This is a genomic window from Maledivibacter sp., from assembly GCA_025210375.1.
Lineage (GTDB): Bacteria > Bacillota > Clostridia > Peptostreptococcales > Caminicellaceae > JAOASB01.
In genome coordinates this window covers 1-57,671 of the sequence record JAOASB010000004.1, presented here as the reverse complement: position 1 = coordinate 57,671, position 57,671 = coordinate 1, and the positions used below count along the sequence as shown (strand labels likewise).

Here is a 57,671-nt window from a genome sequence, read left to right as displayed (position 1 = left end):
TAAATATAGATACTGACCTTAGATTAGCTATGACAGCTGCCATAAGAAAAGAGATAGTTGAAAACCCTGAAGTATTTGATCCAAGAAAATACTTAGGCAAAGGTAGAGACGCTATTCAAAAAATGGTTAAGCATAAAATTAAAAATGTATTAGGATCTAGTAATACACTATAAAAATCAACAAGATGGCAGGCTGCCTAACAATTCGAAGTTCGAGGCGTGCTGAAACCGAGAGGCCGTAGCGTATACAGACATACGTAAGGGTTCTTGGTTGAAGCAACAACGAAGAAATTCGGGTTTTTAGGCAGCCTAAAGCCAGGATATTCCTGGCTTTTTGTTGTTTTTACAATACCTTAGCTAAAAAATCCTTAGTTCTAGAGTGTTTGGGATTGTCGAAGATTTCATTTGGTGAGCCTTGCTCGACCACCTTTCCCTCATCCATAAAAAGAACTCTGCTTGCCACTTCTTTTGCAAAACCCATCTCATGGGTCACCACTGCCATGGTCATTCCATCACCTGCTAGCTCCTTCATAACATCTAAAACTTCTCCAACCATTTCTGGATCAAGAGCCGAGGTAGGTTCATCAAAGAGCATTACATCGGGTGCCATAGCCAAGGCTCTAGCGATGGCAATCCTTTGTTTTTGACCTCCAGAAAGCTGACTTGGGTAAGCATCTGCTTTATCCTCTAGACCAATTCTCTTAAGTAAATTAAATGCAATACTTTGTGCTTCTTCTTTTTTTATATTTTTAACATTTATCGGGGCCAATGTTACATTCTCTAAAACAGTTTTATGTGGGAATAAATTGAACTGTTGAAACACCATTCCCATCTTTTCCCGTAGCTTATTTATATCATTTTTTTTCTCAGTTATTGAAATCCCCTCAAATACAATTTCACCACTCGTAGGAGATTCCAAAAGATTTAAACATCTCAATAGCGTACTTTTACCAGAGCCACTTGGTCCAATTATTACGACAACTTCTCCCTTTTTTATATGTTCATCGATTCCCTTTAAAACATGTAGTTCTCCAAATTTTTTATTCAAATCAGTTATTTGAATCACCAGCACGCAACCTCCCCTCTAGCTTCCCTACTAACTTTGATAAAGTAAATGTAATAATAAAATAAATAATTGCTGCTATAAATAAAGGTGTAAAAGGCTTAAAGGATATCCCTCTTACGGTATCCGCATTATACATTAAATCATGTATCCCAATAACAGAAACAATTGCCGATTCCTTAACAAGAACTATAAATTCATTTCCCAAGGCAGGCAATATATTTTTAAAAGCCTGGGGTATAATAATTAATCTCATTGCCATACCATGGGGCATACCTAGGGATCTTGCTGCCTCCATTTGACCTTTATCAATTGATTGAATACCAGCTCTTATAATTTCTGCAACATAGGCCGCACTATTGAATGATACTGCTATTATTCCTATGGCTAAATCCGACAAAGGTATTCCAGTTACCTTTGGCAAGCCTATATAAATAATAAATAGCTGCACCAGCAAAGGGGTTCCCCTAACAATTTCAATATAAGTTGCTGCAATCATTCTTAAAACAGACTTTTTAGACATCTTCATTAATGCTAAAAGAACTCCGATAGCAACCCCCAATATAACCCCAAAAAAGGAGATTAATAAAGTTATTCCTGTACCCCTTATAAAAAACTTATAATACTTTGCTAAAAATACTAAATCCACTATTGCACCTCCTAATAAATATATCCCTATGCTTTTCATACAGGGATTTTAGTATAGACTTTAACTTATACTATGAAAACCCTATACTTATTGCAAAATAAAACTTTTTAATTTACATGAAATATCTTTACTATAATCACCCGTTATAATATCATGCATCTTTTCTTATACCTATTTAATATTTGTTTATTATATCTTCTACATATATAAAAAGGCTCGTTTCTCCGAGCCCTTTTATAGCACAATCTTCTCTTACTCTGTATAAGCTAATCCACATGCATCAGAAATGAATTGCTCAATTTTGCCTTCACTTATTAATTTATCTAGGGTTTTATTGATTGCATCAACTAATTCCTTATTTCCTTCGTTTACTGCTGCTGCAACCCCATCTTCTGTTCCAAAGGAGATTTCCGGTACATAAAGCTGTGGATTACTTTTAGCATAAGCTTTTGCCACAGGATTAACAAGTACTACAGCATCCACTTTATCATTTGACAGTTCTAACACTAAATCAGTTATTTTACTAAGACCTTTTACTTCAGCACCTTCTATAGACTTTGCAATATCCTCTTGTATTGTTGTTTTCTGAGCCCCCACTACAGCTCCTTTAAAATCCTCTTTTGTTTTAAACTTATCTGCGTCTTCAGCCTTTATTAGAATACTTTGATCAGCCTTATAATATTGGTTTGTAAAATCAACACTTTTTTCTCTATCCTCTGTAGGTACCATTCCCGCAACTATAAAATCAATTTTATCCGCCACTAAAGCAGCTAATAGTCCATCGAATTTCATATCCTTTATTTCTAATTCAACACCAAGGTCTTCAGCTATTGCTTTAGCAATCTCAATGTCAAACCCTACAATTGTATCTTGACCATTAATCTCTTTATGGAATTCATAGGGTGGATAATCCGCAGCAGTACCTAATACAATTTTACCCTTTTTCTTAATTTGATCTAATTTTGACTCCTTTGTACATCCTGAAAATGCAACCATTAACGAAAGTATAAGTAAAATAGCTATAATTCCTTTTCCTTTTTTACTGAACATATTTATTCTTCCTCCTCATTTTTAAAATATTTATCTTTCTTGTAATATTATACATACTATTTTATAATTATGCAAGTATATATTTATATTTTTTTATTTTTATGCAAAAAAAATCTACCTCCACAAGGTAGATTGTTGACAAAGTCAACAAGATGTCAGGCTGCTTCTATTTTTTATATTTTTTCAGGTTCTTCATATTCCTCACCGAACAACTCAACTGTAACTTCTTTTATTCTTTCATCCTCTAATGGTCTGTCCATATGATTTGTTGCAGTATTTGCTATTCTTTCAACTTCCTCAAAACCTTCAATAACCTTTCCAAATGCTGCGTACTGTCTATCTAGATGTGGCGAATCCTTGTGCATTATAAAGAATTGTGAACCAGCTGAATTGGGATTTGATGCTCTCGCCATAGAAATAACACCCTTGGTATGCTTTACATCATTATTAAAGCTATTCATTGAAAACTCTCCTTTAATTGAATAGCCGGGTCCTCCCATACCTGATCCCTCTGGGCATCCACCTTGTATCATAAATCCTCTAATAACCCTATGGAATATCAATCCATCATAAAAACCCTTTCTAACAAGTGAGATGAAATTATTAACTGTATTTGGTGCTTTATCGGCATATAATTCTACCTTGATTTGTTCTCCATTTTCCATTTCTATCTTAACTACTGGATTTTTTTTCATAAGATCATCCTTTCTATATTTTTTAACCCACATTATTCATAGGAAGTTTGCAGGTATGCTATTAGTTTTGATTTCCAAGGCATATCTGGACGGCACATCAAAATTTGATGAATATCTTAGAAACAAAAAGACGGAATAAAGTCTTGAATCTCCTATGAATATAGATATCCCAGTCAAAACTTTAATTTATACATGGACAAATATGCGATGATTTTAGGCATTTTGGACTTGTATAAGTTAAAGTCTATACTAAAATCCCTGTATGGTTTTAACATATATATTATATACTAATTCGGACAAGATGCTACAATTTTATTTTTTTATTTCATATTCTTAAGATAGTATTTTTTACTCTATAAATAATAGGATAAGCCTTGGCTTAATAAAAATCATAGATAAAGACTAAGACTATAGATTAATCTATAGTCTCAGATATCTAGGAAATATTCAGTTTATATTTTGCAAATACTTCTTTTACTTTTTTAAGTATTTCCTTAGTTGGTGGCTTTGTGTCCCTCAACTTATATCCATAGCCTAATTGTTCCCACTTATATTCTCCCATCTTATGAAATGGAAGAACTTCAATTTTTTCTACACACTTTAAAGTAGCTAGGAATTTCGCTAATTCATCTATCTCATATAAGTCATCGGTTAACCCAGGAACTAATACATGCCTTATCCAAGTCGGTTTTTTTATACTTTCCAGATAATTAATGAACTCAAGGATAGGAGTAATTGATGCTCCAGTTATTGTTTTAAACTTATTAGTATTATAGGACTTTATATCCAATAATACTAGATCAGCATATTCTACTGCCTCTTTTACAGCATCTAACTTAATACACCCGGAAGTATCTACTGCAGTATGAATATTCTCCTGTTTACATCTTTTGAATAATTCTTTTAGAAATTCATGTTGTAACAATGGTTCTCCACCACTTGCAGTAACACCCCCATTTGAGAACTTCATAAATGCCCTATATTTAAGTATATCCTCAATAAGATTATCTATAGTTACTTCCTTCCCTTCATCGATTTTCCACGTATCCGGATTGTGACAATACTGACATCTCAAAGAACATCCTTGAAAAAACACTACATATCTAAGCCCAGGCCCATCTAGGGTGCCACAGGTTTCTACGGAATGTATTCTTCCAGTAATGTTCATAGGTAACACCTTCTTTATAGTTAGAATCTTTCATGGAAGGTTCTTTTGATTACGTCTAATTGCTGTTCTCTGGTTAATTTAATAAAGTTTACTGCATAACCTGAAACACGAATAGTGAGTTGAGGATACTTTTCTGGATGTTCCATGGCATCCATTAAGGTTTCTTTGTTTAATACATTAACATTTATATGATGGCCTAAATTATGAAAATAACCGTCTAATATGCCCACAAGGTTCATTGCTCTTTCTTCTTCATTTGTACCCAAAGCCTTTGGTACTATTGAGAAGGTATAGGATATCCCATCCTCAGAATGTTCATAGGGTATTTTAGCCACAGATGCCATAGAAGCTACTGCACCTTTCTCGTCCCTACCATGCATTGGATTTGCTCCCGGTGCAAATGGCTCTCCTCCCTTTCTACCATCCGGTGTACTTCCAGTCTTTTTACCATAAACTACATTAGAAGTTATGGTTAAAATGGACAGTGTAGGTATTGAGCTTCTGTAGGTCTTATGTTTACGGAGCTTATTCATAAATATTTTTACTATATCCACAGCTATATCATCAACCTTATCATCATTATTACCAAATGCGGGGTAGTTCCCTTCAACCTCATAGTCCACAGCTAAACCGTCTTCATTTCTAATTACTTTTACCTTTGAATACTTAATTGCTGATAGTGAATCAGCAACTACAGAAAGCCCTGCCACTCCACAAGCTGAGGTCCTTAAAACATCCTTGTCGTGTAATGCCATCTGAAGTTTTTCATAGTTGTACTTATCATGCATAAAATGGATGATATTTAAAGTATTTATATAAAGTTGAGCTAGCCAATCCATTACCTGATCAAATTTTCTTATGACCTCATCATATTCTAAATACTGTGAATTAATAGGAGCAAATTCGGGACCAACCTGCTCCCCAGTTTTTTCATCTTTACCACCATTTATTGCATATAGAAGTGCCTTAGCTAAATTAGCTCTCGCACCAAAAAACTGCATTTGCTTACCTATTTTCATAGCTGACACACAACAAGCTATTCCATAATCGTCACCAAACCATTCCCTCATTAAATCATCGTTTTCATATTGAATAGAGCTTGTATCTATAGAAACCTTTGAACAATATCTTTTGAAGTCTTCCGGAAGATTTACTGACCACAAAATAGTTAAATTAGGTTCCGGAGCAGGTCCAAGAGTGTATAGGGTGTGAAGAATTCTATAGCTTGTTTTGGTCACTAATGTTCTTCCATCTACACCCATACCCCCAATGACTTCTGTTACCCAAGTTGGATCACCAGAAAACAACTCATTATAATCTGTTGTTCTAAGAAAACGTACCATTCTAAGCTTCATTACAAAATGATCTATGATTTCTTGAACCCCATTTTCTGTCAATAATCCATCCTTTATATCCCTTTCAAAATAAATATCAAAAAAGGTAGAAACACGTCCCAAGGACATTGCCGCTCCATCTTGCTCCTTGATAGCTCCAAGATATGCGAAATATGTCCACTGTACTGCCTCCTTTGCATTTTGAGCAGGATGGGATATATCAAAGCCATATTCTTCAGCCATTTTTTTAAGCTCATGTAAAGCTTGTATTTGTTCAGCTATTTCCTCCCTAAGTCTTACCACCCTGGACTCCATATAATCCATCTCTAGCTGCTTTAATTCTAATTTCTTTTCTTCAATTAGTTTATCAACACCATATAAAGCAACTCTTCTATAATCTCCTATTATTCTTCCACGTCCATAGGCATCGGGAAGTCCTGATATAATGCCATAGCTTCTTGCCCTTTTCATCTCATCCGTATATGCATCAAATACACCATCATTATGGGTTTTCCTATATTTCAAAAATATCTCTTCAGTTTGCTCGTCTAGTTCATATCCATAGGCATTTAGAGCCTTTCTTACCACCCTAAGTCCTCCAAATGGTACAATTCCTCTCTTAAGGGGTTTATCTGTCTGCAAACCAACTATTTGTTCTAGCTCCTTATCTATATATCCCGGAGCATATGAAGTGATTGAAGAAACTTTTTTTGTTTCTGCATCTAAAACCCCCTTAGCTCTTTCTTCTTTCATAAGCATAAGAACCCTATTCCATAATTCCTCTGTTCTATGTGTTGCAGGGGCTAAAAAGCTTTCATCACCTTCATAGGGGATATAATTTTCTTGAATAAAATTGCGGACATCTACTTCCTTCATCCATCTACCCTTATTGAAATTTTTCCATTGCTTCACATTATTCACATCCTTCCATGACTATAGGCTACTCTTATCTTGCTTCTATTATTTGCAATTTCTATCTTCACAATAACTCTTATTTGTTAATTGAACAAATTGCATAATTACTTTTTATAAGAACCATCTACACATGTAGTTTTAAAATCCCAATAACTATACCATCAAATATGCTTATATCTTAAGCAATTAAATCAAGGATGATATCCCATAGTAGGTTTAGCCAAGTAAGAGTTATGAGGTTCCCTCAATTAGTTTTTGTTCTGGTTTGACGTATACTGTATACAATGTCTAATGTAATTATACTATAAACGATAATGATTTTCAATATCATTCTTCCTAAGGGCTTATGTTTTTATTCAAGAACAATTAAATATTCAAAAAAATTAGGATGGAAAGCGACAATCTCTGCCCTCCATCCTAATTTGCTTTCTATAAAATTTTAGCATTTAGTTTTTAGGAGTGTAGAAGTTCTGAGTATAATAAATATGGTATGACCCTCCTAAATAAACTCCCACTCCCATTTTTTTGCAATCTCCTAAAATATTCTTTCTATGTCCCTCAGAATTCATCCAGTTTTCATGGGCAATTATAGCACTTGGCTGCCCTGCCGCTATGTTCTCAGCTGCCATTATGAACTTCAAATTGTTATTTTCTATTCTATCAAAGGGTGATTTCCCATCTGGATTTTGATGTGAAAAATAATTCCTATCACCCATATCTTGACTATGTTTTCTAGCTACACTAGAAATATTTTCATCCCAGATATATGCAGGCTTATTATGTCTTGCTCTTATGGCATTGGCCAAATCAATGCTTTGTCTTTCATAGCTTTTTCTTAACTCATAACTAGGTTCACCAAAGAAGCTGTTTAATGTTTCTTCTGTTTCTTTTTCTATAAGTAGTACAGCCGTTACAGTGTTGTCATTATACTTGTCATAAAATATAGTTATATAGTAATCATCGATTAGGTAGGTATCCCCTTGGGAAGTGTCTAGGTTATATATTGTGTTTCCTTTCTTAATCCCACTTAAAGGATTACTATACTTGCTATTGACCTCCTTTTTAGTTGACCCTATAGTAATTTTTTTATCTGATTTCCAATTCCGTGCATTTGTATATATCCCCACAACTTTATTATCCTTTATACCTATTTGAATGTATTTACTATAATCTCCATTGTATATATACCATGTAAAACCATATTTACTTAAGTCTTTCCGTGGAGGACTTCCTAAAGCTTCAATCACCTTATCCTCTGAATCCCCAATGACTATTCCTTGGAAACTAAATTCTTTTTTATTGCTGGTTTTTTCAATTAAAGTATCAATACTTACCGTCCTAGTATTTCCATTCCAGTCTACAGAACATCCCAATGCCTCAGCTATAAATCTAGCTGGTATAAGGGTTCTTCCTTCCACAATCATTGCTGGAACCTCTAATTCAGTAGCCTCTTTATTTATTAGGGCAACTTTATTATCGATCCTAAGCTCTATAACCAAATTGTCCTTTATAGCCGTGACTTTTCTAGTTTCTCCATACCAATCTACCTTTGCTCCCAGGGCTTCTAAAATTTTTCTAAAGGGTACTAATGTTCTATCATCGACTATCATAGGTTGTACATCAAGCTTCAATATTTCTCCATCGATTTCAATCACTACATTCTTTGAGTAAGTTTTATAACCATATACCTGTGCTTGTTGTGCTGTGACTATATCTAAAAGTAAAAAATTACATATAATGCTCAAGCCAAGTAATAATGAACCCAAAAATACAATTCTCTTATTCACAATACTTCTCTCCTTACGGCCAATTATATGATATATGCTTCCATATTTTTAGATTCTTCATTAATTTGATTATTCCTTTACTTTAATAATATGTAATTTATGGTAATATTTCAATTAAACAAATAGGCCACACGAAAAAATAATGTTAGTCTGTCTTTCTATTTAACACATTGGCTTATGCTATTCACTGCATAATCAATGTGTTCAAGGGTATTAAAGTGACTAAAACTAAATCTAACTGTCCCCTTTGGAAATGTATTAAGTGTCATATGGGCGGACGGGGCACAATGAAGCCCACACCTTGTCATAATTCCAAATTCTTTGTACAGCTTATATGAAATCTCTGCATTATCATATCTAGGAAAGTCGATAGATACAAGGGCGGTTCTGCCCTCTAGTGATTTTTTCCCAATTAATCTAGCTTCTTCAATATCTGAAACCCTACTTAGGAAGCTTTCCAGTAAAAGTAACTCTTTTTTCCTTATTTCATTAGTCCCCTTATTCAATATGTATTTAAGTGCAGCATTTAACCCAAATATTCCAGGTATGTTCATTGTTCCCGCTTCAAATTTATCGGGCATATATTCCGGTTGAATCTCATGTTCTGATAAACTTCCTGTGCCACCTTCAATAAAACTGCTCATTTCTCTAACCAGTTTATCATTTATTATGAATCCACCTATTCCCTGGGGCCCTAACAACCCCTTATGCCCTGTAAAGGCTATGGCATCAGCCTTTAATCCTTTGTAGTCTATGTCTAAAAATCCTGCCGTTTGGGCCGTATCTATTATGAAGTTTATATTTCTATCCCTGCATATATTCCCAACTTCTTCAAGATCCAAGATTGTTCCACAAACATTAGATGCATGGGTCATAATTACTGCTTTAGTATTATGCTTTATATGGTTCAGTATATGGGCTGTATTTAATTCTCCTTTATCATTACATTTCACCTTTGTATATTCTACTCCCATATGCTTTAAAGCGTTTATAGGTCGCATCACTGCATTATGCTCCATGGATGAAACAATAATATGATCATTCTTTTTACAAAGTCCTTTCATTAATACATTTAAGCCCTCAGTAATATTTTTCGTAAATACCACGTTCTCTGGCTTATCAAAATTAAATAATTGACATAATAGCTCCCTTGTTTCATATACCATATCCTCTGCCATAAAGGATGAATTATATGCTCCCCGATTTATATTACATCCGATATTAGTCAAATAATTTGTCATACTCTCTGCTACCCCAGGTGCCTTGGGAAATGATGTAGCTCCATTATCCAAATATACGCCGTCCATTTTACCCCTCCTAAAAAGTAGATTAATTATCTCTACTTGAATTATATAAGATTTTTACACCTATTACCATTTCTTATAATTTTTTTCTATGGGTAAAGCTTATGCTATAGAAATTATTGATTTAACTTCATAATGAGATATTGATAAAATAGTTATGTACTAATATTTTCCAACATATAAAAAAGGAGGCTTTTTTGTGAAAGAAAAAAAAGGTATCATTATTACAGGAGCGATTGTAGGAATCATCGCCGTGCTACTAGTTAAGTTTGGGAATCCACAAAATATGGGTTTCTGTATCGCATGCTTTATAAGGGACATCGCTGGGGCTTTAGGCCTACATAGGGCCGCAGTAGTCCAATACCTTAGACCTGAAGTCATGGGTTTGGTAATAGGTGCTTTTCTAATGGCATTTAGTAACAAAGAATTCAGTGCAAAGGGAGGTTCTTCTCCTTTCATCCGATTTACACTTGGGGTAATTGTTATGATTGGCGCACTAGTATTTTTAGGTTGTCCCCTTAGAATGGTTCTAAGAATTGCTGGCGGTGACTTAAATGCCATAATTGGCTTAGTTGGATTCGCAGTAGGTATAGGTTTAGGCATTGTATTCTTAAATAGAGGTTTTAACCTTAAAAGAAGCTATAAGCTACCAAAAACCGAAGGCTTTGCCTTTCCAATAGTAAATGCTTTATTGGCTATATTATTATTTATGGCACCGGCTTTCATTTTTTTCAGTGAAAAGGGTCCCGGTTCAATGGCAGCACCGATATTATTATCCCTAGTTGCAGGACTAATAGTAGGGGCACTTGCTCAGAAAACTAGACTGTGTATGGTTGGTGGAATAAGGGATTTAATTTTATTTAAAGATACATATCTGATTTCTGGATTCATATCTATATTGTTGTTTACTTTAATTGGTAACTTTGCTTTAGGCTATTTTAAGCTTGGTTTTGCTTCACAGCCTGTAGCCCATTCCGATGCACTTTGGAACTTTTTAGGAATGCTCTTGTGTGGTTGGGGATCTGTATTGCTAGGCGGGTGCCCTTTAAGACAGCTTATTCTTGCTGGTGAGGGAAATACTGATTCTGCCATAGCAGTTATAGGCATGTTCGTTGGAGCTGCTATTGCACATAACTTCAAATTGGCTTCATCCCCCAAAGGACCCACTCCCAATGGCCAAACTGCAGTTATCATTTGTTTAATCATATTGGGATTAGTAGCTTATTTTAATTCAGAAATGAGTACCACTAAAAAGAAAGGAGATGTTTCTATTGGCTAAGATAGATGTAAGAGGTATGTCCTGCCCACAGCCTATTCTTATGACTAAAAATGCTATAAAATCAAATCCACAAAATATAGAGATTCTAGTTGATGATAACACAGCTAAAAATAATGTTTCAAGGTTTTTACAAAATGCAGGCTATAAATTGAGTATCAAAGATGCGGATGAAGATTATTTAATACATGCTGAAAAATAGGATGTGAGATATAAATGAAAAAATACATAGCACTTTTTTTCACACATTCAGGAGCTATCAAGTTTCAAAGGTATTCTAAAAAAAACAATATAAGTTGTGAGCTAATGCCTGTTCCTAGAAAATTGAGTTCTAATTGCGGTGTATGTGCGAAATTTGAATACGATAATGTAATGGATGATTTGGTGAATGAGGACATAGAACAAATATATCAAATGATAGATAATACTTATGATCTAGTATATGAAGAAAATTAAACAGTATAAAAGATGCATTGAGCTTTTTTAGACAACTCAACTCAAAAATTTGATAGTTTAAAATAGCCGGGATATTTTTAATCTCGGCTATTTTACATATGAGGAAATTGCATAACTCTTACTTGGCAGAACCTGATATGCGAATATCATACTTGCTTTAATTGCTTAAGATATAAGCATATTTGATGGTATGGCTTTGAAGAGTTTTAGACTACATATGGTAGATAGTTTTTGTAGAAGGTAATTATGCAATTTGCTCATATGATTTGATATATGCTTAAAGTTATCCTAGATAGGGATAATAATTTTAGCTATTCTCTAAGTATTAATATCCGGAATAAAGAATTTCAATGCCAAAGGCACTATTTCAAATTTAGCTGGTAAAGGTCCTCCATCTTCTCCATCAATATCTATATGGATATCACACTCTTCTAAACATGTAACAAAAAGATTATCGGTTTGAAAGTACCTTACACTATCATTTTTTATATGCTCTCCCCTTAATATTTTCACAAAGATTGCTGCTGTATCAAAAATATCCGATTTCTTAAGTATACAGACATCAAATTTTCCATCATCTAATCCAGCATGGGGAGCAAATTTTTTAAAGCCTCCGGCAGAGGAAGAGTTGAGTATTGCAAATAGCAGCACATCTTCTTCGAAAACTTCATTTTCTAATTCAAACCTATATTTTATAGATTTCAAAAGTTTTTTTGGTATTTCCTTAATCCCTTCAGCGTAGTAAGCAAATTTTCCTAAAACTGTTTTTGAAGCCACAGTTGCCTTTAATGGAACATCCGTCATTATTCCTGCTGCTGCAACATTTATAAAATAATTATCATTACATTTACAAACGTCTATATCAGCAAATTTTCCATTTCTAAACATGTCACAAATACTATCAATTTCATAGGGTATATTTAAATGGTTTGCAAAGTCGTTGACAGTACCAGCCGGTAAAACCGTAACCGGGGTATTGAGCCCTGCATTCACAATACCATTCACAACCTCACTAAGGGTTCCATCTCCACCAACAGCAATTATCAAATCATATTGATTTTCCTTTATGGTCATGACTTCATTATAAGCATCATTTTTCCCCTTAGTATCAAATTTATCTACGGATTTAAAAACCCCTTCTAAGACTAATCTCCCCACTATCACTTCAAGGTACTTTTGCAAAGTTGTCCGCCCGGAAGATGGATTATTAATAATTTTCACCTTCATAAATTACCTCCATAATTCAATGAATTATCTTTCATATTTATATTATAAACATATTTAAACATTAAAATCATCACTATAAGCTTAAATTATAATTACATTTTTGCAACCGTTCTGAATTGCCAAAGTTTTTAGCTCCCACATCATATCATCACTTGGTACATAACTATCAACAAATCCTGTTCTTACCCCTACTGGTCTATATTTTATAAGCTTGTATCTAATTTCACAATCTAAATCTACGATTAGTCTACTGATCATATCTATATTATAATAATTGTCTAAAATCCCTGGTACTATAACAGTTCTTATCTCATAAAGCTTATTAAGCTTAGATAAAAATTTGATATTCTCTAACACTATATCATTATCCTTACCAGTAAGAAGCCTATGTTCCTTTGAACTATATGACTTTAAATCAACCATAGCCATATCCATGTATTTCACTAGCTCACAATGATGGTGCAACGGAATTGACCCATTAGTATCAAGGAAGCTAGTCAATCCAAGTGCTTTTATTCTTTCAAACAAAGCAGCAACGAACCTATGCTGGAGTAAAGCTTCTCCACCAGAAACTGTAATTCCTGAAATAAAAGACTTGATTCTTACAATTTCCTTTACTACATCCTCCACATGCATTATAACAGTCCTAGGTGAGCTATCATTTTGACAGGCCTCTAAACACTTGTCACAGTATCTACACTTTTCCCTATTCCATACAATTTTATCATCAACCATTGTAAGGGCATTATATGAACAATATTTTACACATAGTCCACAATGCTTGCACTTATTTATAGTTTCCGGGTTATGGCAATATAAGCAGTTAAAATTACATCCCTGTAAGAAAACTACAGTCCTATTTCCAGGCCCATCTACTGAACTAAAGGGGAGTATTCTATTGATTACCCCCTTAATCATCGCCCCTTACCTTTCTTTCCAGTACCTTCTGATTTTTTACGGAACCAAGACCCAAAGTAACGGTATCATGAAGTACCTGATCTCCCTTATCTAATTTTTCCATTTCCGATTTTTTCACAAGATATCCCGTAATTCTTATAACATCACTATCAGAGGAATATAGTGAAAAATATCTAACCTTTTCTCTGAAAGCACCCCTTATTATATCTAAAATATACTGAGGATTTCTTTTAGCCGTGCTATCAAAGCTAAAGATATCTCCTATTCCTGAAGGAAAAAAACTATGGAACTTTGATGAATGAATTAGATGTAAATAAAGCTCCGGCTCTTCACCTATAGGTATTCTACATCCAGGGCTAATTCCTATATCGGAATCTATACCTACCTGAGCATGTAATAAATATTTTCCCCCTGAAGCTCTACAATATGGATTTATATACTTATTCACTTCCCTATTTAATCCCTCTATTATCCTAATTCCTAATTGATCTGCTTCTTGACTATGACCAAATCTATCCTCTTTATTTATAGAACTAATCAAGTGATTGACACACTCCGCCAAACCAAACATCCCAAACATAGCAGTAAAATTATCTATACTAATCAATCCCTCTTTCACTAAGAAGCTTGTTTCAAAAAATTTACTTTCCTCTACCAAGAACTTGATTCTTTCATCCATATAGCCAACCATAGCTTTAACTGCATGGGGCATGACAGTATTTATGAAATCCTTTTCATCTTTAGCCTTTTTAGCCAGTCCAGCTAGGTTAAGTCTCACAAGAGTATAGCTTCCTCCACCAATATTCAATCCATTGTAGCAGCTAGCAATACCATAGTTTTGCCCAAATTCACTTTTAAACATTCCATGATTAGCAAAACTTGGTTTTGCAGTCTCAAGTGCTGTATCTATAGCCATTATGGCAAAATCCTCTGAAGTATCTTCATCATATTTTAATGTAAGATTAGGAACTGCATTATTAAGTTCTTTCTCTGCTTCTAATATCAATCTTCCAGCCCTTGTGGCCCTTGGCCCAATATTAGCATGACAAAAAGAATCCGTCAAAGTTCTATCTATATGGGTCAAAAATAGTTTTATTGCGTGATATGCTTCCTTTTCATCTTCTATAAATGGCTCCAATAGAGTATCAATATTGCCTATATAAACGGGAAAGGATGTAATTGATGGAACATGCTTATATAATATTAGTAAGTTGTTTATGGCTTCAAAAATATCCTTTGGTGGTTTAAGCCCTAAGAATTCACTGCCATTTTTCATAAATTTATCATAGTCAGGTACTATATATCTTGGCCTATAGGGAGCATTACCTTCAAAAAGGTCACAAATTATGCCCTCATCCCTATATACTTGGGTCTCCTTACTTATTGGTAATACACATAGACTATTCTCAGCAGCCTTGGCAAGTTCTATAACCTTTTGTTCATAGGTTAATATTCTATCCTTAATAATGTTTAATATATCATCCATTTTTTCACTCCTTGAAGTAAACATTGGGTATTACTATTTATATTATATTCTTTTACCCCTCTCCTTGTAAAATACAAAAAGTAAATTGCACCTATGTAACTTAAATGCAATTTACTTTTTCCCCTTTATATTTAATTTTCTTAGACTCTTATCTATAGAGGAAATTGCATAACTCTTACTTGGCTAAACCTAATATGCGAATATCATCCTTAATTTAATTACTTAAGATATAAGCATATTTGATGGTATAGCTTCGAGGACTTCAAAACTACATGTAGTAGATGATCTTTATAGAAAGTAATTATGCAATTTGCTCTATATATATTCCAGTTAAACAGTTAATTTATACACATCAAAAATCCCTAGAAACATCGGATATTTTGAGATGTATAAATTAAGTTTAACTTTGGGAAATCTATAGACGAAATTGCATAACTCTTACTTGGCAGAATTGCATAATATATATGGTATAGCTTCGAGGATTTCAAAACTACATGTAGTAGATGATCTTTATAGAAAGTAATTATGCAATTTGCTCTATATATTTTAGTTTTTCACTTCGTAGATTACTAGGGCATAAAAAAAGGCTTCTGTTCTGAACATTTTTATATCAACAACATTGTAATTTATATTCTCTTTTAGCCATTGGTTAATATCATCTTCAAATCTTAAAGACCTCCCACTAAATATCTTCACTTGTCTCAAAATACATTCCTCCTTATCAACTTAGTATTAATTATGAGGAATATATTGAATTTATTACTTGAGTTTTGATTTTTTAATTTTATTCTTGTTCAATTATTAAAAACACAAGGGTTCCTAAAGTATATAAGAACAATCTATCTATGTACGAATTTTTAAGGTGACAAATTATTTGCCACCTTAAATTTAAAATATATATTTGAGGAAATTGCATAACTCTTACTTGGCAGAATTGCATAATATATATGGTATAGTTCTTAAGGTTTTTTAACTATATATAGTAGATAGTTTTTGCAGAAGGTAATTATGCAATTTGCTCATTTAATTAAGCAGTTCCCTCAATTATTTCACCGGTCTTAATTTAGCAGTAAAGTGTCTTAAAACCTCTGGTTCGTATTCAAATTCAAATCCAACTAGTTTATCTGCATTTTTAAATACTTCTATTACAGCATCGGCGACTACATCCATATGTCTGTTTGTATATACTCTTCTTGGTATTGTGAGTCTCATAAGCTCAAGTGGGGATTCTATATTTTCACCTGTATCTGGATCTCTTCCCAATAGGAATGAACCAATTTCAACGGGTCTTACTCCTGCTTCTAGGTATACTGCATTACAAACCGCTTGAGCTGGGAATTGATGATACGGGATATGGGGGCATATTTTTTTACAATCTACGAATACTGCATGACCTCCCGTTGGATACTGTATCGGTACTCCCGCTTCCATTAATCTATCACCTAGGTACTTTACCTGATCCATTCTATACTCTAAATATTCAAATTCTAAAGCCTCTTCCAAACCTACTGCCAGAGCTTCCATATCTCTTCCTGAAAGTCCTCCATAGGTTGGAAATCCTTCAAGGGGTACTGTTGTAGAACGACAAGCTGTATATAACTCTTCGTCATCCTTTATGGCTACAAGACCACCCATATTTACTAAGCCATCTTTTTTAGCACTCATCATCATTCCGTCTGCATAGCTAAACATTTCCTTAGATATTTCTCCTATAGACTTATCCTTATATCCTTCTTCTCTCATCTTAATAAAGTAAGCATTTTCAGCATATCTTGCCGCATCCAAAAATACTTTCAAACCATATTTATCAGCTATTTCCTTTACACCCTTTATATTTCCCATTGAAACAGGCTGACCACCAGAAGAATTACAGGTTACAGTTACTACTATACAAGAAATATCTTCTAACCTATGTTCTTTTATAAAATTCTCTAGCTTTTCTAGGTCATAATCTCCTTTAAAATCATCGTATTCAGTAGTATTAAATGCCTTGTCATCAATTAAATTAATTGCTCTACCCCCTGCAATCTCTACATGTGCCTTTGTAGTATCAAAATGCATATTGTTTAGTACATAATCCCCAGATTTCTTTATTAGATTAGGGAATACTACTTGTTCTGCACCTCTACCCTGGTGGGTTGGTATAACGTAATTATAACCAGTTATGTCTTTAACCACAGACTCTAGTTTATAAAAGCTTCTACTTCCAGCATAGGATTCATCCCCCATCATAAGGGCCGACCATTGTCTATCACTCATAGCACCAGTACCACTATCAGTTAATAAATCAATATATACATCCTCTGCTCTTAGTGCAAATGGATTATATCCCGCTTCTATTAATCTTTTTTCCCTTTCTTCCCTAGGAATAAGCCTAATTGGCTCTACCATTTTAATTTTGAATGGCTCCGCTTTTCTAATCTTCATTATTTTATCCTCCCCATATTTTTAATAATATTGTCGGCTTTATACTAAGCAGTTCATTTAGTGAATATTCATTCTTTCAAAATAATAAAGCAAAAACTATGCCAACAACTTTTAAGTATTACAAATTAGTATTTTCAATACTTTAATTTTACCTTCAAAAAAATGGAAGATAGTATCGTAACATAACTTTACATTAACCCTTTACAATACGTATATAAAGCTTACATTTTCAATGTTTTAAGTCATAGCAATATTTTGTTACATGTATCATGTTTTTACATTGTATTTTTTGATCATTCTATATACCGTTGGTCTTGATATACCTAACAACTCCGCAGTCTTCTTTTTATTCCCTTGGGTTTGCTTTAAAGTTTTTATTAATATTTCCTTATTAATTTCCTTTAAATTATTTTTTGTTGTTGCAGATATATCTCCTAGGCTTATTCCTGCTTTAAATAGATCTTCCCTTGTAATTACGTTTTTATCACTTATAAATAAGGCCCTTGATATTATATTTTCAAGCTCCCGTATATTTCCTGGCCAATCATATTGACAAAGTAGCCTCTTGCCGCCTGCATCTATGCCTCTAATATCTTTATCCATATCCCTGCCAATCTTTTTTATAAAGTAATCCCACAGAATCTGTACATCCTTTTCTCTTTCTCTCAGTGGAGGAATCTCCAGGAAAAGAACCTTTAATCTATAATATAGGTCTTCTCTAAACTCCCCTTTTTTTACCATATCATATAGATTTCTATTTGTAGCAGCAATTATTTTTACATCTATTTTAATAGGTTTATTCCCACCGATTCTAAATAAAGCTCTTGTCTCTAAGACCCTCAGTAGCTTTGCTTGAATATGAAGCTGCATTTCACCAATTTCATCAAGGAATAGGGTCCCCCCATTGGCAAGTTCAAATTTTCCTATTTTACCGCCCTTCTTGGCCCCTGTGAAGGCACCTTCTTCGTAGCCAAACAATTCACTATCCACAAGCTCCAGTGGAAAATTCGCACAATTTATAGCTATAAATGGCTCATTTTTCCTTTTACTGAAATTATGAATAGACTGAGCAAATAGTTCCTTTCCAGTCCCACTTTCTCCCTGTATATATACATTAGCATCACTTAAAGCAAAGCTTTTAGCTAGTCCAATTTTCTCTTTTAAAATACTGCTTTCACCTATTATATTTTCGAACATATAGGGAACATTTTGTCCTACAAGTGTACTTGCCAGCTTTGTTGTTCTTTTAATTCCTCTAAATATATCTATGGTTCCTACCACTTCATCCTTTTCATTATCAAGTACAGGATATGAAGAATTTATTAGATGGACAGTCTTATTATTTCTTTTGGGGAAGTATTCAACATCTATAATACTCTTTTTATCCTTCAATATTCTTGTCAATATTGGGCTATATTCAGGTGATATTTTTCTTTTCCCATTAAACACCTCAGTTTTTTCTATACCTAGGATTTCACAACAAGCTTTATTTACATATGTAATTCGTCCATCTATATCACATGTAGATATCCCTTCATCGATGGAATCTAAATATTTATTTAAAAAAATACTGTGTTCATTATATTTTCTAAGAATTTTCATGGACTCACTAATCCTAAGAGCAATGTATTCCAATAATCCTTCCCCATGACCATCGGTACCATAATCTGTTATATAGCATATACTATATGTCAGTTTTCTATGTATAGTTAAGTGGGTTTTGAGATAATAAACATCAAGCTTTCCTCGATTAAATCCTATTATTTTATCCACTTTTATTTCTTCTTTAAAGGGACTCTTAAAATCTCTCCCAATAAAATCATTTTTTTCATTACCTTCATTGACATTTATTACCCTATTATTGTGGTCTAATAAAAGTAAAATACCCTTTAAGGAATGTGAATTTATTATATAAAGATCAAAACAATCCCTTATCATTTGAAATTCCCCATCATATCTTATAGTATTGTTATTTTTTGTAAGTAGAGAATCCACATATTCAATTATTTTAGTCCTTTTCATTTGATCACCTGCTTGCAAGTAATTTTCTTTTAAGTTCCTATGTTTTATATTTTTCCTTCCTTAATTTATTATATCAATTGCTCCTTCCTTTTACATATATATTGTTATATTTCTTTTTAAAGGGAGTATTTTCTATTACATTAATTATAAACCATTGCCAGTTAGGACATACTCTTATTAAAATATATGTTCATAATAAGGATTCATATATAATTTGATTATATAGGGTTTTCATAGTATAAGTTAAAGTCTATACTAAAATCCCTATAGAGAGTTTAGGGTAAATCTTAATTTATACATCTCAAAATTTCCCATGTTTCTGGGGAGTTTTGAGATGTATAAATTAAAGTTTTGACTGGAATCTCTGTATAAGGATTCAAGGTGAAAGTTTACAAAAACAGTTAAAATGTAAATTTATAATTGACATTATATATAATTATAGTATAAAATGTAAACAGAACAGGAAGAAATTTTGTATAGTTATATAAATAATAATTCGGAAGGAGATAAAAATGTTATCGACACCAATTACGTATGGATTGAAAGTATTTTATAGGCTTTGGCCCCCTCAAAAGCCATTGGTATATTCTGGGTGTGAATCGGTTTTAAAACTAGCCGATATGCTAATTGCGTCTGGAAAGAAACGTCCTTTGCTTGTGACGGGAAAATATTTATTAAAGAGTGGTAAATTAAAGCCTTTAATTGAAAAATTACATGAGAATAACTGTGAAGTGAGTATTTACAACGGGTCAATACCAAACCCGACGTTCAATCAAATAAAAGAAGGACTAGAATTAAGTATTTCTAATAAATGTGACAGTATAATAGCTATTGGAGGAGGCTCGGTAATAGATGTTGCAAAAGTAATATCAGTTGCTAGTACCAATAAACGTAGTGTAGAAAAGCTAGTAGGCATATTAAAGATAAAGGAGCATCCTCTGCCATTTTATGCTGCACCAACTACTTCAGGGAGTGGATCGGAAACAACAATTGCAGCGGTTATTTCAGATGCAAGAACACATAAAAAACATTTCTTTATTGATCCCAAATTAATTCCAATTGCAGTCGCCCTTGACCCACAATTAATCAAATCATTACCTTCACATATGACAGCGGCTGTTGGGATGGATGCCCTAACCCATGCAATTGAAGCCTATATTTCTGCTAATTCTTCACAGGAAACTGATCAACATGCAGAAATGGCAATTAAGTTGATATTCGACTATCTACCTTTAGCTGTTTCAAATGGTGAGGATTTAAAAGCCCGAGAAATGATGGCCCAAGCTTCTTTCCAAGCCGGATATGCATTTACAAAATCAAGCTTAGGTTATGTACATGCTATATCCCATCAGATTAGTGCGTGCTATAACACCCCCCATGGTCTAGCGAATGCAATTTTATTACCGAGGGTTTTAAGATTTAACAAATCGAAATGTCTAAGTAAATATGCTAAACTTGAAATTCTATTAAATGGTACATCAAATGTTAAGAATAATGAAGAAATGGCCGATAATTTTATTGAGCGTATTGATAAATTATATAAAACAATTGAAATACCAGCTAAATTGGATGGTCTAGATAAAAAGGATTTTACAAAAATATCTAAGGATGCTCTTATTGAAGCAAAAAAATCTTATGCGGTTCCAAAAACGATGAAGTCCAAGGATGTTGAGTTGATTTTGCATTCAATTACTAGGGGTGAATTGAACATATCATTTGAATAATAGAAGGTTTGGGGTTGTAAGAATGAACAAAAAAGATATTCTGATGGCTAGAAAAATTTTTCTGCCATTTACTCGATTAAGTTATAAGAAAACTACTATGCAAGATATAGCAAATGCTACAGGTATGTCTAGGCAATCCATATACAAAAAATTTGGTTCAAAAGAAAAATGCTATAATTGGGCAATTCAAACATATTTATCCGATATGTATAGTAGGATTTTTGAAGAACTCAGTAGGGATCAGCATGGGCCTTTTCAAACACTTCAAGAAGTCTTTGAAATCTTTATCGGTGAAGGGATAGATATTATTAATCACTCCTATGGCACTAATGTTTTGGACGATGTTTTAGCAGCTACCTATTCTTCAGAGGAAGATTGGCATGTACGTTTTACCAATAGATTAGCTGATTTTCTCGTGAAGAATGATTGTGTAACACCTGAAAAATCATTGGGAATAGCAATGGCACTTATTTCATCTGGTAAGGGCTTGTTACTTGTAGAAACTTCAAAAGAACAGTTTAAATTTGATATGACATTGATTATTAAAAGTGTGATTGACTTTAAATAATGAGATTGAAAATAGTAAGAAGGTATGTCATTAGCAGCTGAAAATCCTATCATAATTAAAATGAGTGGATACAATCCCCCTACAAATAAGATAAAGGGATACGGAGTGTATCCACTTTTGATTAGATTTCTTTTCGAGAAATCACCTATAATAGAAAATAATACCAAGTACTATATGAAGATTTCAGTCAAAACCATATAGGAATCCTAGTATTTAGTAATTCAATGAAATTCCTGTTTATTAGGGGTTCATCATATGCATTTTGGCATATGAACTTCAGTTCATCAATTGTCATATCAATTTCTTCTTCAATAACCTCTTCAAATTCAGTTTCACCTTGTTCTAAAATAAAGTCAACTATTTCTTCTGATCTTTCAAACACCCTAATATATAGTCTTTTTTCAGGTTCTCTATCCCATAAATAATTAAAATCTCTACAGAATTTTTTTAGCTTTACAGCTTTTAAATTGTCTTTATATCTCCATATACTATTTAGATAATTGTATGCCCTCTCCATTCTGATGGCATCGTTACTTATATTTATATCATCTTCCTTATTAATATTCTTCAATACCTCTTTTTTAAGTACATCAAAGGGAGATAAGGGAATATAAAAACCTTCACTTTCTCGATCTATCCAGGTATAAAAGGATGTTGGTAAAAATACATACTGTAAAAAACCTAGGGCCGTACTTATATCTCCATGACTACTCCAGCCCGATCGGAGCAAACCCTTTTTACTATCTAGTATACCTACGTATATGATGACTGATTCCTTTGTTAGTCTCCTTTTATCTATATTGCCAAATAAAATACCATCGGTATTTCTAATTTTATTTTCCCAAAAAAGGAAGCTATCTTTATTTAAACCTTGCATTTTTTCACCCCAAGTCAACTAATCGTCTAGGTAATTACAAAGGCTATACATATAAATATAGCCTTTGTAGACAAAATAGCAATACACTTTTAAATTCTAGATAATTTTTGAATAGAACTCTACTACTAAATGGTCATTAATTTCAATTGGAATTTCTTCACGATCCGGTATTCTTTCTAATTTCCCCGAAAGATCAGATTCGCTTTTACTTAAATACGGCAATGTAAATGTTATATTATCTAGAAAATTGTTTCTAAACATCTCATTTTTACTTGATTTTTCCCTTAAAGAAATTATATCTCCTACAGATACTGCATAGGATGGTATATCAACCTTTTTACCATTTACTAAGATATGTCCGTGTACTACCATTTGTCTTGCTTGTCTGATGGAACTAGCAAAGTTTAGCCTATATACTAGATTGTCAAGTCTGCATTCAAGCTTTGTGATTAATGAAATCCCTGTTTTTTCTTTGTCTTTTATTGCTGCCTTAACATATCTTCTAAACTGCTTTTCCATCACTTCGTAGTAGGCCCTTAATCTTTGCTTTTCTAAAAGCTGAACCCCATAGGGAGATAGTTTTCTATTTGTCCTTGACTGTCCATTTCCCTCTCTCTTCATAGCTTTTGGATGTCCACAAACATTAAGTCCTAATCTTCTACATTTCTTAAATCTTGGTCCTCTCATTCTTGCCATTTAAATCAACTCCATAACATAAATTTTGCCGCGATAATTTATGCCATTTAAACATAAATATAGTATATCAAGAAAAGAACCCGTTGTAAATGATTATGATTATTATTTTCATTTATCCTTTGAGAGGTTGAAAATCTGCTATAATTTTATAAAGAAAAAAACAGCCAAAAACCTAATTTTTATAATGGTTCAAGGCTGTTTTTATCTTTTTTACTGGAAACACGAGTTGCTAGTAAGTTTTATATGTCACTTGTTTATATAATTACTGAGCTTCTTCTTCTACAAACTTATTTCTAATTACATAATAAACTGGAAGTCCTAATAACGTAATAACTATACCCATTACATTATTGGAAAAGTCACTTTTTAAGGCCATAAATACAACTGCTGCTCCACCAACAATAGCTATAATAGGAATAATTGGATAAAGAGGAACCCTATATGGACGATTTAATTCTGGCTGAGTTATTCTAAGCTTAATTACAGCTAAAAATACTACAATATAGAATATCCAAGTTGTAACAACAGTAATATTAGTTAGGAAATCAAATCCACCAGTTGACGCGTAGATACTAGCTACAACTGCCATATAAATACCACAATTTATTGGAGTGTGGGTTTTTTCATTAACTTTCTTCAACCAGTTAGAAAAAGGAAGTTGATTTTTAATAGCAAGGGTATATGGCGCACGTATACCTGCCATAATGTTTGCATTAAGCGCTCCAAACACGGAAATCAATATAGCTACATTAATTAACGTTCCACCTGTTTCTCCAAATAGAACCTTAGCAACATCCATTGCAGGAGTTTCTGATTGTACAAAATGAGAAGCAGGAAGTACAAATAAATAAGCAATGTTTATAGCAATATAAATTGTCATAATGATACTAAGTCCTAAAGTCAAAGCCAATGGTAAATCCCTAGACGGATTTTTCATTTCACCAGCAAGGGCTCCAGCATCTATCCATCCTTGGTATGCATATAAAGTAGCTAAAGTAGCTGCACAAAGAGCTGCAAATATACTTGTATCCCCATCTGCTACTGTGAATGGTAAAAGATTAGCCGCTCCATTACCAACAGAAGGCCCTTTAACCAACCCTATAATGATAATAAAAATTAATGGGATTAACTTTATTACAGTAGATACTGAACCAATTTGTCCACCTAATTTAGTAGAAATACAGTTCATAGAAATTAGAAATACTATGGCACAAATAGCTATAGGTAAGCTCCAGCTTTCACTGACCCCTAGCAATATAATAGCTGTTTTCCCAAAAATAACACCTAAAGCGGCAATAAATGAAGGCCACGTAACTACGGTCTGGCTCCAACCAAGTAAATAAGCAGGAACATCCCCAAATCCTTCTCTGATCCATGGAATCATACCACCAGTCTTAGGAATGGCAGCAGATAATTCTGCAGCTGTTAATGCACCAAATAGGGCTAAAATCCCTCCAACTATCCATGCTAATATACCAAGCCCAGGTGCCCCGTTAGTAGCAGTATATAATGCATGGGGCTTATAAAATACTCCAGACCCTATTACAATTCCAATTACTAGCATAAGAACCGTGAAAAAACTCAGTTCTTTTTTAAGTCCATTTTGTTCATTCATATTAGTATCTCCTTTCAAGATATATATGCTTATAATTGAAAGACATAATTTTAGCAATAAAATTTAAAATGAAAGCTATGTAAATATAGATATTTGCTATACATTACTAATAATTTTAAATTTAAAATCTTTCAATTCAGCTAATTTTATCACAATTATATATTTTATTAATATTTTTTCAAGTTACAATAAGACTAAAATACTACCAGCCTTTAATTTCATTCAATACTTCATCTGAAACCTTGCCTGCTTCTACATCAGCTATTGAAGCTTCAATGATATCCATAGCTGCTTCTGCTTCTTTTCTACTCAAGGTTAAAGGTGGAGCAATTCTTAGAACAGAACCACTAAAGAAGGCTAGAATCAATCCTTTTTCCCAACATCTCCAACAAATTTTAGCCGTCTTCTCAATATCTCTTTCCTTTGTAGCTCTATCCTTTACTATATCTACACCAATTAGCAATCCTTTTCCTCTGACATCACCAATACACTCAAATTTATCCATTAAGACTTTAAATCTGTCCTGTATATAATTTCCTTGGTCATTTGAATTTTCAACTAATCCTTCTTCTTTGATGACATTGATTGTTTCAATAGCTGCGGCACATGAAATAGGATTACCGGCAGTATTAAAGAAGTGGGCTGGTGTACCCCAATTTTCAAATATCTCTTTTCTAGCTACCAATCCACTAAGAGGCATTCCCGAAGCCATGGCTTTTCCAAAAACCAAAATATCTGGTTCTATATCAAAATATTCCGATGCAAACATCCTTCCAGTCCTACCAAACCCTGTCTGAACTTCGTCTGCAATAAGTAATATTCCGTGCTGCTTACATATTTTATCTAATTCTTTATAGTATCCTACTGGTGGTATAACTACCCCCGCATCTCCTTGAATCGGCTCATATATAACAGCAGCAATCTCCTCAGGGGGAACCACTGTTGCTAGCAATTCTTTAAAATAATCAATATATCCGGAAATGCACTCCACATCTCCATTACTATAATTACCTCGGTAGGAATCTGGATAAGGTATAAAATGAACATCTGACATTAAAGGTCCTAGATTCTTTTTCATATCCGTACTATATCCCGATACACTTATAGCTCCAACGGTTGTGCCATGATAGGATCTTAGAAAAGAAACTATTTTACGCCTTTTAGTAAAGCTACAAGCTGCTTTAATTGCACCATCCACCGAGGAAGACCCAGATAACCCAAAGGCAACTCTTTTTTCAAAATTACCTGGTGAAATATTAACTAGCTTTTCTGCTAATTCTGTATGGGGCTTATGATACATATAAGCCGGTGTATAATGAATAAATTTATCAATCTGATTCTTAATTGCTTTTACAATTCTTGGATGATTATGACCAGTATTGATAACCGCGGCACTTGACAGAAAATCTATAAATTCATTTCCTTCTATGTCCTTTATGACACAACCCTTTGCTTCATCAACTACCAATGGATAGTAGGGCACTCTAGTTGTATATGATAAATATTTTTTTTCTCTATCAATTATATTGTTTGTTTTTTCTGTGACTGCTTTACACACTACTTTGTCCTCCTACTCATGCTCATATTAATCTATAAATTCTACACTCTGAAAACATAGGAATCTTTATAAATCCCCATATTTTCTAAAGTGTTAATTAATTATATATCTCTATTTCATTTCCTTTAAGATATCACTTACCATACTAACTGATATCTTGCAATCTTCAGCTAAAAATTCTATATCTTCCTTGGTTAATTCATCTATTGTAACCCCTGCCTTTACCACTGCATTCTTAACGAAGGATCTTTTCATCTTATCTAAGTTAATTTCTCTTGCTTCAATTTGATCAAAGCTATTAGGAATTACGATACTCTTTCCTGGTATCTCTTCATTTGGATTTCCTCTTCTTACTTCAATTCCATTTTCCTTAGCAAATGTTAATTGTGCAGTTGGATGTTTACCAGCACCTGTATACTCAGTTTCTTGAACAACAATTATTTGATCCTCATCCATCTCTTTAGCAATAGCTAAAGCAGCTGCTAAAGATGTATTTCCTGCTGGTCCTCTTTCAAGGCCCTCAAGAACAGCTAATGCTTGTGTTACATAAAATACTTCCCCTTGATTTACAGAAACATATCTATCCATGTATCTTAAGGTTCTAGCGGCATTTCTTGGAACATCGGATCTATCAGGCAATGTAGCAAAAGGGATACCAAAACCTGTATGCCCTGTTGTAAAGGATTTCTTATTGAAATCTGTATCAGAAGCCATGTGAAGTCCTTTAAGATTTACGGATGCTCCAATTATTTTTGTATCTACAGCTCCTGCTTTGATTAATCCCCTAGCTGTTCCTGTAAGATTTCCTCCACCTGCATTAGTTACTACTACTGCATCTGGAAACTTACCTTCTTTCTCCATAAGTTCTTCAGCGATCTCATATCCTAGAGTCTCAACACCTGCAATACTATATGGTGAATAAAGTGATGAATTGAAATAACCAGTTTCCTCTAATAATCTTAGAAATACATAGAATAATTCGGGTCCAGTTGTAAGCTGTACAACCTCTGAGTTAAAGGCTTCACACTTTCTTCCTTTTTCTAATATCTCTGGTTGTCCTACTTTTCTTGAATCAAATACTTCTTGGACAACGATGGATTTAATTCCTCTTTGTGATGCCTGGGATGCTACTGCTGCTCCATAGTTCCCAGAAGTAGCAGAAATAGCTCCTTTATATCCATGTTTTTGGGCATGATAAACCGAAAGTGAAGCTCTTCTATCCTTATATGAACCTGAACAATTTGCTGCCTCATCCTTAACAAAAATCCTAGCTCCCTTACCCTTTTCACTAACGCTTCTTACAAGAGTAGTTAAATTCTTAAGCTCAAAAAGTGGTGTATCTCCAACCTTGGTTTCTCTTTGAATCTCTCTAATTTCTTTAAAAGAGTAAGGAACTTCTTTCATTAACCCTTCGTAATCGAAGGCTATTTTACTTTGTTCAAACTTAGCATAGTCAATACCTACTGCTGCCTTCATTATTTCATTGTTTCTACTCATAACTCCTTCATAAGACATATCCTTCATTACTTAACACCTCTTTCTAAAGCTTTTGCAAGTTCTCTTTTAAGTTCTTCACCTATTTGAATTAATTCTATGATCGTATCTCCATAGTCATAATTATGTCTTGGTGCCATTTCAACCAATTTCCCACTAATTTTTCTTTCTGTTAATGTTATAATTTCAACTTCTTCTCCAACTTCGGCTTCATCGGTTTGCAAAAAACCCCTTACCCACATATTTAATGGAACTTTTCTAGTATCCTCTGGTAAATTGGTTGATCTCTCTTCGGGCTGGAGAATCAAATTTTCGATTTCTACCCAATCTCCTTTTCTTGCCTTCATTACAATCTCTCCTTTATTTTTAAAAATTAAAATTTTTCTGCTAAAATTATTATATAAACTCTATATAACAGACAACTTTACTTTAAACTCCTCTGTAAGTTCAGAAGCAATTTCCCTAAGTTCTTCCTTTGATGGAGTGCTTAAACCCTTCAGCTCATAGGTTCTACCTAATTTATCATATTTAGCTTCTCCTAACCTATGATAGGGTAGAAGCTCGATATTTTTAACTCCAATATTTTTACAGAATTCACTTGTCTTAGCTAGATTGTCCCAGCTATCATTACAACCTGGTATTATGGGTATTCGAACTATTATATCCTTGTTCATTCCGGCTAGTTTCTTAACATTTTCCAAAATAAGCTCATTAGGTACTCCAACAAACTTTTCATGACGTTTAGAATCCATAACCTTTATGTCAAATAGAACAAGGTCTATTTTTTCAACTACCTTCCAAAGGGATTCCCACTGTTGAAATCCTGTAGTTTCAATTGCAACATGAATATTTCTTTTCTTTGCCTCCAATACAAGTGCATTTGCAAAATCCGGCTGCATAAGTGGTTCGCCTCCAGATAATGTCATTCCACCATTGGATTCATCATAAAACACTTTATCTCTAGAGACCACATCAAAAATCTCATCTACAGTTGCTATACGTCCTACCTCCTGGGAACCCATCATTTCTATATCCATCTTCTGGGATTCTGGATTAGAACACCATTTACAACGAAGAGGACATCCTTTAAGAAATACGATTGTACGAATACCTGGACCATCATGGAGGCTATAACGTTGTATATTATAAATTAATCCCTTATTCGACTCTTGCATGGGCTAACTTCTCCTAATAACAATTTCAACGCTTCATGGTAGCGATGCATATGTTATATATATTTTTTTGCATTCCAAGCTCATATTTATTGATATTTTTATAAAAATTCATGTTCTTCTCTTGCTATAATGTCATCCTGTAATTCCTTTGCTAGCTCCACAAAACGTGCGCTATAGCCTGCGATACGAATAATAAGGTCACTGTAGTTTTGTGGGTTGTTTTGTGCATCTCTTAAGACTTTTCCATCTACAACATTTACTTGTACCTCTTGTCCTTTTAGTGTGTTGAAATAGGTACTAACTAAATCCATTAATTTCTTTAGGGACTGTTCTTCTGATAATGCATTCCTATTGAATTTAAGATTTAATACATTACCCTCAAGAACACGACTTTGATCTATCTTTCCAGCCGATAGAAGTACAGCCGTAGGGCCTTCACTCTCTCCTAGATTGGATGGTGACATGGAATCCGAAACCGGTGTCCCTGATTTTCTTCCATCCGCAGTGGCTCCTGTTTTCCATCCATGAGGAACAGTTGCCCCAAGGGTAAGGATCATAGAAGTATAAGCTCTACCATCAATATCCTTATGTTTCTCAATTTCATCAAAGAACATATTTGTCATAGTTTTCATGACATCATCTGCATAATCATTATCATTTCCATATTTAGGAAGACTCTGTAGCACTTCGTACACTTCTTCTCCTCTTTCTCCAGAGAAATTACTATTTAATACTTCAATTAATTCCTCCATCTTAAGGGTGTTATCTTCAAAGATAGTTTTCTTAACAGCTACTAAAGAGTTGGCAGCTGTTGCTAATCCAACATGTAATATAGGTGTTGCACCCCAAAGGGACCCACCCCTAGTCATGTCTTTACCATTATCTATACAACCTTCTATTAAGCTTGAAAGGAATAGATGCGGCATATATTCTCTCTGTACCATATCCACTACTGCAGCATTTATCACTTGGTGTTTCACAAAATACTCCATTTGTGTACGAACAGCCTCAAGCACATCGTCAAAGGCTTTAAAGCTCTCGGGCTTACCGGTTTCAGGTCCAACTTGCTTACCTGTCAACCTATCTACACCATCATTTAAAGCAAGATCTACAACACGAGCCACATTTAAAAATCCACCATTAACTCTAGCTTGGAATCCCTTTGGAGCAAGCTCTACACAACCAACAATACTATAGTCTCTAATACGCTCTATAGGCATGTCCGGAAAAGATCTTTGCATAGCCCCCATACATCCTTCATCACCAAACATAGCTGGCATCCCAGTCCCAAGCTTTACAATTTCTGCAACCCTCATTTTGAAATCCTCTGGAGTATTCTTATGAAAACGAACTGTAAACTGAGGATTTGTTAATCTTATATGTTTTTGGCTATTAAGCATTAAGTAGCTTAGCTCATTTGTAGCATCGTCTCCGTCAGGTGTTTGCCCTCCAATTGTAAGGTTTGGAGTCATAGGAAAACCTGGGTGAATATGAATAGATTCACTATCCTGGGCTTTAACAATTTCATTGAACTTAATCCATAGAGAATCTAGAAGCTCTTGAATTTCATCTATGGTATAGCGTCCTTCTTTTATATCACTTTTATAATACGGATATAGATATTGATCTAATCTTCCTGGGGAAACTGAATCACCGCTTGTTTCTGTTTGAATGATAATTTGCATAAAAGCTACAACTTGAATAGCTTCCCATATGTCCCTTGCTGGATTCTCAGGAACCCAATTACAAACATCTGCTATTTTTTCAAGTTCTTTTTTTCTTATGGTGTCCTTCTCTTTAACGGCAAGGGCTAAGGCCTTTTGTCCATAACGCTTAGCATAATTAACAACTGCATCGAGACAAATGATAAGTCCTTCATAAAAGAGTTTCTTTTCAATACCTTCACTAGTGGTTAAATCAACAGCACTAAGCTTTTCTTCAACTTCATTCTTAATACCTATGATTCCAACCTTTAGTATTTTTTCAACATCATAAGCTGTATGACCATAACCATTTCGTTCAAAAAGATCACGGGTAAACATATATGAATCTCTAGCCTGCTTAGTTTCCTCAGGAAGCATGGCACGATATCTGTTGTATATGGTTTTATTATTCCAATATGGAAAGATACTTTTAATATCATCCTTTACATTTTGAGGAACTACGAAGGTATCCTGTTCCCTTGTTTCTAACATTTCATCTAGCTCTTCCTTTAGCCATTCTGTAGCAAACTCTGGAAAAACGGGTGCTGATCTCCTTCCGTTACTTCCATGACTTCCTACAATCAACTCTCCATCCCAGATATTTTGTGTCATGTTATCAAGAATTTTTTTGAGTGCAATTGCTCTTCTTGTTACATTAGGTACATCTTCTGTTTCTTTATATAGTTCAGTAACAAGTAATGCTCTCTCACTACACAAAGTCGGTTTAGCAGAAATTACTTCTTCCCTAATTTTTGCAATACGATCTGTAATCGATTTATCAAAATCTTTATTACAATATTTAATCATTTGTGTCATGAATTTTTCCCTCCTCTTTATCACTTCATGGTTATATAGCAAATATCGTGCCACCTTTATAATTCTGTTGAATGCATTATATTTTCAAAAGATATTATGGCCTTATGATTATTTACTGTCTTGATCCAGACTCAAAAATGCGACATTTGTATCATGCATCCATAATACATAGTCATATCAAAGCCTTGATTACAATCTCAAAATTGATACTGAAATATCACAAACAAGACAGTTTTACAAAAAAATGAATTTGTCAAAAAGTCTACAATACAATCCAAATATTAACAAAATCGAGCAGGAGGGAAATTTAAATAAATTTCCCTCCTGCTCGATTTTTGACCAACAAAAAAAAGGACATCTCAGCCCCAGAATTCATTCCCTATTTTGAGATAACCCCTTTTAAGATCATTAATTTATTCAATTTATTATAAATCTTACTTATGTTTATGTTGTTAATTATACTTACTCAACATTATTGAAGCTAGCCTTTTAGTTTCCTATATAATGATGCCCTACTAATGCCTAATAAATGTGCAGCTTTTTCTATACCATTAGACTCATTTTTATACTGTTTAACAACGTTTTGTATAACTTTTCTTTCATATTCTAAGGTCCTTTGTTTTAAACTCATTGTACTTCTTTCTTCCAAATCATAATCAGAAATTTTTTGTAGAAGACTATCAGTAGTTAAAATATTGCCCGTTTGAATATTTATTGAATACTCAATAGCATTCTCAAGTTCTCGCACATTGCCTGGCCATGTGTATTGTTTCATAGCTTCAATATAGTCCCTTGAACACGCTATAATCTGTTTATTAAGCTTGTGATTATATTTCATGATAAAATAGTCGATTAAATCATCTATATCCGAAATATGTTCTCGTAGTGGACTAATTTCAATAGGTATGATATTTAAACGATAATATAGATCCATCCTAAACAGCTGCCGTTTTATGAGTTCATCCAGATCTTGATGGGTTGCTGATATCACTCGTATATCGATTGGAGTCGGTACATATCCACCAATTCTTAAGATTTCTTTTTCTTGTAATACCCGAAGCAGTTTAGCTTGAAGGTGCAAGGGCATATCGCCAATCTCATCTAAAAATAAAGTTCCTCCATCAGCAACTTCAATAATACCTGCTTTTCCACCCTTACGCCCTCCTGTAAATGCACCCTCCTCATATCCGAAAAGTTCACTTTCTAACAAGTTATCCGGGATGGCGGCACAATTAATGGTTACAATAGGTTTATCCCTTCTTGAACTTAGACTGTGTATAGCTCGGGCAACCAATTCTTTTCCAGTTCCAGTCTCCCCATTAATCATCACAGTCGAACAACTGTTAGCGATGCTTTCTATTCTCTTCCTGAGTTCAATCATAGCTGCACTTTTCCCAATAATAGAGCTTAAGGCATTCTCAGAGCATTCTTCTTTACTCCCAAAGACTAAACTCCTAATATATGCAGCTTTATGAAGGCTAAATACGAAACCAATATCCTCATTTGATTCACTTTTTATCACCGTAGCACTTACAACCATTCTATGCATTTCATTGTTAATAAATACTTGTGCCTCACGCCCCTCTAGTTCACCCTTGTTATTTAGAACTTCTTCAATAGCAGTAGAGGTTAAAATTTCAGTAATAAGCTGGTTTTCAATAGGTCTATCAGCGCCAATAAAATTGCAAAAAGTATGATTAGCACACTTAATTCGTCCATCAATATCACAATCAACAACACCGTAATTCATAGAATTAATGATAGCCTCTCGTTCGGAAAACATCCTTTCGGCATGAATTCTGGTCGCTTGTTCCTTTGCAGCACTAACCATGAGCTTAACCATACTGTTCAAATACTCAACTGTCTGATCTATGCGTTTAATGTAATAGTCCTTCATCTCATTAGAAAATGTTATAACACTGATATATCCAAAAAATCTATTGTCAAAATTAAATGGAACTGAAATTTCTAAGGTTTGTGGACAATTTCCTTCATTTTCACATCCTTTACAAAGTGGATTAAGTCCAGGATTTTCAATGATAGTCACTTTTCTTTTCTTTATAATTTCATCAATATAGGGTTTCCACTCTTCAGTACCTTTTCTAATTATATAAAATTCATCAATGGCCATATAATTTCCATTTTGATCAACAATTGCTACCGTAACATCATTGAGAATTTTACTAGTTGCCACCACAATTTCCTCAGCTACTGACTTTAATTGTTTAATATCCAAACTATTTCCCTCCTTCTGTCCCTTACTACTTAAACTAATTAGATTAATGTTTGACAATTTATATTTTTTGTACAATATTTATTTTATCAACTTCAATAATTACAACTAAAACGAATCAGGAACAGATACTAATCAAGCAAATTTTATGCCAATTTCAAAATTATTGATTTTATGATTTGAAATAATAATTTGTTCTTTCATAGTTTAGATCATTCTTAAGTGAGCAAATTGCATAATTACTTTCTATAGAAACCATCTACTATAGAGATTCCTCCTATTAGGCTTAGCCGATCAAGAGTTATGGAATTTTCCTCAAGTATGAATATAAAACAATTTGAAAATTTAATAATTATCCTGCAATACTTATGCTCTATTTTACTCTTAATTTGTGATTATATCAAACTTCTTAAATTCTTCTTCTGTAAATCCAAAATATTCCTTTCTGATATTATCTAAATAGCACTCAAACTCTTTTCTTTCATCTACTTCTAATTTATTTGAATAAAGATTTACCATCAAATCATGGGCAATATAATCCTCGCTTATCTCCACAAAACCAGCATCCCTAGTCCATGTCACTTGACTGTCTTCCCCCCTTGATATAATTCCAGAAACAACATGGATACCATCAATTATAATTAGCATATATCTTTCACTTTTCTCTGATAAATACCGTTCTATCCTTCTATGGGTAATTATTTCTTCATATGGATTGTTTTTTCCAAAGTATATTCCCCTTAACAATACTCCTCTATTTATTGCCTCATTTAAAGCTTTTGAAATATCATTTGTTTCCTCTTCCCATATTGATACTGCTATTCTTTTTTGGGCCTCACTGATTAAAGCATTTATAAAGTCAATAATATTATTTCTACCTTTGATAACAATCAACTCGTTATCATTTTCCTGCTTTGAATAAACCCTCTTAGTGTATTCATCAACATTATTCAATATATCATCAAAATTGTTTTTAAGCTTACTTATCAATAGCTTAGGTTCTAGAGGATGATATAAAGTAGTATTTTTTTCAATTTGTTCAAATACTATTTGCTTTTTTTTCAAGCTATCTAGCACCTCATATATTCTCGATCGTGGAATCCCTGAATTTTTACTTAAAACATAACCATTTACAGGATACTCTTCTAAAAGCTTTAAATATGCCTTTACCTCATATTCGCTTAGTCCTAATTTTTTCATATCTTCAATAATCAATGATTCACCATTCATATGATCTTACCTCCAACTATCTATTTTGTCTCCTTTTATAGTTAAAATCAAAAAATATATCCATTTTTCATTAGAATCATACCAAAGGCAACTAGTATTGACCCTAATACAGGTATTATTATACCACCCTTATACCAAGCATACACAAAGGAAAAAACTATGGCTGATAATGAAACCAATGGCATGTGGGGTATAGCAGAAAAAACACCCGGTATTATCAATGCCCCTAAAGCCGTATAGGGTATATACTTTAACAGCATTTCCAATCTTTTGGGTAATTTTTTTCCGGATACCATGATAAAAGGAAGTAATCTTGGTATATAGGTTGCCAACATCATTCCTATAATTAATAATATTTGATTATTCATATTCTTCCATTTCCCCTTCCTTAAATAGATACAACCCTAAAAATGATGCTATTATAATGGATATAACTATGCTCCAGCCTTGAGGCAGAGCAAAGAAATACTTGCATATAGTATTTATAACTCCCGATAAACCTGCTAGTATTGCGGCTTTATTTGATTTTTTTATTTCTGGTATCAAAATCGCCCCAAACATTGCGTATAAAGCTATTCCCATACTACTTTTAACAGCAATTGGTAGTATTCCCCCAACAAAATATCCTAATGCTGTACTAAAGACCCAAGCAGAATATCCCATAAGTTCAAGGGAAATCATATATTCTTTGGTTAATGTTCCATCCTTAAATGATGCTATAGAAAAAACCTCATCGGTTATCCCAAATGCGATGAAGGGACTCCACCTCTTCATATCTTCTGTCATTCTTGTTGCAAGGGATGCCCCCATTAAAAAATGTCTGAAATTTACTAGGGAGGTGGTTAAGATTATTTCTCCTATTCCGGCACCTACCATTAATAGGTTTAAGGCTATAAATTGACTTGCCCCTGCAAATACAAGTACCGAAAATAATATACTATCCAGCATTGTAATCCCCGTGGTTTTTGATAATATTCCAAATGCCATCCCTATGGGGAGAAAACCAATGACAATTGGTAACCCATCTATCACTCCATGTTTAAAGCTATATTGTACTTTTAAATTTTTCACCTTTATTGAGCCTCCTTAATGTTCTTAAATATCATTCGCGAATTTAGTAACTACCAAACCAACTACTAATATTAGTGATTATTATAGTAGTTACTACTGTCATTGTCAATATTATTTTAATATTTTCCTATGCATAAATTAAGATTCAATTGCCACTGCCCATATAAATCTTGGATTTTATATTATAAATTTCTTTTATTTTATAATCAGTATCAATAGGAAGGTATAAAACAAGGATTTTAGGCTAAAATCTTTAATATGTAAGTTTATACTATTATGTAATAGGGTGGTAAATAACAATGCAACTAAATGAAAATATAGATTTAATTATCAATGAGATAGGTCCTAATAGTCCTGTGATTGTCAAACATTTTTTTATTGGAAATAAGAAAATCCTTGACGCTGCCTTAATATATGTAAATGGATTAGTAAATAAGGATGCCATTGATAAAAGTATTTTGAAACCACTAATGTTTCAAATAGAAGAAGAAGTATTTCCCCATAAAAATACTGCGGAGTATATATGTAAAAGATACATACCATCATCAAATACACAAACAGAAAAAAATATTGGTTCTGCTATAGATAATATTAAATCTGGAAGAACGGTTATATTAATTGATGGCATAAGTGAGTTCATTATAATAGATACATTAGGTGGGGATTTTCGATCTATAACTGATCCTCCAACTGAATCATCGGTTAGAGGTCCTAGAGAAGGCTTTGTAGAAAATATAGAAACTAATATCAGTATTCTAAGACGAAAAATTAAAGACAAGCACTTAACAATAGAAGATTTGCAAGTTGGTACACGTTCCCAAACTGAATTAGCATTAATATACATTGAAGATATAGTGAATGAGGATGTTTTAAAAAAAGTTCGTGATAGAATAAACAGTATAAATGTGGATGCAGTAAATGATACTGGTATCCTTGAGCAATATATAGAAAAAAGTGCCTATTCCGTATTCCCACAGGTATACGGTACTGAAAGACCAGATATAATAAAAGCGAATATACTTGAAGGACGAATAGCCATTATATTAAATGGGACTCCCTATGTGCTTACTACTCCAGCCATATTTATAGAATTTTTTCAAGCTGTTGAAGATTATAATCAGCGAACAATAGTCTCATCCTTTACAAGACTTCTACGAATATTTGCAGTTTTCATAATCATAACATTACCATCTACCTATTTAGCTCTGCTACAATACAATATCGAGTTGATACCTGTAAAATTTATTAATCCAATTGTACAATCAAGGGAAGGCATAGCGTTGACCCCCTTTCTTGAAATATTAGCAATGGAAATAGTAGTAGAATTTTTAAGAGAAGGAGGACTAAGACTTCCACCAAGAATAGCATCAACCTTAAGTATAGTAGGAGGAATCATTATAGGAAATGCTGCAGTTGACTCAAATATAGCAAGTCCTACCACCCTACTTATAATCGGAATAACCGTCGTAGCTACTTTTTTAATTCCTAATTATGAAATGTCTCTTAGTATACGATTTATTAGATTCCCCATGCTTATTCTTACAAATGCTATGGGATTTTTAGGCATAACATGTGGCATATTCTTTTTGATAGTTCATCTATTCTCTTTAGAAAGTTTTGGAATTCCTTATGTATCTATTGAAAGTAATGATTTAAAGGATATATTTATTAGGGCCCCATTATGGGAGATGAATACTAGACCTGAATCCATCCCAAATAATAATCCTATACGACAGAAGGATTTCAGGAAGCACCTTTGGAGGAAAGATAATGAATAAACAGAAAAAACTTATAACTTCAAGTCAGCTAGGCTCTTTATTGATAGGGTTCTCAGTTGGCCCGGCTTTTTTAAGATTTGCTAATGCCCTAGTAAAAATTGCCGCCCAAGACGCATGGATTTCAGCTATAATTGGATTAATATATCCCCTTTATGTTATTCTCATAGCCAGCTTTATCATAAATAAGCATCCCAATGATGACATATTGGTTTTAAGCAAAAAATATTTTGGTAAATTTTTGGGAAGCATATTAAATTTCATATTTATTTCACAGTTTATACTTGTTACCTTAACAGTTACATCAGATTTTGTTAATCTTACACGAACTTATATTGTTCCTTTTTTATCTCCTTTAAAGGTGGTTATAATAGCAATTTCATTAGCTGCCTATACATCTTGTAATGGGTTAAGGGTTCTAGGTAAAACAAATCAATTAATTAATTTCGGTTATGTGATAATTTTATTCTCTATAGTTATTTTTAAATCTGGTGATATATCAAATATACAACCTGTATTTGGTTCGGGTTTATCGAGCATTTTCAAAGCAAATAAAGAAACTGCATATTTTTATACTGGCTGGGAAGCCATTTTTTTGCTTTATCCATATGTAAAAGACCCTGGGTATATAAAGAAAAAAACTTTAAAGTCCTTGGGCGTATCTGGATTGATATGGGTATGGGCTGTATTTAGTACCATAGTTTATTTAGGTATAGATATCATTCCTAAAAGCTACTGGTCTTATATATTTGTTTTTGAAAGTATTCAAATACCTATAATTAATAATTTTCGATATATATTCACCTTTATCTGGATATTAATAATAATTAGGACTATTTCAAATTATTATTTTGCCTCTACCTTAGGTATAAATAAACTTATTGAAATTGATATAAAAAAAATATGTATATATATCTATCCTTTAATGGTTTATTTTGCTTTAATACTTTCCGATGATTCATTAAAAGAAAAAATACTGTCTTTTACATCTCCAACCTTTACTTCTTTTAATTTAATATTTTTTACATTAATAGCTTTACTGATATCATTTAAACCTAAGCATTGAGCTTACCAATTTTGGAGGTGCCTATGCATAAAAAATTCCATAAAACTAAATCCTTCTACAATCTAATTATCAAAAAACAAAGAATCTTTATATTCATTTTTTTCATACTACTCTACATATATTTCCGTAGCGAAGTAGTGTATTTACCCGTTGAAAGCCTTAATATTCCTTCTGGCTTTGGCATTGATCTATCTCCTTGTGATAAAAAATTTAGTGTTTCCATGTCCTTTTACGATTACTATGAAGAAGAAAAAGTCTGTAGTAAAACCTATACAGTAGTAGATAATTCACTTTCCCATGTCATTGAGGAATTACAGCTATATTTAGATAAAAAAATGCTTACAGGAGTTGAAAAGGCATATATTTTTAGTGAGGAATATTCAAAGTTTGGTATAAAAAATTTGATCGATATTGACTTTAAAGATGCCTCAATTAACGATACCGTTGTTTTGGCTGTATGCAAGGGAAGGGTCGAAGATATTCTTAATTTTAAGATACCATCATATGCTAATTCTGCAGATTACATTGAAGGTATGATCGAAAATTCTAAGGTGAATAATTTTTTTTCTGATAACTATAACCTTATAGATGTTTTTGTACGAGTTGGGGCAGAGGGAAGAAACGTCGTATTACCCTATATTGAAATAAAAGATAATAAACTAAAAATTACGGGAATGGCATTATTCAAAAAAGATAAAATGACTCAAAGGATAGATATAGACGAGACAAGGGTCATGAATCTATTAAGAGAAAACGATGTAAGGGGTATACTGGTACTGAGAGAGGACTCAAAGAAATCCATAGGTTATAATGCACAAACATCGAGGAAGGTTCGCTGTGAAAAAAAGGATGATAGATATAGCTTTTATATAAATTTATCTTTAAAGGGAGATATAATCGAAAATGAGTTGCTACCTGATATAAATTCTAATCCAGAAACTATGAAAATTTTTGAGAATAGAATGAAAGAAAGGGTGGAAAAAATGAGTGCTGATTTTATACATAAAATGCAAAAAGATTATAAAATAGATTGTCTTGAATTAGGTAAAGTCGCTGCAAGCAAATACGGAAGACATAAAGGTATTGATTGGAACGAAGTAGTTTGTGATTCTGAAATAGTTGTTAATGTAGACATTGAAGTAGATAATATGGGTCGAGGAGATTATTAAAACTATGATGATTTCCATCAGCTTAATTCCCCAAAGAAAAAAGGGCAGCTACCTGCCCCCTTATCCCTCATTAAAATCATTATGTAAATCTCCATACTGTTTTGTTAGTATTGTTAATTTTATATTTGGAATTTAGATATAGTTTGCTGTAATTCCATGGCTAATTTTGAAAGATTCCCACTGGCATCGGCCATTTCTTGGATAGAAGCCGATTGCTGCTGTGTGGATGCCGATGCTTCTTCTGTACCAGCGGCATTTTCCTCAGCTATTGCAGAAAGTGATTGTATGATATCAAGAATATTAGATTTTGTGTTTTCCATTTCCTCTACAGAGTCACTCATTTTTTCAATGGCACCTTCGGATAACCCAACTGCCACTGATATTTCCTTATACTTTCCTTCAGTTTCTTTAACACTCTCAATTTGTTTATCAACTATTACCCTAACTTCTTCCATCTTCTCAACTGCTCTTGAAGAATTTTTAAGTAATTCATTTACTACCCTATCTATTTCTTTAGTTGAATAAGTAGCTTGTTCTGCTAGCTTTCTTATTTCCTCTGCTACCACTGCAAACCCTTTACCGGCTTCACCTGCTCTTGCTGCTTCAATGGCAGCATTTAATGCCAATAAATTTGTCTGCTCTGCAATAGATGCTATAACCCCACTAGCTTTTCCTATTTTGTCAGAACTCTCATTTGTTTCCTCTATAATTTCAGAGATCTGACTGGTTGCTTCTCCACTTTCCCTAGTTTTATATGTTAAATCCTGAATAACTTCTAATCCTTCATTTGTCAATCTATACACATTATTCGATGAGCTGTTTACATTATCCATATAGGTTTGATTTTGATTAATCAAATCCCCAAGATCATTGATTTTAGACGCCCCTGTTTCCGTATCCTGAGCTTGATCCATTGCGCCCTTTGCTAACTCATCAATGGTTTTTGATACTTCCTCCGAACTATTTGCTAATTGCTGTGCGGTTTCACTTAACTCTTCTGAAGATGTAGAAACATGACTTGATACATCCTGTACTTGCTTAATCAACCCAATAAAATTATTCTGCATTGTTGCCACTGAATTTGACATTTCGCCAATTTCATCTTTTCTTTTTAAGAATTGTAATAGCTTATTATTTTCATCAAAAGTCAGATTATACCTTGATAACCTTACGATGGTATCTGAAAGCACAGCTATGGAATCAACTACATACCTACTATTATAATGAAGAATACTTCCTACTATAACTATTCCAATAACTGTTATAGTGATCATAAGTCTAATCATGTGATTAATATCTTTCATTAGCTCTTTCTTAGGAACAATAGTTGTATATGACCATTTAAGATCACTTCCTTGAAAATTAATGGGAGTATAGTATTTATATACATATTGTTCCATACTAGTTGACCATGAGGTATTCATGAACTTTTCTCCATTATGTATTTTGTCTAAGTATTCTTTTCCTTTATCCCCTTCAAACTCCCCTCCAATTTTGTCTACTCTATTTTGTTCGGGATGTGCTAATACCAATCCTTTGTCATTCACTAATCTACCAAATCCCTTTTCAAATAATTTTACTTGCGAATTTATTTGAACAAGCATTTCCAGTGATATGTCTAATCCAGCAACCCCTAGAAACTTTCCATCCACTATGATTGGTTCAGAAAAAGATATTACTATATTATTCTTTCCATTGACTTGATATATAGTGGGATCTGTTATATATCTCTTTCTCGTTTTTTTCGGTACATCGTAGTATTCACCATCAACATTTACACAGCTTCTAAAGGCAAGATTTTCTCCATTTCTCTCCCATAATGGCACATATCGGCCTGTACCATTTGCTCCCCTAGCATTGATATTCTCTATGTCCTTCTCATCAAAGGCATTTGGCTCCCAAACTGCCCATACCGATGTACAGTCTTTGTTATTTTCCAACACATCCTTTAGTAATGCATTAACCATATCTCTACTTGGTTCTCCACTTTTCTTTATCCGAATCAATGTACTGGCCAAAGTCTGTGCATCATCTGAAGCTTCATTTAAAATCGCTTCCATCTCATTGGAAATATTATCTGTTTGCATCTGAATTTTTTCTACACGTTCTTCCTTTACATTTATATATGCATCAATCATTAAATAACCCATAACAAATGCTGATAGGATAACCATTACTCCTAAATTTACAAATATTAAACGTGTTTTCAACTTCATTTCTTAGCCCCCTTGATTAATAATATAGATTTCCCAAAGTTAAACTTAATTTATACATATCAAAATATCCGATGTTTCTAGGGATTTTTGATGTGTATAAATTAACTGTTTAACTGGAATATCTATACTTAATATTCACATATTTTTTATATCTGACTTTTCAAAGCACTTGTTAAATCTATACCCATATATAAGCCCCCCATATCAGCATAACCATTTGAATATATCGGCTATAATATTTTTTTCTTTAACAAAAAAAAATTTTAAAAAACTTTATTTTATAGAGAGTTCCAAGTAAATCTTAATTTGCATATATCAGAATATCCCATATATCCCATGCTTCTGGGGATTTTTCATATATATGAATTAAAGCTTTGACTGAAGCCTCTGTATTGTTTTTTTAGATTAAACATCACAATTTAAAACATTTTTTCATGATAAACTAATGCAAAATTTGTTTTATCACAGCATTTTTTGTAATTATAGCATAAAATCAAGCAACTATAAAGAGTAATTACTCTTTATAGTTGCTTATTAAATATATCAATTAAACATATTCTATAGTTATAGGAGGTGATACCTTGGAAGATAAAATTATCAATTTGAAAATACTTGGGAAAAGCATCAAAAAATATAGGCTTGAAGAGGAATTAACCCAAGAAAAGCTTGCAGGACTAACTGGTCTTTCAGTACAATATATAGGAAATATTGAAAGGGGCAATACCACTCCATCATTGGAAACAGTTATGAAAATCTGCGAAGCCTTAAAAATAACCCCAAATCATCTATTAATTACATCCTGTGATGTCTCTCCAAATGCATTGATCGAACAAATATTAATGTCTTTATCAAACCATACTTCAAAATTTAATAAACATATATTAGCATATATAGAATTTCTAGAAAATTCAAACATTACTTAAATTCACCTAACCCCTAAACATCAGTTCAATTTGTTTTAGGGGGATTATTTTATATTTGAGGAAATTGCATAACCCTTACTTAGCTGAGCCTAATATGGGAATATCATCCTTGATTTAATTACTTAATATATAGGCATATTTGATGGTATGTTTTTTATAAAAAGTGATTATGCAATTTACTCAGTTAGTCATCTATTCTTTTTATTGTATAAATATAATTCAAATAAAATCCCGAAAAGCCCTATTAACATAATCAATAATCCCAGATAATTCTTTATACTTTGACCCTTTATAACTAAAAACACCGAGAGAATAAAAATAATGGCTTCACTTAAAATTTTAATTTTTTTCATTTAATCACCCACTACATTTCAGCCCATCGAATTTCACAGGCTTTTAGATTTACGTCGAAAGTATTGCCTTCTCCATTATAAATCACAGATTTTTGAGGACTATCTGAATTATTTACTATAGCATATTTCTTGATTTCAGGATATGCATGTACTTCTACAAAGATATTATCAGCAAACCATTTATATAATTGCTCTTCCTTGTGGGCACAATAATACATACTTCTTAATAGTAGTCGAGTATTATCTTGATTATATGGAAGTCCTGCTATATAAACACATCTACCCTTTCCATATTCATTAGCAGATAAGTGGATTTCTCCATTGCTATACTCAAGAATTTCTGTTTTATCACTTAATGAATAAATATTCTTCATACTTTCTCCAAAATCAATTGTATTTATTGCATCTTCGGTTATAAAATGTTTATCTTCTTGTTTTATAAAATATTTATCTGTACTTAAGGAGAAACCTAGTTCCTTATCCACCCCTAAGGCATCAGCTAATTGAAAATATCTACCTTGATAATGTTTCGCAGATGGTTCTCCCACACCTACAAAGCCACCACCATTATATATCCATTTCCTAATAGTAGTTATAAGATTTTTATCAAGCCATTCCTTGCCTCCGCTAAATGCCGTATCATGGTCTCCAGCATTTATTAATACATCTATATCCCGTGGGATTCCTTTTTCCTTTACTTCACTAAAACTAATAAATGAAACATCTACGCTAGCACCACTTAAACATTCAAGTATTCCGAGGTATGAATAAATCTGTTTATACCATAGGGCATGGGCAACCATATGGGTTTGCCAAGATCTGATTTTCCCCCAAGAGTTAAGAATTCCAACCTTCAACCCACAATATGGCTTTATACCCTTAATGTTATTATAGATTCCCCTAAATTCATTACATACATTTTCAATATAATCTATAAATTTAGGGAACTTATAGGCTAAGGATAGATATCCACCATAACCAATTCTATCGACGGGCTTCCTCATAATAGCACGTCTTGCAGATATCCAATTTGTTTTTGCTTCAACTGTGGGGTCATTACCTTCTCTAAAGGTATCCGGGAAGAAATATGGTAAGAATCTTCCTTCCGTATATTTAACCCCTGGAATTTCTGAAATCATTCTTAGGGTAGCCCCACTATTAACGGAACCAACAACAGCGTCTAATCCTATACTATCAAAATATTTACCGTAAGGCTCTGTACCAATCCAGTTGTCTCCTAAAAACATCATGGCCTCTTTGCCAGATTCATGTACCTTATCAACTAACTTCTTAGCGGTTTTTGATACAAAGTTTTGTTGAAAGTCCATAAAATCTAGGAATTCCTTTGTAGGTATTCTAAAAGAAGTATTATAGTAACCCTGGTCAATTATATCCTCTGGTCTTAATCTGTAACCCTTTTCTTTCTCAAATGCTTCTAAGGCTGCCGTTGATACACTTGCACTATATCCAAACCAATCCACAAACTTTTCTTTTCCTATGTTGTTAAATACAAGTGTGAAATGATAAAAGAATGTTGTGAATCTTACTACATCCGTATGCTCATTTTCTTCAAGCCAGTTATCAATATGATCTAATATATATTTTGCAGATTTAGATCTTCTTACATCAAAGGGGATGTCATGTTCCTTTTCTCCCCAGTTATTTGTTATGTGATTATACATTTGTGTTGGATCCCATATAGCATATACTAAAAATGAAACTGTATATTCATGAAAGGGCTTTGATTCATGGATTGTTACTTTGTTTTCTGTTTTATCTACATCCCATTTTTCGCTATCTACGACTTCTCCCGTAGTTCTATCTATAACTTCCCACCATTTCTTAGGATCATGATCATAATCGGGTCTTATCTGCTGAGGAAAATAATCTTCCATAAAGAATATTTCTAACTTTATAGAATCTGCTAAATTAAATTTGCTCATTAAGTAGAACTGTTGACATTCCTTCATATTTTGCTTTGCGAAATCATTGTGCCCTCTACTTACAAAATAGGTGGTATAAATCTTTGCATCCAAATTTTTTATATCTTTTGAGAGTTTAGTCCCATCACTATCCCTAATTGCATCGGCCCCCAGCCTTTCTAATATCTCCTTTGTTTCTTCTAAAAACCCTTCTTCACTAGGGAGTGTTACATTACCCTTAGATTTTAACATTTTCATCACTCCTTTACTCCTCCAATACTCATTCCCTGTGTTAATTTTTTCTGTACTAGGATATACAAAACTAATGTTGGAATCATTACTATTACCAGTCCTGCGTACAATTGCCCATAATTGGCTGCTGCCTTTTGAGATTGCATTAGATTTATTAACCCTACTGGTAAAGTTTTTGATGATCCTGTCATCAAGGTTAAGGCTATAATATACTCATTCCAAAAAGCTAAGAAATTGAATAACACAACCGTTATAATACTAGGTCTTATCATAGGAATCATTATACTAAGCATAGTTCTAAAGTATCCGCACCCATCTATAAAGGCTGCTTCTTCATAGGCTTTGGGTAATGTTCTAAAATAGTTGGATATCAAATAGATTGTGAATGGTATTGCCGACGAAGCATAAACTATAGCTAACACAATAATATTATCTAAAAATATCCCTTTACCAAAGATTCTCATAATATATCCATCCCAGCCTAATAACATTAAAAATATTGGGACAACGATATAATTTATATTGATAAAAAGACCGGCCATAAATAGTCTATTCAAAATCTTTTTACCCTTAAATTCAAATCTAGCTAAAACATATGCAGCCGGAATAGCAACCACTAATAATATAACTAGCGCTAAGGATGTTACTGTAACTGAATTTAAAAAGTACTCCCCCATTTTTGCTTTTTCAATTGCATCTATAAAGTTTGTAAAATGGAATCCCTTTGGTAGAGCCCAAGGATTACCATAAAACTCTGAATTCTCTTTGATTGACGCCATAAACACCCATAATACTGGTACTATTATACTAATAGCTAAAGTTATTAACGCAGCATATATAAATAATCTATAAATAGTATCAGCTTTTATCAAGTTCCTTTTCTTATCCATATGCCCCTCCTAGTACTGTAAGGTTTCACGTTTTGTTATTTTGTTAATAATACCAGATAATAAGAATGAAAATAAGAAAACTATGACCCCTATAGCCATGCCATAACCATAACTTGCATTGTTATAGGCTTGTTTATATAGGTAACTTAAGAATACCTCCGATGATCCATCTGGGCCTCCACTAGTCATTACCTTTACAAATAGGAAACTTAAATTGATAGAACTTATGATAAAAAAGGTTAGAGTTGTCCTAATTGTATCCCAAACTAAAGGCAAAGTGATATCAAAGAATTGTCTTATCTTACCTGCACCATCTAATTCCGCCGCCTCATATAACTGAACTGGTATGGAACACATACTAGCCATGTACATTACCATATAATACCCTATAGCCTGCCAAATCATTGCTCCAGCTATAGAATAAATTACAATTCTTTGGTTCCCAAGAAACTGTATATTTACCCAACTCTCTGGCTTTAATATTTTAAAAAAGCTATTTATAAGACCTTGGCTGGGATCATATATTGCTGAGAAAATAGATGATATAACTACAACGGATAAAATATTAGGTATATAAAATATAATTCTGAAAAAATTTTCACCCTTAATATTTTCGCGAACCAAAATCGATGCAAATGCTATTGCTATGGTCATTGTTATAATGCTAACCATCACAATAATAAAAATTGTATTCTCAAAAGATCTTAAAAAATTGGCATCTCCTATCAAAATTTTAAAATTATTTAGTCCTACAAAAGCTTTTTTTGCTGACAATCCGCCCCACTTATATAACGACATTTTAAATACACTTAGGGTTGGAATTATCATAAAAATTGAAAATAACATGAGTGCAGGAGTAAGACAAATAATAATAAATAATTTCAAACTTCTGTTATTCACAATTTCCCTCCTCATAATAAACAGTATGGTGGATAATTTATCCACCATACTGTAACTCTACTTTTAAAGTGGTTATTGGGCATTTATCGCTTCTCGGATCTTAGCCGCGGCTTCAACAACTTCGTTCTGCCACTGTTCTACAGTTTTATTCTTCGATACAATAGAATTTACTGTTCCAAAAAGAATCCCATCTCCGCTTGTAAGGTCAACTCCTTCTACTGGAGGAGCCGCTGCAAATCCACCCATGGCAGCTTTAGCACCATTATCATATACTGAGTAGAATAGCTTGTTCTGATCTCCCTCAGTCATAAATTTTGATACCCCAACTATTGGTTGTACTGCACCAGATTTTTCATGAATTATTTTTGCGGCCTCATCAGAATACATATATGCCATGAATTTTTTAGCAAGGTCAACCTCCTTAGCCCCTTCTGGTATATACATTTGCTCAAAGAATGTATAGGAATAAGCATTTCCACCTGCTTTAACCTTTGGTAAGGCTGTAAATCCCCATTTAAATCCATCTGCTCTAGGTGCATCCTTCATTTCTCCCGGTAACCAAGTTCCATTAGGTATAAATAACGCTTTATTGTCTAATATTAGCTGTTGATTTTTTGTAAATCCTTCCCCATTTGCTTGAGATACTGTATCTGGATGGGTATACTTAGCTAATTCTCCTATTAATTCAAATGCCTTAGTTGCTTCATTACTTGTCCAAGCTTTTTCCTCGTAATTCATCGCATTGTTAAACAATTCTGATCCTCCTACTTCATTAAGAAGGGCATAGAAGAATGCATCAAAGTATCCAGTGGTTGGATAAGTAAATAAAGATATACCATCACTCTTAGCAGTTTCTCCAAGGGCTAATAGTTCATCCCAAGTTTCAGGGAATTTATATTTTCCTTCTCCAAAAAGGTCTTGGTTATAAAAAAGTCCACAGGGTGCGTAAAATAATGGTGCCAAATATATTTTACCATCTCCATATGGTTTTGTTATTAAAGTATCCGTAAAGCCTGGCACTATTTTATCCTTAACTTTAACACCTTCACCGGGAACTTCCATATCAAACACATCTGTTATATCCTGTATAGCTCTCTCTTTTATCAAAGTATCCGTTAATTTGCCCTCAGCCCCAACAGCCAAATATATAATATCGGGAACATTTTTAGCTTGAATTTGAGGTCTTAAGACTTCAGCAATATTCTTTTCAAGTGTAAGTTCAACTTTAACTCCATCATTTGCGGCTTCGAATTTAGAAGCTAACTCTTTCCAATGCTCATCGCCATACCCACCATTTAAACCGGCAATCTTTAAAACCTTTTCCTGTGATTCACTTTTTGAATCAGTGGTTTCACTATTTTCAGAACAAGCAGCAAGTGATACCAATAAACAAACTGAAATTAATAAAGCCAATACTTTTTTCATAATGGTCTCCCCCTAAATATGATCTTTTATATCAATTACAATTATAACCATTATGTATATTTTTTTCTATAATTATATTGCTTGTTTTTTTATTTATATTGCTTTTCAAATTTTAAAGCAATATAATAAAATTATATTAATAACCTTTAAGGAGGATCATAGTTGTGTCAAATAATTTATTTGAATCTGAGGGTAATGAATTAAGTAAACTTAATGCGAAACTTAGATATGCATCAAGAGCCAAATATGAAGATGACTGGCACAGCACTATGCATATGCATCCTTTTACTGAATTATTTTATGTTGTCCACGGAAGTGGTCATTTTAAAATACAAGATAAAGATTTTACTGTGAAAGAAGACGATTTAATTATAGTAAATGCAAACGTTCTCCATACGGAATCATCCAAGGATTCTAACCCTTTAGAATACATAGTATTGGGGATAGATGGTATTTCTCTAATTATTAATGGAAGCTCTAATCATTGTGGAACAACGACCTCATATAGCATATACAATTATTCTAAATGTAAAGATGAAATTCTTTTTTATCTAGACACAATACTTAAAGAACTCCAAGGCTGCGGAAAACATTATCAATCGATTTGTCAAAATATCATGGAAATTTTAATTTTCAATATAAGGCGAAGAACTGAATCAAATTTGGTATTGGCTTCTACAAAGAGTATTAATAAGGACTGTGCTTTTATAAAGAAATATATTGATGTTCATTATGCCTCAGAACTGAGCCTAGATTCTTTAGCCTCAGTGGCTTATATGAATAAATTTTATCTAGTCCATGAGTTCAAAAAATATACCGGTTCTTCTCCTATCGATTATCTCATTGAAAAAAGGATATCAGTATCAAAGAATCTCCTAAAAAACACCCAATATTCTATGAAACAGATCACTGAAATTGTTGGTTTCAATAGTCAATCGTACTTTAATCAGATATTCAAAAAAAAGGTTGGAACCACTCCAACAAAATATAGAAAAATTTATACAGATAAATAGGAAAAGTAATAACTGAAATTTCCCTTTTCTTCCCACCGCAAAAACTCCCCTATGGTAGACAGTTATATTATTTTAACTATCTACCATAGGGGAGAGTCGATTCTTCTGCTTTTATTTTATTAGCAAGTGTCAATATGATATTTCGAACTTATATCAATACTACATCACCTATCGTCATTATTCTTGCTCTTCATTCATTTTGCTAATGCTATTCAGCTCATCTGACATACTAGATAATTCTTCAATACTTGCACCTATCTCCTCAAAAGACGCTGCTTGATTCTGAATAACATCATTTATGTCATTTACAGCCGCTGTATTTACTTCTGTGTTCCTAATAATTATAGCCATAGCATCTTTCATTACTTTAGTTAGATTATGTTGTTCTGTAGATTTTGTCGTGATTTCACTAATTAACTTTGACATTTTAATTATTTCTGATGAAATAGCAGAAAACTGCTTATTTGCTTCTTCAGACTTTTTAACACTTTCTTCAACTATTGATCTGCTATCCGTAATAAATTCATCGGAAGTTTTTGCTTTTTCCTGTACATCTATAATTAATTGTGAGATTTTGGTAGCTGATTTTCCAGATACGTCAGCAAGTTTACGTACTTCTTCAGCTACAACTGCGAACCCTTTGCCATGTTCACCGGCTCTAGCAGCTTCAATGGCAGCATTTAACGCAAGCAAATTTGTTTGTTCTGTAATGTCTGTTATCAAGGTAATAATTTGGCCTATTTCATTTGACTTTGCTACTAGTTCTCCTATTTCTTCAAATACGTAGTCTGTGGATTTGCTAATTTTTGAAATCATAGATGTTAGTTCCCCAATACTTAAATTACCTTCTTCTGCATACCCAACTATGTCTTTATTCTTTTTAACTGCATCCCTTGACATACTTTCTACTATATATGATTTTTCGGCAATTGATTCTATTTGATCATTGGATTGCTCTATGGTATTGGCATTGTCATTAATACTTGTAGTTACGTTATTTAATTCATGGATGATTTGTTGTAGCCCTCGATTTGCGTCTTCTGTTGCATCATAAATTTCAGATGAAACCTTGGAAATAATATCAGCACTAGACTGTGTCTTATCTACTACAGTCTTGTTAAATTCTAAATTTTCTTCCAAACTTTTTTTATGCTTCTCCTCATCTTCTTTTTTAGTTATGTATAATCTTACTAAAAAACTTCCTATAAACGCAGTAATTAGGAATATAACAATGCCCTTTATAAGCCCCTCTCTATATACTTTTGCTATGATTTCTTTCTCAACATAAACCACAACATAAAAATTGTTAGACTCATTTTGATTCATTTTCGACCCAACCAAATTCTCAGCAAATTGATCTGGATCTACGGGAAGAACACTAAAAAGCCCTTTACTTGTTTCAAAGTCATAGTTCTTTTCTTTTTTTATCTTGTCCCAAGCTTCGGGATAATCTTTGAAAAAACCTTCCTCTTCATCACGCATAAATGCCCACTCTTTAGACTCATCACCATTGTATAAATAGTATCCGTCTCCATTCACTAGCTGGATACTTGAGTTTGCCGAATGATCTACTTCTTTTAAATCATTAATTAGATTTTCACCTAAATAATTAAATACAATCAACCCATCTAGTTGATTACGGTTATTCATAAAAGGAGTTACAAAGCGTATCATAGGCTTTATAGGCTTTTCTATTTTCCCTTTTTCTTTATTAAGGTCAAATCTAGAAATATAAATTTCTCCATCATTTAAACCCAATGCATCATCTACATAATAACTTCCTGATTTAGATTGAAGTTTACTTTCATCTACACTAACTACATCTCCCTTATTATAGTTCACACGTAAAATTTCTTGACCTGTTTTATCTATGTAACGTAACTGATCATAAATTTTCTTGTTAGATACAAAGGCTTTGAAATCATTTAATTGACGAGTTCTTTCATCCTTTAATCCAAAATCTTTGGTGATAGATAACTCTTTTCTTTCTGATAGATACAACAAATCATTGAAAACAGAAGAGAAGACTTTCTGAATAGAAAAGGATGCATTTTTCATACTCACAGCAACTGAATCTCTATAATGATTAATTGTAGATGTTATAGAGTAATATTGGATAATAGATGCAAACAGTACACTGATTAATACTACGACAAAACTATAGATAATTAATTTTTTCTTCATTTTCCCACTCCTTGTATGATATATTATATATTATGTTCAGTGAGATCCTATATCCTCTCATAAACATTAATTTTCTTACATTATAGATTCCCAAAAGTTAAACTTAATTTATACATCTCAAAACATCCTATGTTTCTAGGGATTTTTAATGTGTATAAATTGACTGTTTAACTAGAATATCTATAGACAGACTTAAACTCTATTCATTATTAGATCCTCTTCTATTTCTCAATTGAGTGAGTACTTGCTATACTTTTATCATAGTTCGTTACAAGTGTCAAGAGAATTTCAATATTTTGACATACATAAATATCATTTTTGACCCAATGGCAAAGTGGTATTTGTCTTTAATACAAAACATTATAATAAAAAAACCTTGTATATATAATACCCTTCTTTATTGATCCATTAACTTTTACTTTATTTTATTCTATTCTAATTATATTAAGCCTGCTTTCTCTAGCTTCTGAAATTGCTCCATTAAATCTTTCATTGAACCTCTTATAATATCATAGGAATCTACTGTTTGATCTAAATAAATATTTACATTTCCTACAATTTCACCGGCTTTATCCATATTCTCATTTGCTGTTATAAATATCTGCAAATATATTATGTCTTTGGACTTCATACTGTATAGCCTTTTTTTGTTGACTCCAATCCCAAGACTTAATTGCATTTCTATTGGCAATACCATCCATAATTATTTCAGCCTTAATCAGCTAAGATTCTATATATTTACTATAAGCTTTTGATACTTCTACTAGCTCATCATCCACGCATTTTAGTTTTTGCTATAGCTTGTCTCTTTTTTTAGAAATTGTAAATAAACATTACAATCTAGCACAAGGATTTGTAACCTAAGAAATAGAACTTGGAGAATGCACAAACTATGATTCGTATATTTCACTAGGCTTTATGGATATTTTAAGTGTAATTGAATAAAAGAAAATATTGTTAATAAAATAATTTATGAGCTTAACTTTTTTCTATAAGTGCCGATGTATTTAATAAGAGCTTAGATATTATGAATGATTATGATGATGCTGAACCTAATGGTAGTGCATATAAAGCATATAGTATTACAAAAGGAAATCTTTCAAGAACATCTCTACATGTGAAAAATGGCCAAGATTGATATGTATGGAATGCAACATCGGAGTTCAAAAGTGCTAAAATATCTTCTACTGCTGATGGAAATAAAATTATATTAACTAATCAAATTTCAAGTTGAGACCTATACAAATTTTGTTTATCATTTTAGCTATTCGGTATATGAAGGTAACTAATAAAAAAATATATATGATGGGGTGGGTATAAAAATGATAAATTCAATAGGTACTGCTAATAACGGTCTTATACAGAACTATACGGTTTTTAAAGGCAAAAATTTGTCTGAAGGTAAGAGTTTACAGACTGAAGGACAAGAAAAACAATCTGTAAAATTAGAATTAACTGAAGCTGCAGATTCAAAGAATCTAAATGTTCCTAAAAATATTAAGATGGACAAATTACCAAGAAAATATACAATCGGAGGTGAAACAATGGAGAGTTTTATAAATAATATTAATGAAAGTTTAAAGAAATCTGATAGTATGAATTTATCTTATGCAGAAGGACTTAAGTTTTTGCAAGCCGAAGGAGAAAAATGGGTTGAAGATGTTCGTGAAAACGACCCAGAAATGTTTGTTGAATGGCTTAGGATTAATAAAGACCATATAATGGAAGGTCATAGTAATTTTGCATGTTTACCCCCTGATTTTACAATGAAAGATTACTATTCCTATGTTAAAGAACCTTTTTCTATTTTAGTATAGTATTTGGCATATAAAAACTAGAAAAGAGTGTCTGTAAATGAAATAGCCTTCTTTGGTTGAATTATCAAGGAAGGCTATTTAAAATTGATAAATTAACTCATAAATCATATATAGTTAATATGAATGGCTAAACGGCGTGTTAGACGTAGTTTCATGGGTGTTTATAATTTTGTCACTTTTTCTGTAATATTAATACCATTCTCATCTTTAAAAACTATTTCTTCCTTAGTAATAGTGGTATATGTATCAGAATTATATATTAAAATGAAATCTCCTGTCACAATATTATTATGAATAAAACTATCACTAAGCTCACAACTAATAGAGCCTTCTTGGGGATTGTGCCCAATTATTATATTAAACATCTTAGATTTGATTACTGGGTTAATAATTTGAAAATACTGTGATGATTTATCTTTTCTCAAAATTTTGTATTTCTTATTTAAACCTCTTTCTAATTTTATATATCCATATCCAATATCATCCCTACCATAAAATAGATACTCTTGATTACCAATGATAACTTTATCTCGTATTATCTGATCATCATATCCACCTTCGAAACACTCGTTTATGATCTCAATGTAATCTAATCTATATTGCATATTAGTATAACCAATTCCAACTATAACAATAAACACTACAGATATCAATACTGCCCTTAGTAAAAAATCTATTTTGTACTTCATTTTATTATACAACCTCATCTCTAATTTGTAAGCTTGAAATTACGTCCAACCTTCGCGGATGCTCCCTGCTCATCTTCATACTCTATAGCTTAACCAACCAACTACAACTTCTCCCACACCACCCCATCTAAGCATATGATGTGGATGTTATTTGCCATTATTACTTGTTTGAATCCATGGCTTATTCCTATGTTTCTTGCTAGCCTTGATAGTTCTTTTGCTAGTACTACGTCAAATTTTCCTACCTTTGCATCTTCTACCATTTCTATAAATCCAAGTCTTTTTCCATGAGTACCAAAGTCTACGTCTTTGTATATTTTGTAGAGTGTCCAACCCTTTGTTGATATGTATTTTATGAACATATCTTTTTGGTTTTGTAGTGAAGATTCTTGCTCTATATGCTTTGTTGATACACGTATGTATATCGCTGCTTTCATTTATCTAACACCTCATTTTTTTCTTGATGAGGTGTTAGAGTTGTATCTTTATTATAAGCTTCCTCCTTATTTTTTTCAATGACTTCATTTGATATATTCTCAAGATAGAGCTTTAATATGTCTTCAAAGGTAGATTTTCCGTTGTATTCTCTTGTTATTTTCATTGCCATTTTCCTTTCTGCTTTTTTGTATAAGAAATCCCCTACTCTCTATTTGAGATATAGGGGATAAGGGGTTAGATTTTAATCGGGTTATTGGAATAAGGAAAAAGAACCCGATGGTTAGTCGATTCTTATATTTGAATAGTAGTAAACTAAATATATAACATATACTTGTATCTTTAGCTATCCTGAATTTCGGGATAGTTAAATTTTGGGGAGTAGTTCAATCTTATTTCTTTGATTTTTTTAGCATTTTCTCTGCATTATCAATCGATTCTATAAAATGCTTCTCTACTGCAGATAATTCATTTTTTATTTTTTCTTTGTATTTTATATACTCATGACTGGCTCTTTCTTTAGCTTGGTTATGGCTAATTGTCCCTGCATGATTTAATATCTCATTGTCGGTCATTCTTAGGAAATCATCTAATTTTGCTAACCAATCCTTCATATACATTGGTTTTTTTCTAATAGCCTGTAATTCTGCAAATTCTAGGTATGCTGTTACTATTCTATTTAGTATATTTATTTCATCTTCTTTTAAGTAGTCTTAGCAATTATTGTATCTGCCTTTTTAGGCTTATTACCTATAAATGATGTCATTCCCATATATGGTAGTTTGGCATTTGCTCTATTATAAATAATTTCTGCTGCTGTATGCCCATGTGCTGCCCAGTGCATTTTATTTTGTATTGTTTTAAAAAATATTATGGAGCTTTCTACCTTTGGATCATAATCAATGCTGGTAGCATAGATGTCTAATACTTTCCTCCAAAATACCTTTTCGGAAGAACGAATGTCTCTAATTCTCTCTAATAGTTCATCGAAGTAATTGCCACCACCAGCTTTTTTAAGAAGTTCATCATTCATTGTAAAGCCTTTTATAATGTATTCTCTAAGTCTTTCAGTAGCCCATATACGAAATTGCGTACCTCTGTGAGATTTTACTCTATAGCCAACTGAAATAATTACGTCAAGATTATAATATTCTACTTCCCTTCGTACATTTCTATTTCCTTCATTTTGAACTATTGCATTTTTTGCAACAGTTGAATCTCTTTTTAATTCGCCTTCTTTAAAAATATTATTTATATGCCTTGATATTACTGACTTATCTCGTTGAAACAATTCACACATCTGAGTTTGTGACAACCAAACAGTATCTTCTTCCATTGCTACCTCAATCTTTGTCTGTCCATCCTCAGTTTGATATATGATAATCTCCGATTTATTCTTATCCATAAGTATTCACACCTATCTTTTAAGTATTGTTGTCTTTATTATAATTTTTTTTGTTAGTTTTTTCAAAGATTTTAAAATATTTAAGCAACAGTTAGTTAATCTGCTTCATAAAAGACCTCTATATTCTCTCTCAAATATAGACGTTTATTTTCCTCCCCTACAGGCAGGCTACTCTCCAGACGATGATTAGGACTGAGTAGAAGTATCATTATTTGCTCCTATGGATCATAGGAGTAACGTACTTAAATATTTTTATATTCAGTTTTCAATGTTCATATATTCCCTTCATCTTTTAGGACATTTAGAAGGTATTTTTACAGATTTTTTTGCTATTGTGATAGAAATGTAATTAAAAAATAAAAACCGACTACATGATTGCAGTCGGGTTAGCTTATCTAAATTCTATATGAAGTTCTTTCCCTAGAGCATGAGCAATCCGTTTAAGATATGCAATGCTAGGATTATAGTTAGCATTTTCAAGTCTACTAATGTGACTTTGCTGTATGCCTGTCAGTTTTGACAGTTCCTTCTGAGTAAGCTTTTTTTCTTTCCTCGCATCTATCATGGCTTGTTTAATCTCATATTCGACAGCTAAGTCATCGTATTCCTTCTTAAAATCTGGGTCTTTCATACACTCATCTAAATAGTCGTTAAAATCAGTCATTGCTATGCCTCCTTTCAAACTCCATCTTATATTTTAT

50 protein-coding genes and 1 pseudogene (1 of these 51 running past the window's edge) are annotated in these 57,671 nt (G+C 32.8%); 12 read left to right on the top strand and 39 right to left on the bottom strand.

Annotation, left to right across the window (positions count from 1 at the left end; genetic code table 11):
• On the top strand, positions 1-173 hold the final stretch of the coding sequence (gene fba, locus N4A68_01275) for a class II fructose-1,6-bisphosphate aldolase (protein MCT4562949.1). The gene continues 757 nt to the left of window position 1, outside the view; only the last 173 of its 930 coding nucleotides appear in the window; its start codon lies beyond the left edge, outside the window; the stop codon is at positions 171-173.
• 169 nt (positions 174-342) lie between these two features.
• Here the strand turns inward: fba and N4A68_01270 are convergent, their stop codons facing one another.
• The 8 genes from N4A68_01270 to N4A68_01235 all read right to left on the bottom strand — a co-directional run bounded on the left by N4A68_01270 (position 343) and on the right by N4A68_01235 (position 9,967).
• A complete protein-coding gene (locus N4A68_01270; GenBank protein ID MCT4562948.1) occupies positions 343-1,065 on the bottom strand; it encodes an amino acid ABC transporter ATP-binding protein in 723 nt (240 codons plus the stop codon).
• Positions 1,049-1,711, bottom strand: a complete 663-nt coding sequence (locus tag N4A68_01265) for an amino acid ABC transporter permease (GenBank protein MCT4562947.1) — start codon at positions 1,709-1,711, stop codon at positions 1,049-1,051. Before N4A68_01265 ends, N4A68_01270 begins: the two co-directional genes overlap by 17 nt.
• Before the next feature lie 252 nt (positions 1,712-1,963).
• Positions 1,964-2,761, bottom strand: a complete 798-nt coding sequence (locus N4A68_01260) for a transporter substrate-binding domain-containing protein (GenBank protein ID MCT4562946.1) — start codon at positions 2,759-2,761, stop codon at positions 1,964-1,966.
• Positions 2,762-2,934: 173 nt separating this feature from the next.
• Positions 2,935-3,456: a peptidylprolyl isomerase gene (locus tag N4A68_01255; GenBank protein ID MCT4562945.1), complete on the bottom strand. Its 522-nt coding sequence runs from the start codon at positions 3,454-3,456 to the stop codon at positions 2,935-2,937.
• A gap of 436 nt (positions 3,457-3,892) precedes the next feature.
• Positions 3,893-4,624 carry a pyruvate formate-lyase-activating protein gene (pflA, locus tag N4A68_01250; protein ID MCT4562944.1) on the bottom strand — a complete coding sequence of 244 codons (732 nt, stop codon included), beginning with the start codon at positions 4,622-4,624 and terminating at the stop codon, positions 3,893-3,895.
• Positions 4,625-4,644: 20 nt separating this feature from the next.
• Entirely contained in the window at positions 4,645-6,870 is a 2,226-nt protein-coding gene (gene pflB, locus N4A68_01245) for a formate C-acetyltransferase (protein MCT4562943.1), read from the bottom strand.
• Between the two features lie 449 nt (positions 6,871-7,319).
• Positions 7,320-8,660 (bottom strand): CAP-associated domain-containing protein, encoded by a 1,341-nt coding sequence (locus tag N4A68_01240; protein ID MCT4562942.1) that lies wholly within the window; start codon positions 8,658-8,660, stop codon positions 7,320-7,322.
• A 158-nt stretch (positions 8,661-8,818) separates the two neighbouring features.
• Positions 8,819-9,967, bottom strand: coding sequence for an aminotransferase class V-fold PLP-dependent enzyme (locus N4A68_01235; GenBank protein ID MCT4562941.1), 1,149 nt, complete (start codon positions 9,965-9,967; stop codon positions 8,819-8,821).
• A gap of 196 nt (positions 9,968-10,163) precedes the next feature.
• Here N4A68_01235 and yedE point away from each other — a divergent pair, with 196 nt between their 5' ends.
• Genes yedE through N4A68_01220 form a run of 3 tightly spaced genes read left to right on the top strand, consistent with a single transcriptional unit; the run spans position 10,164 to position 11,696 of the window.
• Positions 10,164-11,243, top strand: a complete 1,080-nt coding sequence (yedE, locus tag N4A68_01230; protein ID MCT4562940.1) for a YedE family putative selenium transporter — start codon at positions 10,164-10,166, stop codon at positions 11,241-11,243.
• Positions 11,236-11,442: a sulfurtransferase TusA family protein gene (locus N4A68_01225; GenBank protein MCT4562939.1), complete on the top strand. Its 207-nt coding sequence runs from the start codon at positions 11,236-11,238 to the stop codon at positions 11,440-11,442. Before yedE ends, N4A68_01225 begins: the two co-directional genes overlap by 8 nt.
• Before the next feature lie 14 nt (positions 11,443-11,456).
• Positions 11,457-11,696 carry a DUF3343 domain-containing protein gene (locus N4A68_01220; protein ID MCT4562938.1) on the top strand — a complete coding sequence of 80 codons (240 nt, stop codon included), beginning with the start codon at positions 11,457-11,459 and terminating at the stop codon, positions 11,694-11,696.
• 318 nt (positions 11,697-12,014) lie between these two features.
• On the opposite strand, the gene N4A68_01215 is transcribed toward N4A68_01220, so the two are convergent.
• The 6 genes from N4A68_01215 to N4A68_01190 all read right to left on the bottom strand — a co-directional run bounded on the left by N4A68_01215 (position 12,015) and on the right by N4A68_01190 (position 19,776).
• Positions 12,015-12,923 carry a YegS/Rv2252/BmrU family lipid kinase gene (locus N4A68_01215; GenBank protein MCT4562937.1) on the bottom strand — a complete coding sequence of 303 codons (909 nt, stop codon included), beginning with the start codon at positions 12,921-12,923 and terminating at the stop codon, positions 12,015-12,017.
• 81 nt (positions 12,924-13,004) lie between these two features.
• Complete coding sequence (locus N4A68_01210; GenBank protein ID MCT4562936.1) at positions 13,005-13,841, bottom strand: YjjW family glycine radical enzyme activase; 837 nt, start codon at positions 13,839-13,841, stop codon at positions 13,005-13,007.
• On the bottom strand, positions 13,834-15,327 hold the full coding sequence (locus N4A68_01205; GenBank protein ID MCT4562935.1) for a YjjI family glycine radical enzyme: 1,494 nt from the start codon (positions 15,325-15,327) through the stop codon (positions 13,834-13,836). Before N4A68_01205 ends, N4A68_01210 begins: the two co-directional genes overlap by 8 nt.
• 546 nt (positions 15,328-15,873) lie before the next feature.
• Positions 15,874-16,032, bottom strand: coding sequence for a hypothetical protein (locus N4A68_01200; GenBank protein ID MCT4562934.1), 159 nt, complete (start codon positions 16,030-16,032; stop codon positions 15,874-15,876).
• A gap of 339 nt (positions 16,033-16,371) precedes the next feature.
• The gene (locus N4A68_01195) at positions 16,372-17,754 is read right to left on the bottom strand and encodes a tryptophanase (GenBank protein ID MCT4562933.1); all 1,383 of its coding nucleotides are present in this window, start codon (positions 17,752-17,754) and stop codon (positions 16,372-16,374) included.
• Between the two features lie 267 nt (positions 17,755-18,021).
• Positions 18,022-19,776, bottom strand: coding sequence for a sigma 54-interacting transcriptional regulator (locus N4A68_01190; protein ID MCT4562932.1), 1,755 nt, complete (start codon positions 19,774-19,776; stop codon positions 18,022-18,024).
• Between the two features lie 512 nt (positions 19,777-20,288).
• Here N4A68_01190 and N4A68_01185 point away from each other — a divergent pair.
• Positions 20,289-21,500 carry an iron-containing alcohol dehydrogenase gene (locus N4A68_01185; protein MCT4562931.1) on the top strand — a complete coding sequence of 404 codons (1,212 nt, stop codon included), beginning with the start codon at positions 20,289-20,291 and terminating at the stop codon, positions 21,498-21,500.
• A 22-nt stretch (positions 21,501-21,522) separates the two neighbouring features.
• The gene (locus tag N4A68_01180; protein ID MCT4562930.1) at positions 21,523-22,068 is read left to right on the top strand and encodes a TetR/AcrR family transcriptional regulator; all 546 of its coding nucleotides are present in this window, start codon (positions 21,523-21,525) and stop codon (positions 22,066-22,068) included.
• A 187-nt stretch (positions 22,069-22,255) separates the two neighbouring features.
• On the opposite strand, the gene N4A68_01175 is transcribed toward N4A68_01180, so the two are convergent.
• The 12 genes from N4A68_01175 to N4A68_01120 all read right to left on the bottom strand — a co-directional run bounded on the left by N4A68_01175 (position 22,256) and on the right by N4A68_01120 (position 36,536).
• Complete coding sequence (locus N4A68_01175) at positions 22,256-22,945, bottom strand: hypothetical protein (protein ID MCT4562929.1); 690 nt, start codon at positions 22,943-22,945, stop codon at positions 22,256-22,258.
• A gap of 96 nt (positions 22,946-23,041) precedes the next feature.
• Positions 23,042-23,641 (bottom strand): 30S ribosomal protein S4, encoded by a 600-nt coding sequence (gene rpsD, locus N4A68_01170; GenBank protein MCT4562928.1) that lies wholly within the window; start codon positions 23,639-23,641, stop codon positions 23,042-23,044.
• 262 nt (positions 23,642-23,903) lie between these two features.
• Entirely contained in the window at positions 23,904-25,256 is a 1,353-nt protein-coding gene (locus N4A68_01165; protein MCT4562927.1) for an amino acid permease, read from the bottom strand.
• A gap of 202 nt (positions 25,257-25,458) precedes the next feature.
• On the bottom strand, positions 25,459-26,814 hold the full coding sequence (locus N4A68_01160; protein MCT4562926.1) for an aspartate aminotransferase family protein: 1,356 nt from the start codon (positions 26,812-26,814) through the stop codon (positions 25,459-25,461).
• Positions 26,815-26,925: 111 nt separating this feature from the next.
• Entirely contained in the window at positions 26,926-28,338 is a 1,413-nt protein-coding gene (gene ortB / locus N4A68_01155; GenBank protein MCT4562925.1) for a 2-amino-4-oxopentanoate thiolase subunit OrtB, read from the bottom strand.
• Complete coding sequence (gene ortA, locus N4A68_01150; protein ID MCT4562924.1) at positions 28,338-28,655, bottom strand: 2-amino-4-oxopentanoate thiolase subunit OrtA; 318 nt, start codon at positions 28,653-28,655, stop codon at positions 28,338-28,340. Before ortA ends, ortB begins: the two co-directional genes overlap by 1 nt.
• Before the next feature lie 60 nt (positions 28,656-28,715).
• Positions 28,716-29,483, bottom strand: a complete 768-nt coding sequence (locus N4A68_01145) for a glycyl-radical enzyme activating protein (protein MCT4562923.1) — start codon at positions 29,481-29,483, stop codon at positions 28,716-28,718.
• Positions 29,484-29,581: 98 nt separating this feature from the next.
• Positions 29,582-32,002: a formate C-acetyltransferase/glycerol dehydratase family glycyl radical enzyme gene (locus N4A68_01140; GenBank protein MCT4562922.1), complete on the bottom strand. Its 2,421-nt coding sequence runs from the start codon at positions 32,000-32,002 to the stop codon at positions 29,582-29,584.
• Between the two features lie 481 nt (positions 32,003-32,483).
• Positions 32,484-34,238 (bottom strand): sigma 54-interacting transcriptional regulator, encoded by a 1,755-nt coding sequence (locus N4A68_01135; protein ID MCT4562921.1) that lies wholly within the window; start codon positions 34,236-34,238, stop codon positions 32,484-32,486.
• A 381-nt stretch (positions 34,239-34,619) separates the two neighbouring features.
• Positions 34,620-35,465, bottom strand: coding sequence for a hypothetical protein (locus tag N4A68_01130; GenBank protein ID MCT4562920.1), 846 nt, complete (start codon positions 35,463-35,465; stop codon positions 34,620-34,622).
• Positions 35,466-35,512: 47 nt separating this feature from the next.
• Positions 35,513-35,833: an AzlD domain-containing protein gene (locus tag N4A68_01125; protein ID MCT4562919.1), complete on the bottom strand. Its 321-nt coding sequence runs from the start codon at positions 35,831-35,833 to the stop codon at positions 35,513-35,515.
• Complete coding sequence (locus N4A68_01120) at positions 35,826-36,536, bottom strand: AzlC family ABC transporter permease (protein MCT4562918.1); 711 nt, start codon at positions 36,534-36,536, stop codon at positions 35,826-35,828. The genes N4A68_01125 and N4A68_01120 overlap by 8 nt, the downstream gene beginning before the upstream one ends.
• Positions 36,537-36,835: 299 nt before the next feature.
• On the opposite strand from N4A68_01120, the gene N4A68_01115 reads away from it, so the two are divergent.
• From N4A68_01115 to N4A68_01105, 3 genes are read left to right on the top strand one after another with little or no spacing between them, the layout of a single operon-like run.
• Complete coding sequence (locus N4A68_01115) at positions 36,836-38,314, top strand: spore germination protein (protein MCT4562917.1); 1,479 nt, start codon at positions 36,836-36,838, stop codon at positions 38,312-38,314.
• Positions 38,307-39,377, top strand: a complete 1,071-nt coding sequence (locus N4A68_01110) for a spore germination protein (protein ID MCT4562916.1) — start codon at positions 38,307-38,309, stop codon at positions 39,375-39,377. The genes N4A68_01115 and N4A68_01110 overlap by 8 nt, the downstream gene beginning before the upstream one ends.
• A 23-nt stretch (positions 39,378-39,400) precedes the next feature.
• Positions 39,401-40,546, top strand: coding sequence for a Ger(x)C family spore germination protein (locus N4A68_01105; GenBank protein MCT4562915.1), 1,146 nt, complete (start codon positions 39,401-39,403; stop codon positions 40,544-40,546).
• 119 nt (positions 40,547-40,665) lie between these two features.
• On the opposite strand, the gene N4A68_01100 is transcribed toward N4A68_01105, so the two are convergent.
• Complete coding sequence (locus N4A68_01100) at positions 40,666-42,762, bottom strand: methyl-accepting chemotaxis protein (GenBank protein ID MCT4562914.1); 2,097 nt, start codon at positions 42,760-42,762, stop codon at positions 40,666-40,668.
• A 581-nt stretch (positions 42,763-43,343) separates the two neighbouring features.
• Here N4A68_01100 and N4A68_01095 point away from each other — a divergent pair.
• Entirely contained in the window at positions 43,344-43,685 is a 342-nt protein-coding gene (locus tag N4A68_01095) for a helix-turn-helix domain-containing protein (GenBank protein MCT4562913.1), read from the top strand.
• 188 nt (positions 43,686-43,873) lie between these two features.
• Here the strand turns inward: N4A68_01095 and N4A68_01090 are convergent, their stop codons facing one another.
• Genes N4A68_01090 through N4A68_01070 form a run of 5 tightly spaced genes read right to left on the bottom strand, consistent with a single transcriptional unit; the run spans position 43,874 to position 49,427 of the window.
• Positions 43,874-44,038, bottom strand: a complete 165-nt coding sequence (locus tag N4A68_01090; protein ID MCT4562912.1) for a hypothetical protein — start codon at positions 44,036-44,038, stop codon at positions 43,874-43,876.
• 11 nt (positions 44,039-44,049) lie between these two features.
• On the bottom strand, positions 44,050-46,212 hold the full coding sequence (gene gnpA, locus N4A68_01085) for a 1,3-beta-galactosyl-N-acetylhexosamine phosphorylase (GenBank protein MCT4562911.1): 2,163 nt from the start codon (positions 46,210-46,212) through the stop codon (positions 44,050-44,052).
• A 5-nt stretch (positions 46,213-46,217) separates the two neighbouring features.
• Positions 46,218-47,102, bottom strand: a complete 885-nt coding sequence (locus N4A68_01080; GenBank protein MCT4562910.1) for a carbohydrate ABC transporter permease — start codon at positions 47,100-47,102, stop codon at positions 46,218-46,220.
• A gap of 9 nt (positions 47,103-47,111) precedes the next feature.
• Positions 47,112-48,017: a sugar ABC transporter permease gene (locus N4A68_01075; protein ID MCT4562909.1), complete on the bottom strand. Its 906-nt coding sequence runs from the start codon at positions 48,015-48,017 to the stop codon at positions 47,112-47,114.
• Positions 48,018-48,074: 57 nt separating this feature from the next.
• Positions 48,075-49,427 (bottom strand): carbohydrate ABC transporter substrate-binding protein, encoded by a 1,353-nt coding sequence (locus N4A68_01070; protein MCT4562908.1) that lies wholly within the window; start codon positions 49,425-49,427, stop codon positions 48,075-48,077.
• Positions 49,428-49,591: 164 nt separating this feature from the next.
• Between N4A68_01070 and N4A68_01065 the strand changes: the two genes are divergently transcribed.
• Positions 49,592-50,440, top strand: a complete 849-nt coding sequence (locus N4A68_01065; protein MCT4562907.1) for an AraC family transcriptional regulator — start codon at positions 49,592-49,594, stop codon at positions 50,438-50,440.
• A gap of 177 nt (positions 50,441-50,617) precedes the next feature.
• Here the strand turns inward: N4A68_01065 and N4A68_01060 are convergent, their stop codons facing one another.
• Complete coding sequence (locus tag N4A68_01060; GenBank protein MCT4562906.1) at positions 50,618-52,624, bottom strand: methyl-accepting chemotaxis protein; 2,007 nt, start codon at positions 52,622-52,624, stop codon at positions 50,618-50,620.
• A gap of 439 nt (positions 52,625-53,063) precedes the next feature.
• Positions 53,064-53,255, bottom strand: a complete 192-nt coding sequence (locus tag N4A68_01055; protein ID MCT4562905.1) for a hypothetical protein — start codon at positions 53,253-53,255, stop codon at positions 53,064-53,066.
• A gap of 691 nt (positions 53,256-53,946) precedes the next feature.
• On the opposite strand from N4A68_01055, the gene N4A68_01050 reads away from it, so the two are divergent.
• Positions 53,947-54,441 carry a hypothetical protein gene (locus tag N4A68_01050; protein ID MCT4562904.1) on the top strand — a complete coding sequence of 165 codons (495 nt, stop codon included), beginning with the start codon at positions 53,947-53,949 and terminating at the stop codon, positions 54,439-54,441.
• Between the two features lie 161 nt (positions 54,442-54,602).
• On the opposite strand, the gene N4A68_01045 is transcribed toward N4A68_01050, so the two are convergent.
• The 5 genes and pseudogenes from N4A68_01045 to N4A68_01025 all read right to left on the bottom strand — a co-directional run bounded on the left by N4A68_01045 (position 54,603) and on the right by N4A68_01025 (position 57,634).
• Positions 54,603-55,130 (bottom strand): hypothetical protein, encoded by a 528-nt coding sequence (locus N4A68_01045; protein ID MCT4562903.1) that lies wholly within the window; start codon positions 55,128-55,130, stop codon positions 54,603-54,605.
• 101 nt (positions 55,131-55,231) lie between these two features.
• Positions 55,232-55,567, bottom strand: a complete 336-nt coding sequence (locus tag N4A68_01040; GenBank protein MCT4562902.1) for a recombinase family protein — start codon at positions 55,565-55,567, stop codon at positions 55,232-55,234.
• Positions 55,564-55,737, bottom strand: a complete 174-nt coding sequence (locus N4A68_01035; GenBank protein ID MCT4562901.1) for a hypothetical protein — start codon at positions 55,735-55,737, stop codon at positions 55,564-55,566. The genes N4A68_01040 and N4A68_01035 overlap by 4 nt, the downstream gene beginning before the upstream one ends.
• A 220-nt stretch (positions 55,738-55,957) precedes the next feature.
• Positions 55,958-56,970, bottom strand: a pseudogene (locus tag N4A68_01030) (virulence RhuM family protein).
• Between the two features lie 391 nt (positions 56,971-57,361).
• On the bottom strand, positions 57,362-57,634 hold the full coding sequence (locus N4A68_01025; protein ID MCT4562900.1) for a helix-turn-helix transcriptional regulator: 273 nt from the start codon (positions 57,632-57,634) through the stop codon (positions 57,362-57,364).
• Positions 57,635-57,671: the final 37 nt, after the last annotated feature.

Bases quoted from the DNA above. Each gene is read 5' to 3' on its own strand.
- N4A68_01260 (MCT4562946.1), bottom strand. From the start codon at position 2,761: ATGTTCAGTAAAAAAGGAAAAGGAATTATAGCTATTTTACTTATACTT.
- N4A68_01255 (MCT4562945.1), bottom strand. From the start codon at position 3,456: ATGAAAAAAAATCCAGTAGTTAAGATAGAAATGGAAAATGGAGAACAA.
- pflA (MCT4562944.1), bottom strand. From the start codon at position 4,624: ATGAACATTACTGGAAGAATACATTCCGTAGAAACCTGTGGCACCCTA.
- N4A68_01235 (MCT4562941.1), bottom strand. From the start codon at position 9,967: ATGGACGGCGTATATTTGGATAATGGAGCTACATCATTTCCCAAGGCA.
- N4A68_01220 (MCT4562938.1), top strand. From the start codon at position 11,457: ATGAAAAAATACATAGCACTTTTTTTCACACATTCAGGAGCTATCAAG.
- N4A68_01215 (MCT4562937.1), bottom strand. From the start codon at position 12,923: ATGAAGGTGAAAATTATTAATAATCCATCTTCCGGGCGGACAACTTTG.
- N4A68_01210 (MCT4562936.1), bottom strand. From the start codon at position 13,841: ATGATTAAGGGGGTAATCAATAGAATACTCCCCTTTAGTTCAGTAGAT.
- N4A68_01205 (MCT4562935.1), bottom strand. From the start codon at position 15,327: ATGGATGATATATTAAACATTATTAAGGATAGAATATTAACCTATGAA.
- N4A68_01195 (MCT4562933.1), bottom strand. From the start codon at position 17,754: ATGAAGATTAGAAAAGCGGAGCCATTCAAAATTAAAATGGTAGAGCCA.
- N4A68_01190 (MCT4562932.1), bottom strand. From the start codon at position 19,776: ATGAAAAGGACTAAAATAATTGAATATGTGGATTCTCTACTTACAAAA.
- N4A68_01185 (MCT4562931.1), top strand. From the start codon at position 20,289: ATGTTATCGACACCAATTACGTATGGATTGAAAGTATTTTATAGGCTT.
- N4A68_01180 (MCT4562930.1), top strand. From the start codon at position 21,523: ATGAACAAAAAAGATATTCTGATGGCTAGAAAAATTTTTCTGCCATTT.
- N4A68_01175 (MCT4562929.1), bottom strand. From the start codon at position 22,945: ATGCAAGGTTTAAATAAAGATAGCTTCCTTTTTTGGGAAAATAAAATT.
- rpsD (MCT4562928.1), bottom strand. From the start codon at position 23,641: ATGGCAAGAATGAGAGGACCAAGATTTAAGAAATGTAGAAGATTAGGA.
- N4A68_01165 (MCT4562927.1), bottom strand. From the start codon at position 25,256: ATGAATGAACAAAATGGACTTAAAAAAGAACTGAGTTTTTTCACGGTT.
- ortB (MCT4562925.1), bottom strand. From the start codon at position 28,338: ATGAAGGATATGTCTTATGAAGGAGTTATGAGTAGAAACAATGAAATA.
- ortA (MCT4562924.1), bottom strand. From the start codon at position 28,655: ATGAAGGCAAGAAAAGGAGATTGGGTAGAAATCGAAAATTTGATTCTC.
- N4A68_01145 (MCT4562923.1), bottom strand. From the start codon at position 29,483: ATGCAAGAGTCGAATAAGGGATTAATTTATAATATACAACGTTATAGC.
- N4A68_01140 (MCT4562922.1), bottom strand. From the start codon at position 32,002: ATGACACAAATGATTAAATATTGTAATAAAGATTTTGATAAATCGATT.
- N4A68_01130 (MCT4562920.1), bottom strand. From the start codon at position 35,465: ATGAATGGTGAATCATTGATTATTGAAGATATGAAAAAATTAGGACTA.
- N4A68_01125 (MCT4562919.1), bottom strand. From the start codon at position 35,833: ATGAATAATCAAATATTATTAATTATAGGAATGATGTTGGCAACCTAT.
- N4A68_01115 (MCT4562917.1), top strand. From the start codon at position 36,836: ATGCAACTAAATGAAAATATAGATTTAATTATCAATGAGATAGGTCCT.
- N4A68_01110 (MCT4562916.1), top strand. From the start codon at position 38,307: ATGAATAAACAGAAAAAACTTATAACTTCAAGTCAGCTAGGCTCTTTA.
- N4A68_01105 (MCT4562915.1), top strand. From the start codon at position 39,401: ATGCATAAAAAATTCCATAAAACTAAATCCTTCTACAATCTAATTATC.
- N4A68_01100 (MCT4562914.1), bottom strand. From the start codon at position 42,762: ATGAAGTTGAAAACACGTTTAATATTTGTAAATTTAGGAGTAATGGTT.
- N4A68_01090 (MCT4562912.1), bottom strand. From the start codon at position 44,038: ATGAAAAAAATTAAAATTTTAAGTGAAGCCATTATTTTTATTCTCTCG.
- gnpA (MCT4562911.1), bottom strand. From the start codon at position 46,212: ATGTTAAAATCTAAGGGTAATGTAACACTCCCTAGTGAAGAAGGGTTT.
- N4A68_01080 (MCT4562910.1), bottom strand. From the start codon at position 47,102: ATGGATAAGAAAAGGAACTTGATAAAAGCTGATACTATTTATAGATTA.
- N4A68_01075 (MCT4562909.1), bottom strand. From the start codon at position 48,017: ATGAGGAGGGAAATTGTGAATAACAGAAGTTTGAAATTATTTATTATT.
- N4A68_01070 (MCT4562908.1), bottom strand. From the start codon at position 49,427: ATGAAAAAAGTATTGGCTTTATTAATTTCAGTTTGTTTATTGGTATCA.
- N4A68_01060 (MCT4562906.1), bottom strand. From the start codon at position 52,624: ATGAAGAAAAAATTAATTATCTATAGTTTTGTCGTAGTATTAATCAGT.
- N4A68_01055 (MCT4562905.1), bottom strand. From the start codon at position 53,255: ATGAAGTCCAAAGACATAATATATTTGCAGATATTTATAACAGCAAAT.
- N4A68_01050 (MCT4562904.1), top strand. From the start codon at position 53,947: ATGATAAATTCAATAGGTACTGCTAATAACGGTCTTATACAGAACTAT.
- N4A68_01045 (MCT4562903.1), bottom strand. From the start codon at position 55,130: ATGAAGTACAAAATAGATTTTTTACTAAGGGCAGTATTGATATCTGTA.
- N4A68_01040 (MCT4562902.1), bottom strand. From the start codon at position 55,567: ATGAAAGCAGCGATATACATACGTGTATCAACAAAGCATATAGAGCAA.
- N4A68_01035 (MCT4562901.1), bottom strand. From the start codon at position 55,737: ATGGCAATGAAAATAACAAGAGAATACAACGGAAAATCTACCTTTGAA.
- N4A68_01025 (MCT4562900.1), bottom strand. From the start codon at position 57,634: ATGACTGATTTTAACGACTATTTAGATGAGTGTATGAAAGACCCAGAT.